The organism is Bradyrhizobium betae (genome assembly GCF_008932115.1).
GTDB lineage: Bacteria > Pseudomonadota > Alphaproteobacteria > Rhizobiales > Xanthobacteraceae > Bradyrhizobium > Bradyrhizobium betae.
Window position 1 is genome coordinate 6,884,023 of the sequence record NZ_CP044543.1, and the last position, 57,671, is coordinate 6,941,693.

Below are 57,671 nucleotides of genomic sequence, written 5' to 3' on the forward strand. Positions count from 1 at the left end.
TCCTCGGCATCGAAGGCGACCTCACCTTTCCCAATACGATCTCCGGGACAACTTCGGTCGTCGGCGCTCAAGGGCCGGCGGCCCTGAAGGAAACTGTCCTGACATCGGGAACGCTGAGGGCCCGCCTGGGATACGCGTCGAGGTCCTGGTTGTTCTACGCCACGGGCGGCTTCGCATGGAGCTACGACCAGGCGACGCTCGACCCGCTCGACGGCACCCCGGGAGACAAGATCGGGTTCACTCGGCTCGGCTCCGCTTGGGGCGCCGGCGCCGAAGTCGCCCTGTCGGCAAACTGGTCGGCGCGGTTCGAATATCTCTACACGGACTTCGGGACGAAAGAGAAAGCGTTCGGCGGCACGCAGCATCTGTCCTCGGATCTCGCGGTGCAGACCGCCCGCCTCGGCCTCAACTACCGCTTCGGTCAAAATGGGCAGAAGGTTCTCGAGGACGGCTTGACGCCCTTCGAAACCGACCAGTTCAGCATCCATGGGCAGACGACCTATCTGCAGCAGTACGCGCCACCGTTCCGCTCTCCCTACACCGGCACGAACAGCCTCATTCCGAACCAGACCCGACAGACCTGGGACGTGACGCTCTACGCCGGCTTCAGGCCTTGGGCCGGCGGAGAATTCTGGGTCAACCCGGAGATCGATCAGGGGTTCGGCCTGAGCTCGACCTTGGGTGTGGCCGGATTTCCGAGCGGCGAGGCCTACAAGGTCGGATCCGCTGCGCCCTACGCCCGCATTCCCCGCGCCTTCTTCCGTCAGACGTTCGACCTCGGCGGTGATACCAAGAAGGTCGATGCCGACATCAACCAGTTCGCCGGCACGCAGAGCGCCGACCGCTTGGTCCTGACGGTGGGAAAATTCGCTGTCACCGACGTCTTCGACACCAACAAATATGCCCACGACCCGCGCAAGGATTTCATGAACTGGTCGATCGTGGACACCGGCACGTTCGACTACGCCGCCGATGCTTGGGGCTTCACCTACGGCGCCGCCGTCGAGTGGTACAAGGGCGACTGGACATTCCGCGGCGGCTTGTTCGATCTGTCGACCGTTCCCAACAGCACCGAGCTGGATCCGACGTTCTCCCAATTCCAGTGGGTCGGCGAGATCGAACATCGCCATGAGATCTGGGGCAAGCCGGGCAAGGTCGCGGTTACGGGATTCCTGACACGCGGGCGCATGGGGCGCTTCGACGAGGCCGTGGCGCTCGCGCAGGCGACGGGCACAGCCGCGGACACCGCCCTGGTCCGGCGCTACCAAAGCCGGGCCGGCATCAGCGTCAACCTGGAGCAAGAGGTCACGAAGGAGCTCGGCGTCTTCGCTAGGGCCGGCGTCGCCGACGGATCCAAGGAGTCCTATGAATTCACCGACATCGATACGACGGTTGCCGCCGGCCTGTCGCTGGCGGGATCTTCCTGGAACAGACCTAACGACACGTTCGGATTCGCCGGCGTGTTGAACGGCATCTCGCAAGCGCGCCGCACTTACCTCGATGCGGGCGGTCTCGGCATTCTCGTCGGAGACGGACGCCTGCCGAACGCCGGCCCCGAGAAGATCATCGAAACCTACTACAGCTTCCCACTGTGGTCGTGGCGCGCAACGCTGGACTACCAGCTCGTCGTCAACCCGGCCTACAACCGCGACCGCGGTCCGGCGTCGATTTTCGGCGTGCGCGTCCGCTCGCAATTCTGACGGCCCATCACGGACAACGCGAACCGTCTATTGCCAACGCTGGATCGTGTCGGCGTAAACGGGGCTTGCAAGCGCGGTTTCAGCCAACACAGTCCTGGCGCTGGAAATGACATCGGAAGCGCCCTAACGACTGTTCTCTCCGACGAGGCGTGTTTTGGATTCCGAGCGCAGATCCCGACGCCAACGAAGGCCTTTCGACAGTATAAACCAAAAGGCCGCCCCAGGAGGCGGCCTTCGTATTCGCGTCGCTGCATTCGAGCGACCATCAGCCGGATTGTTGGAGGAGGACATCCCCAGCCGTACGTTCCGCGGAGCTTCCTCAATAGCGGTGGTGGCCTCGCTTGATCACCACCGTCCTGTTGCCGTGCATTCTCATCCCCCGATGCATATCGCCACCATAACGCATGCCGGCCCCATGGGGACCGCGCATCTCGGCCCGCGCGCCGTATCCACCATGATGTCCCCCCTTCTTGACGATCACCGTCTCCGCCGAGGCAGGCAATGCGAACGAAACGGCCAAGCCGAATACCAAAAGACCAAGCTTCTTCATGTTCCAAGTCCCTCTGTCATCAGTCGTTACCCAAGTCACACGTCATCGTGACGTTCCCTCCTACGGAGGCGCCCGGTTGCGACCAAATTACGCACGACTAAACGATGGACTGGTGACCCTGGACGGCGAGCAACCTTGCTTCGGTTCGCGCGTTTCGCGTTTTCAACTAAGGGGGACGCGCGATGCTGGACGCCACGCAGATCAAGGCACGCATGGACGTCATTCCATCGACAAAGAAGCCGTCGGAAAAGTCGATCACCCGGAAGGGCCCGACAAAGATCAACTTGACGAAGCACAGTTCGCCTGACGGCGACCACCATGATTCCGGTGTCCTGGGTCGATCATGTCGACCAGCACGTGCACCTCTCCAAGACCGGCGACGAAGTCGGTAGCCACCGGCAGCACGAAGGAGGCGAATGAGGGCACCCTTCCTCGCAAGCGGACCGAGGCCGAGACTGGGCCCCCCAGTCTCGTATCGCGCCACATTGCTGCGTTCAGCAAACGCGGGTTTTTCGTGTCTCAATGTGCGGTTGGAGCGAGAGATTGAGAAAATCGGAGCGCATATAAGATGATGTCTTGTCAGCGCTTGCCCAGCGCGGTCTTGAGAAGACCCAGACTCCGGCTGTACAGGGCCGTTGCGGCCGCGTAGTCCATTTGGTTAGCGGCCGACTTCTGCATCTCTTCCTCAAGGCTCACAGCGTTTCCCGCGGGACGTGTCTGGTAGCCACCCGGCTTTGTTTCAGAAGAACTCCCACCACCCGAAGGAAGTTGGTGGGACGAGTTGGTACGCATCAGAGCCAGCGCAAACGTCTGACCCGTGGCCTGACCCTTGGCGCCAATTTTCGGTTCGACCAGATCAGTCGGCTTGAAGTTGGGAGTGTCGGAGTTTGACACATTCTGCGCCAGCACCCGCTGGCGCTGCTGGTGCCAATCCATTTTTGTACGAAGCGCAGCGAGAGTGGAAATATCATTGATCGCCACCGACGTTCCTTCCCGCTTGAATGCTTCCACTTTTCTGACTAGGCAGATTTTGCCCACCTTGGTTAACGCTTGGTAAACATGCGGAATGCAGCGACAAGTTGACGCGATCAGCGCTCGTTGCTCATGTAGATTTCTGTCAAATCGAACTTTTGATCATCGCTTCGACATCCGGACACAGCGGAGCATCACCGATGCATCGACGAAATCCGACGCGCGCGCGCGAAAGCGCGATTCACTCCTGTATTATTTGCATGAGACTCTCAGGCAATTGTTACCCCGCTCCGCGAGCGAGCTTGCAGTTATTGCAGAAAACTACTGACTTTGCTGCGTTTCGGAGGTTCTGATCGTTGGCATAGTTCTTGCGAACTTCGCAACACGCCTCGCGCCCGTTGCTTCGATCAAGAACGAGCTTCACCATGAGCCTAAATTCTGCCCTTGCCAGTGCGATGAGCGGTCTGCGTGCCAATCAGGCCGCGCTCTCGATCGTCTCATCGAACGTCGCGAACTCGCAGACGCCAGGCTACGTCGCCCAGACGCCGAACCAGATCGAGGTCACCACCGGCGACTTCGGCTCGACCGCGATGACGACCGGCGTCAGCCGGGAACTCGACACCTATGTGCTGAACCAGCTCCGCACCGAGACCGGCGGAAGCGGCTACGCCGACCAGATGGCGAGCATCCTAAAGCAGCTTCAGAATGTGTATGGCACGCCCGGCAACAGCGGCACGCTCGAAACCGCGCTGAACAACTTCACCACGTCGCTGCAGGCGCTGTCGACCAGCGCCGGCTCGTCGTCGGCGCAGAACGTCGTGCTCGGCGCGGCGCAGGCGCTGGCGCGGCAGCTCAACGTCACCACCAAGGGTATCCAGTCGCTGCGCTCCAATGTCGAGCAGGATCTCGGCAATTCGGCGCAGGCGGCGAACGTGGCGATGAAGCAGATCGCCGACATCAACACCAAGCTGCAGGGCCTGTCGGCTAACGATCCGTCCGCCGCGACACTTATGGATCAGCGCGATCAGGCCATCAACACGCTGTCGAAATATGTCGACCTCCGCGTCACCACCGACGGCTCGAACCAGGCCAACATCTACACAACGACGGGTATCCAACTGGTCGGTGCGGGTCTCGCCTCGCAATTCACGTTTGCATCTGCCGGTGCCCTCTCGGCGACCTCGCTCTACAACATCGATCCGACCAAGTCCGGCGTCGGCGCACTCAACGTCAAACTGCCGAACGGCTCGATGATCGACGTGGTCGCCAACAACGTGGTATCCTCAGGTCAGATGGCGGCCGATCTCAAGCTGCGCGACGAGACGTTGGTGCAGGCGCAGACCCAGATCGACCAGCTCGCCGCGACGATGTCGAGCGCGCTGTCCGACAAGACGACGGCCGGCAGCACCGTCCCCGGCCCGCCCACCGGGTTCGACCTCGACCTCTCCGGCGCGCAACCGGGCAACACGGTCAACATCACCTACACGGACACGGTCACCAACACCCAGCGCCAGGTCACCCTCGTCAACGTGACCGATCCTGCGGCGCTGCCGCTGCCGAACGCCACCAATGCCAACCCGTTCCAGATCGGCGTGAACTTCTCCAGCGGCATAAGTGTGATCGCGGCGGCGCTCAACACCGCACTGCCAAACACGCGTCTGACATTCGCCGCGGCCCCCTCGCCGGCGCCGGCGATGACGCTCCGGGTCACCGACGAAAACACCGGCCTTGCCAAAGTCAACTCGGCCTCGATCACCAAAACGATCACATCGCTGAGCTCGGGCAATCCGCAACTGCCGCTGTTCACCGACGGCGGGCAGGCTCTCTATACAGGTGCGATGATGGCCTCGGGCTCGCAGATGACCGGCCTTGCCGGCCGCATCGCCGTCAACACGCAACTGGTCACCGATCCGAGCAAGTTGTCGGTCTACAACACCTCGCCGGTGACGCCCGCAGGCGACACCACTCGCTCGGACTATCTCTACTCGCAGCTCACGACGGCGGTGTACTCCTACTCGTCGCAGACCGGTCTGGGCTCGTCGAGCCAGCCATTTACCGGCAGCATCTCGAGCTACCTCCAGCAGTTCCTGAGCGTCCAGGGCAACGCCGCGACGCAGGCGACCCAGCTTCAGCAGGGCCAGAACGTCGTCGTCTCGACGCTCCAGGCCAAGTTCAATTCGACCTCCAGCGTCAACCTGGACTCGGAGATGTCGAACCTGATCCAGCTTCAGAATGCCTATGCGGCAAATGCCCGAATCATGTCGGTCATTCAGGAAATGATGGACGTGCTCATTAGAGCTCAATGAGCGACTTGAGAAAGCCGTCACTGCCTTGCATAGCGCTGTCGATATTCGACATGGTCGCTCGTCCGCGGGCGATGGGAGGCATCTTCAACCTGTCGTTCGGCTCTCCATACCGGCGGAGCCCCGGCGGCGTGAATTCGTCGTCGCAACAATCAGCCGTCACGCCGGTAATCATATTTCCTATGGGCCATCCTTCAGCCGCGCGAGAGCAACCTTCCCGGTACGGGGGCGTTGCATCCTTCCACTCACTGGAGGATACCCCATGCGGGACACATCGCAGATCAAAGAGCACATGGACGTGATTTCGTCGGACAAGAAGACCGTAGGCAAGGTCGACCATCTGGAGGGTAGCGATAAGATAAAGCTCACCAAACAGAGCTCGCCCGACGGCGATCATCATCACTTCATCCCAGTCGCCTGGGTCGATCATGTCGACCAGCACGTGCACCTCTCCAAGACCGGCGAAGAAGTCACCGGCCACTGGCAGCACGAAGGTCGCAAGTAATCACGGCTTCTCGACTGGGAACCTCGCGCCTATTCGGCAGCCGACGCGACAACAGCCGCGTCGGCTCCTCTCCTCAAGGACCCGGGAGTTTGCGCCGAACTCAGCCGACGAACAGTTTTCGTAGAGCGATCACGGCGACCGCTGCGCCCAGAGGACCGACTAGCGTGACCCAGTAGCTGTCGGGAAACGCGCGATGCAGCAGGATGCCGGCCGAACTGGCCGACAACGCTATGAGCACCAATAGTCCAACAACGAAGAAGACGCGCTGAACCTTGGACATGCTGCGGGAATTCGCGTCCTCCTTTTCACTATCGTGGCGAACCACCGACCGTCCTCTCGTGTCGAAATTAAAGGAACCCCGCGGACGACGACATGCGCGTCCTCTACCTCGCCTCTTTGTCGTCGCGTAGCTCGGCTTGAGCAGCGGCGAAGATGATGTCCACGGGACGGCACCGATCCACAACCTTCCGAAGCATCCGGCGGCCGTCCGCCTTCTGTTGGCCGTGACTCAGGAACTCACCGACGAAGAAATCCGCCTCGCAGAGCCGCCTTTCGCCTTCGGCGCCCACACCGCCGCCGGCGTCTTGGCGCACCCGGTCCATGTCCAGTTTGCCCAAGTAAAAGTCCAGGACCTGAGCCGGCCACTGGGTGCGATCCACCCTCGCCGCGTTGCGCTCAAGTTCCTCGCGGTCCGGATTGCCCTGGTGGATGCGGGCGATGTGCATCCAGATCGCGGGAAAGGCGTTCGTCGGCCTCAGTCTCGCAGCGACACGCAAGTCTTCGATCGCCCCCGCGATCTCGTCCGAATAGAGCCGCGCTCGTCCCCGTCCGAGATAGGTCGCGGCGTTGCCGGGATCGATCGTTTGGGCGCGGTCGAAATCGGCCAACGCGTCCTTGTAGCGTCCCATCGTCATGTAGGCGCTCGCCCTGTTCGACCAGAAGATCGGATCGGTGCCCTTGAGACGGATCGCCTCGTCGAAATCTCCGATCGCCTTGTCGGTGTCGCCCAGCAGGAGATACATGCCGCCCCGGTTGCTGTAGGCGTCCGCGAAGTCACGCTGCAGGTCGACCGCCCGGTCGTAGTCCGATATCGCGGCCCGATAATCCTGCTTCGCGATGAAGGCATGGGCGCGGTTGTAGAAGGCTTGCGCCGCCGTTGGATCCAGCCGAATGGCTTCCCCATAGCTTTCGATGGCCCGGTCCACCTCTCCCTTGCGTTCGTAGACCGATCCGAGATTGTTGTGAATGAGCGCGCTGGTCGGGTTCAGCCGGAGAGCTTGTAGTAGATCGTCGCGTGCCTTGTCGAATTCCCGTCGATCGGTCCACGCCAGCGCGCGGTAGACGTAGGAGTTCGGAAAGTCGGGCAACAGCGCTATCGCGGCGTCGAAATCGCCCAAGGCGAGACCGCGCAGTCCGAGCGCGTCATACGATACCCCTCGCCCGTACAGGATGAAGCCGCGTTGCTCGGGAGTGAATTGCCCTTGCTTGATGGCTTCGCTGAACAATTGGATGGCCAGCGGAAACTGCTTCCTGTCCTTTGCCGCGAACCCTTCCCGCGCGAACTCACGGGCGCTCTGGGCGAACGACGGTGAACCCAGCAAGCACAGCAGGCTGCAGGCCACGAAAAGTAACCTCAGCCCCTTCCCGAATATTTGGCTGTCGAACCCTTCCGCCCATCCCCTGCCCTTCGGAGCCTCCTTTGTCACGACCGCCCTCAATTCGCGACGCGTCTGGCAGGAAATCTGCCGTCTACGCGCACACCGCATTCCTCGCAGGAAAACACCCAGCCGCCGACCTCCGTTCGCCAGTCGCCATCGTGCGGACAGTTCGGGCATGCTACCCTCCCTCTTTCGTTTCCCACGTCGATCTCGATATCGAGCGCCGACTTCAGACGGTGAAGGCGCTCGAGCTTGTCGTCCTCTCCCTCATCCACGCTAGACCACGTCGTCGGGCGCCAGCGCGCACGCGTTGTTCTCGTCGGTCTCGATCTGCAGGGTCGCGTGTCCGATCTTGTGCTCTGTCCTGAGCAGCCGGGCCGATTCCATCAGGAAATCGTCGCCGGGATGTCCGGTAGGCATGACCAAATGACACGTGATCGCCGTTTCCGTCGTGGAGATCGGCCAGATATGCAGGTCGTGGATCTTGGCTACGCCCGGCCGCTGCAGCAGAAATGACCGGACGGCTTCCATGTCGGTTCCGGACGGTGCCGCGCTCAATGACATCGCGACCGAGCCGCGCAGAAGGCTCCATGTGCTCCACAGGATGACGGCGCAGATGACCAGGCTCATTCCAGGATCCAGCCAAAGCCAACCGGTCCAGAGGATGAGCGCTGCTGACGCCACGACGCCGGCCGAAACGGCGGCGTCGCCTGCCATGTGCAGAAACGCCCCCTGAATGTTGATGTCGCCCTTGCGGCCGCTCGCGAACAGCATGGCCGTGGCGCCGTTGACGACGATGCCGATGGCGGCGACCACCATCACGGTCAGGCCGGCGACAGGCTCCGGTTCGTACAGCCGCAATATGGATTCCCATCCGATGGCGCCGGTCGCGACGAGAAGAAACACGGCGTTCGCCAGCGCAGCCAGGATCGACGCCCCCTTCAGACCGTAGGTGAAACGACCACTGGGCGCCCGCTTCGAGGCGACTGACGCGGCCCAGGCCACGACCAGGCCGAGTACGTCACTCAGATTGTGCCCGGCGTCCGCCATCAGTGCCGTCGAGTTTCCGAGGTAGCCATAGACGGCTTCGGCCGCGACCAGGGCGGTGTTCAGCCCGATGCCGATGGCGAAGGCCTTGCCGAAGCTCGCCGGAGCGTGGACGTGACCGAGCCCGCCATGATCATGGTCATGTCCGTGCCGGTCGGCGCCATGATCGTGACGGTCATGATGCCGATGATCATGGTCGGTGCTGCCGACGGGACCAGCGTTACGGTGACCCGTTTCAGACATGGAGTACGGTTTCCTCGCCTCTCATGGCCTCGTCCTCGATCTGGATCGTCGTGTGCTCGATTCCGTATTCCGCCTTCATCAGGTTCCGGGCCTCCCGCAGCGCCTCCCGCCCGGCCGACATGTCGGCCACGACGAGGTGGCAGCTCATGGCGTCGAAGCCGGACGTGACGGTCCAGACGTGCAGATCGTGGACGGCCACGGTTCCCGGGATGGCAAGAAGCTTCTTCTCGATCGCAGCGGTATCGACGTTGGGCGGGGTCCCCTCCATCAGGATGTGCGTGACCTGACTAAGGAGCGACCACGTCCGGGGCACGATGAACAGTCCGATGCCGGCGCCGATGATCGGGTCCGCGAGAACCCAGCCCTTCCACATCATGAGCAGCGCGGCGACGATCACGCCGATAGATCCGAGCATGTCGCTCAGCACCTCGAAGTACGCGCCCTTGACGTTCAGGCTTTCGGACGACCCGCTCGAAAGCAGCCACATGCTGACCAGATTTACGGCCAGGCCGATGGCGGCGACGATGAGCATCGGTCCGCTGAGGACCTCCGGCGGCGACTGGAAGCGCTGGTAGGCTTCGTACAGGATGTAGACCGTCAGCAGCAGCAGCACGACCGCATTAGCCAGCGCCGACAGGACCTCCATGCGCAGATAGCCGAAGGTCCGCTGCGGGGTCGCTTCGCGGGCGGCGAAGCGGATCGCGAGCAGCGCCAGCGCGAGTCCGCCGACGTCGGTCAGCATATGGGCGGCGTCCGCGAGCAGCGCCAAGCTGCCGGTCACAAGTCCTCCGATGACCTCCGCGATCATGTAGGTCGCGGTCATCGCGAGGGCCCAGGCGAGCCTCTTCGCGTGTTTAGCGCCGGCCGTTCCGACGGATCCTCCTCCGTGCATGTGTCAATCTCCCGTCGTGGTCGTATTTTGGGCGCCGCCGTCCGGATATTCGAGCGCTCGGCGGAGGTTTCGCTCGAGCTCGTCGAGCAGGAAAAAGCTTACGTCGTCCACCGAGCCGTGCCCCTTGGCGAACGGCTGCTCGAGGAGCCGGACGAGGTAGAGGACGTAGACGAACATAAAGGTGATGAAGCCGAACAGCAGCGCTGACGCCGGGTCGCCTTCCGTCTTCAGCAGCAGGAGCAGCAGTACGATCGAGAACACCAGCGTCTGCACCAGCACGTGCACGGACGGCACGAACTCGACGCGCTGAATGGTGTAGATCCGGAGCAATGCCCTCCGGATCACGTCCTGGTTCGTCCGGAGGCGGACGACGAAGTTCGCGGCCATACCCATGCCCTCGAGCCGGCCCAGGATCGGCGTCAGTTTGGCCAGCTCATCGAGGGCGGGAGGAACGTTCTTGTGGCCGTTTTTGTGCCCGAGGCCCTCGCGGAGCCTGTCGATCAAGGCAAGCAACAACAGCCGCGCCTTCCGCAGGTCGAAGGCATCGTTGGTCTGCGCGAAGCAAGCCAGGTCACCCTCAATCGCCTCGATGGAATTCCTGAGATCGGCCGGGATCTTCTCCGCCTCCTTGTAGTCCTGGAGGATGCTCGACAACAGAAAGCCGACGATGAACACGGCGCCGCCTATGCCGCTGGTCAACAGGCCGTTGAGATCCAGGAACTCGAATCCGAAGTAGTGGACCGCGACTTTCGCCGCGCTCAGAAGCAGCACGACGACGCCCACAGTGAAGAACAGCCGGAACTTCTTCCAGAGGGAGATATCGGCGCCACCGAAATGAAGATGCGAGATTATCGATGACGTCACCGCTCTTGGCCCTTTCCGAATGAATGGACAGGCGCGAATGTGCGCCCGTTCCAACGCAATATCGCCCGCCGGCCTCCCTCGAGCTCCAATCCGACGGTCCCGCCGGCGTTGATCAGCTTCATGTCGTCGACATAGGCGTTGAAGACACGGCGCGAACGGCCACCCCGCTCTAGGTAGACTTCATGAAGGCATCGCTCCGCCCGGCAGATCGCTTCTCGCCGTTCGCAGGCGAAGTTTTCGAAATGCAACGACCTGAAGTGCAGGCCGCCGACGTCGATGGTCGTAGAGAAGTAGTGCGTCGCTGCAGCTTTCCCGCCGCATGGACGCTCCAGACGGGCCAGACCGTGACGGATGTCGACCGGAAGCAGATCGATGTGCTCCGCGGCATACGGTCGTTCGCTCGCGATACTGCCGCGACCCTCGGCGGCGCCTATGGCCGCGATCAGACTCAAGATGCTTCCCAGCGCCAAAAAGAGTCCATACTTCCTCATTTGCGCCTCCGCTGCTGAGCCGAACTCACTCTTCGAACTCCACGCCCAACCGCTTCTCCTTGACCCACGCGACACGACAGGTGCGCCGCGTTCCGTCCGCCGGCACCACAAGCGTGAATTCGCGAGGGATGCCGAGCGGACTTTCAACCTCCAACATCGCGCCGCGATCGCTGAGATTCCGGATGGAGCAATCGATCGCGGAGCTTCCGAACTCGATCGATCCCTTCTTGAGAACCCTCCGGCGCTGGTCTCCACGTCGTTCCATTCCGGCTGCTCCGGCAGTCATGCGATCAGTCGACCGCTTTCTCGGCCTTCTCGCCGAGCTTGACGATGTCGCCTTGCGTGAAGAGGATTCCCTTGAGCTCCTCGCGCCACTCCTTCTTCCGTCGCAGCAGGAATTCGAGGTTCATCCCGAAATGCTTGAATTCCTCCTTCTGGGCGTTCGCCATGATGGCTTTAGCCTTCTTATCCTTCTCGACCGACATCCGTTGTTCGTACCAATTGATCGCTTCGGCTTCCTCGATCAGCGAAGCCATCATCCGCGCGAAGGTGCGGACCTCCTGCGAAAGCTCCTGCGGCGGTTCGTGGTATTGGTCGAAACCCATCTCATCGCTCCCTTTGCGCTAGTCGTGGCTGTCGAATCCCTTCGGGCTCGACGGCCCTTCGGCCGGTTGTGGCGCGAAACTCCCTGGTCCATGTCTTGAAATAGGCGAAGGCGATCATGATGCCGATGCCGGCGACACTGACGACGATCTGGAAGGCGAGCGAATCGGAGACGAGGTCGATGGCGAAGTAGGCGACGAAGGCGAGGAATACGCCCACGCAGAAGACTTCGAGCGATCGCTCTCCGCACAGCCGCAGCGGCCGAAGCCAAGGAGCCGACAAGAACGGCGCCTCTTTCGGAATCAGTCGCGAGACGACGATCGCGAGCGCCAGGAAATGGACGACGCGGTACGGCGCCAGATGCGTCTTGTTGTTCGGAATGAACAGCGACCGGACGGGCTCGACGATCATTTCCGCGTGGCCGGTCCGCGCTGCGAGTGTGACGATCGCGGCGAACAGGAGAAAGAGACAGGCGGCGGCAAGTGTCGTCCTCGCATAGATGAGCCCCCTCGCCGTAGTCGCGCCCCCGACCGCAACCCACGCGCCGATGACGAACAGGAACTGCCATGCGAACGGATTGAAGTACCAGTGGCCGGCAGGATACGCCCGTAGATTCCATCCCCATGCCTGTGCTGCGACGTAGATACCCGCCGAGATCGCCAACGCGACGTTGGGCCACCTCATGAGGACCCACAGCAGCGGCGGAAACGCGAACATCAACGCGATGTAGAGCGGCAGGACGTCGAGGTTTAGCGGCTTATATTCGAGCAAGAGCCCGTGCTTGAGGAACTCGACCGGGTCTCGAATGAGAAGTCGGATGTTGAATTCGTCGAGCAGGTGGGCGTGGCCGTACCGTTGTGCGACGTATCCGATGGTGACGACGTAGAAGACGAACAGCAGGATGTAGGCGACGTAGAGCTGCCATGCTCTGCCGAGAATGCCCAAGGCGGCGGCAAGGAGGCCCTTCGCCCTTGCTGTTCGCGCATAAACGAACGCCACGGTATATCCGGACACGAACACGAACAGTTCGGCAGCATCGCTGAAACCGTAGTTTCGGGCCGTGATCCAAGCGACCGCATTGTTCGGAACGTGGTCGACGAAGATCGCCCAGTTGGCCAGTCCCCGAAACAGGTCGAGGCGCAGGTCGCGGTCGCTGGTTTGGACCCCGTTGGCGGTCATGTAGACGCCCCCTCGCCCGCCCCACGGCTGCCCGGTATCGAAAGCAGCCGCAGCGCGTTCATGGTGACCAATACGGTCGCGCCGGTGTCGGCAAGGATTGCGGGCCAAAGTCCGGTGATCCCCGCGACCGTGGTGACCAGAAAGACCACCTTCAGTCCCAGTGCGATCGAGATGTTCTGCCGTATGACTCCCATCGTCCGCTTGGACAGTTCGATCATGGCTGGCACGTCGGCGACGCGTCCGTGAAGGACTGCGGCGTCCGCGGTCTCGAGCGCCACGTCGGTGCCGCCACCCATCGCCACGCCGACATCCGCGGCGGCGAGAGCCGGCGCATCGTTGATGCCGTCGCCGACCTTCAGGACGACTTCGCCCTGGTTCTTGTAGGCCTCGACGGTGCGCTGTTTGTCCTCCGGCATCATTTGCGCGCGATGGTCGATGCCAAGATCGCGCGCAAGGGCGGCGGCGGTACGGGGATTGTCGCCCGTTAGCATCACCGAACGGACCCCGGCGTCGGCCAGGCGACGCAGAGCCGCGACCGCATCGCTGCGCAACTCGTCCCGCATGGCGATGCAGCCGGCGGCCTCTTGATCGATGACGAGGACGGATACGGTTTTTCCTCGTTCGTTGAACGCCTCGACGAGATCTCTCTGCTCCTCAGAGAGCGCGACGATCCGTTCGGCCGCAGCGGGTGAGCCAAGGAAAACCGTTCGTCCCCCAGCACTGCCCGAACGCCTTCTCCCGCCAGGTTTACGAAGTTCTCAACCGGCTGCGGCCGAGCATCCTTGGCGGAGGCCGCCTTCAAAATGGCAAGCGCGAGAGGATGGCTGGAGCCGCGCTCGAGCGACGCGGCAATGGACAAGACCTCGACCTCTTCGTGACTAAATCCGACGACGTCCGTGACCTTTGGCTTGCCCGCGGTGAGCGTTCCCGTCTTGTCGAAGCAGGCGACGGTGACGTCGCGCAAGCGCTCGAGGACGGCTCCGCCCTTCAGGAGCAGACCGCGGCGCGCTCCGGATGCGAGGCTCGCGGCGATCGCCGCCGGCGTCGAGATCACCAGCGCACACGGACAACCGATCAGGAGGATGGCCAATCCCTTGTAGATCCATTCGCGCCAGGTTGCGCCTGCCCATACGAGTGGCGGCAGGACCGCTACGATCGTGGCGACCACCACCACGCCAGGCGTGTAGTAGCGCGAGAAACGGTCGATAAAGCGCTCCGTGGGCGCCTTCGATTCTTGGGCCTCCTCGACCAACTTGACGACACGGGCGATGGTGTTGTCCTGGGCGGCGGCGGTGACCTTGATCCGGAGTAGAGCCTCTCCGTTCACGGTGCCGGCAAATACTGCCTCCCCCGTCTTCTTGCGGACCGGCGTGCTCTCGCCGGTGACGGGTGCCTCGTCGACGGCGCTGTCTCCGGAGACGATGACGCCGTCGGCAGGAATGCGATCGCCGGGGCGAACTTGGATCAGAGCGTCGACGGACAGCGTCTCGGCTTCCACCTCGCTGACTTGGCCATCGGATTGTTCGAGACGGGCGATCTTCGGGACGAGCTTGGTCAAATCCCGGATGCTCGCCCTCGCGCGCCCCGCAGCGAAACCTTCAAGAAGTTCACCGATCAGAAACAGGAAAACGACAGTCGCTGCTTCTTCCGTCGCGCCGATGAAGACCGCGCCAACGGCCGCGATGGTCATCAGCATCTCGATCGAGAACGGCGTTCCGGCGAAGGCCGCCGAAAATGCTCGCTTGGCGATGGGGACCAGCCCGACCAGCATCGCAAGCAGGAAGGCCCAACTCTCGATGCTGGGGATGCCCTTTCCCAAGGCGAAGGCGACCACCAGCGCCGTTCCGCTTGCGATCGTCGCGTCAACTTTGCTCGACCGCCACCATGGTTCCCGGCCGTCGGCGGCTTGTTGAAGACCGTGGCCATGACCATCATGGTCATCGCCATGATCATAATGGTGCGCCGGCTCCCCTTTCCCCTTGGGGCGATCGTCCTCGACGACGTATCCCAAGGCCGCGATCTGGCGGCTGACCGCCTCCCGCTGGATAGCCCCCTCATGTTCGACCGAAACGCTTCCGCCAGTCACCGAGACTTCGACGCCCCGCACCCCGGGCATCCGCGAAACGGCATTCTCGATCTTCGTGGCGCAGGCCGCGCAGTCCATCCCGCCGACCCGAAGTCTCATCTTCTGAGCAGCCTCGGTCATGCGTGGCTTCCCTGCGCAGCGTCATCCAAGGTGTTTTCCGGTCGAGGTGCCGGCGCGGAGTCCTTCCGGAACAGCACGTAAAGGGCCGGCAGCACCAGCAGCGTCAGGATAGTCGAGGAGATGATGCCGCCGATGACGACGGTGGCCAGCGGCCGCTGCACCTCCGCGCCGGCGCCCGTCGCGATCGCCATGGGAACGAAGCCCAGCGAGGCGACCAGCGCCGTCATCAGCACGGGGCGCAAGCGGGTCACCGCGCCTTCATGAACGGCCTCGAGTACGGACCTTCCTTCGTGTCTCAACTTTTCGATGAAAGCGATGATGACCAAGCCATTGAGCACCGCGACGCCGGAGAGTGCGATGAAGCCTACGCCCGCACTGATCGACAGCGGGATACCTCGCAGCAGCAGCGCCAGCACGCCGCCGGTCAGCGCCAGCGGCACACCGCTGAACACCAGAAGCGCATCGGCAATCGATCCGAAGCTCATGAAGAGCAGCAGCAGTACCAGCAGCAGCGCCACCGGAACTACGATGGTCAGCCGCTTGGTCGCCGAGACCAGTTGCTCGAACTGCCCTCCCCAGCCGATCCAGTAGCCCGCCGGGAGCTTGACCTTCTGCGCGACCGCGCCCTGCGCTTCGGACACGAAAGAACCGAGATCCCTCTCGCGTACGTTGGCCGTCACCACGATGCGCCGCTTGCCGTTCTCGCGGCTGATCTGGTTCGGACCTGGCGCGGAATCGACCGTCGCTACCGACGATAGCGGCACGTAACGGGGCTGTACTCCGAGCGCTGCCGACAAAGCGGTCTTGGTGATCGGAGCCGATCCAGGCTCCTCGGCAGGCAACGGAATCGGGATCGCACGGATCGCTTCGATGTTGCCGCGCAACCGCTCCGGAAGGCGTACGACGATGTCGAAGCGACGATCTCCCTCGAACAGCTTGCCGACGCTCTTTCCGCCGACGGCGATCTCCACGATGTTCTGGACATCGCCGACACTGAGGCCGTAGCGGGACAGGGCCCGCCGGTCGAGCTTGACGGTGAGGATCGGCAGGCCCGCGACCTGCTCGGTCTTCACGTCGGTAGCCCCTCGGATGCCCTGAATTACGGACTGCACCTGACTGGCCGCTCCTTGCAGCACGTCGAGGTCGTCGCCGAAGATCTTGATGCCGACGTCGCTGCGGACGCCTGAAATCAGCTCGTTCACGCGCAACTGGATCGGCTGCGATACCTCATAGTTGCTGCCGGGAATGTCGTTGGCGGCCTTCTCGATCTCTTCGACCAATTCCGCCTTCGGCTTCTCCGGGTCCGGCCACTCGCTGCGCGGCTTGAGCATGACGTACCCGTCCGACATCGACGGCGCCATCGGATCGGTAGCGACCTCAGCCGTGCCTGTCCGGGTGAAGAACTCCTTCACCTCGGGGAGTTGCTGGATCCTCTTTTCCAGCGCCATCTGCAGATCTAGCGACTGCGTCAGGCTCGTTCCGGGAATCCGGATCGCGGCCAAAGCGACGTCGCCCTCATCGAGGCTCGGGATGAACTCGCCACCCATGCGGCTCGCGGCGAACAAGCTCGCGCCGACGATCACAACCGCCAAGACCGCCACGACGCCCCGGAAGGCGATCGCACGGTCTAGAAGCGGCAGATAGACGCGCTTGGCGCCGCGCATGAAGAAGTTCTCCTTCTCAGACACCTTGCCGGTGACCACGATCGCGACGGCTGCGGGCACGAAGGTGACGGAGAACAGCGCCGCTGCGGCAAGCGCCATCAGCACGGTCAGCGCCATCGGCGTGAACATCTTGCCTTCGACCCCTGTCAGGGTCAGCACCGGCAGGTAGACGACCGCGATGATCAGCGTTCCGAATAGGCTCGGTTTGATGACCTCTGCCGAGCCGTTGCGGATCGTCTCCAGCCGCTCTTCCAGGCTCAGCAGCCGGCCCTTCTCATGCTGCGCCTCCGCGAGCAATCGGAGACAGTTCTCGACGATGATGACTGCACCGTCGACGATGATGCCGAAGTCGATGGCCCCGAGGCTCATCAGGTTGGCGCTGACCTTCGTTTCGACCATGCCGGTGACCGTCATCGCCATCGACAACGGGATGACGCAGGCCGTGACCAGGGCTGCCCGGAAGTTGCCGAGGATGAGGAACAGCACGACGATGACGAGGATCGCGCCCTCGACAAGATTCTTCTCGACCGTCTTGACCGTCGCGTCGACGAGGTGGGTCCGGTCATAGACCGCGCGGGCGACGACGCCGTCCGGAAGCGATTTGGCGATGTCGTTCAGCTTGGCTTGAACCCGCTGGGCCACCGCACGGCTGTTCTCGCCGATCAGCAGCATGGCGGTACCGAGAACCGTCTCCTTTCCGTTGAGGGTCGCTGCGCCCGTGCGGAGGTCCTTGCCTTCGGCGACCTGGGCCACGTCCCTCACCCGGACCGGGACGCCGCCTCGCGAGCCAATGACGATATCCTCGATCTCGGCGATGTTGGCGACCTGGCCCGGGGTCCGGACCAGATACTGTTCGCCGTTCCTCTCGATGTAGCCGGCGCCGACGTTGGCGTTGTTGGCGGCGAGCGCCGTCATCACGTCGCGGAAACCGAGCTTGTAGGCCATGAGCTTGCCCGGATCGGGCAGCACGTGGAATTGGCGCTCGAACCCACCGATCGTGTTGACTTCGATGACGCCCGGCACGTTGCGGAGCTGCGGTTTGATGATCCAGTCCTGGATCGTCCGCAGATCGCTCGGCGTGAACTCCTTGCCGCCCGGCGCCTTCGCACCCGGCTTGGCTTCGACCGAGTAGTGGAAGATTTCCCCGAGGCCCGTCGCGACGGGGCCCATGGCAACTTCGACGCCGGCGGGGAGCTGATCCTTGACCTGCTGGATCCGCTCGTTGACGAGCTGGCGGGCGAAGTAGATGTCGGTGCCGTCCTGGAAGACCGCCGTCACCTGGCTGAGGCCATATCGCGACAAGGAGCGGGTGTATTCGAGCTTGGGCAGCCCGCCCATTGCCGTTTCCACCGGAAACGTGATGCGCTGTTCGGTCTCCAGCGGCGAATAGCCTGGTGCCTGTGTGTTGATCTGCACCTGCACGTTGGTGATGTCCGGCACCGCGTCGATCGGCAGACGGGTGAAATTCCAGCCGCCGAAGGCCAACAGTCCCAACACGAACAGGATCACCAGCCAACGCTGGCGGATGGAGAATTCGATGAGGCGCTCAATCATGCTCGGCCTCTCCTTTGCCCATCTCCGCCTTCACGACGAATGAGTTTTGGGCCACGTACTTCTCGCCCGCCTTTACTCCCGCCCGAACCTCCACGAACTTCTGATCGGCGTCCCCGAGTTCCACAGGCCGCGCTTCGAGCTTGTCGTCGCCTTCGCGAACGAATACGACGGTCTTGTTTTCGAAGGTCTGGATCGCGCCGGCATTGACGGCGACCGGCACCTTCCGCTCGGCCAGCACCAGACGAGCGGTCACGAACAGTCCCGGCCGCAGCCTCCCCTCCGGGTTCGGCAGGATCACTCGGGCAATCGCCGTCTGGGTCTCGCTTGCGCCGACAGGCGCCAAGTAGGAGATCTTGCCCTTGATGTCGCCGACGCCGTCATCCGGATCGATCAGGACCTCGTCCCCGATCCGGACGCGCCTAAGATCCTGGCGGTAGATCGACAGGTCGACCCAGATCGTCGACAGGTCCGCCACGACAAATGATGGCTTCTGCTCGGAGACGTATTCGCCGAGCGATATCTGACGGTCGATCACCGTGCCGGCGATCGGCGCCTTGAGATCATAGACCGTCAAGCTCTGGTTGCTCTCGATGGATGCCAGCAGATCGTCCTTGCCGATCACGTCGCCGATCCGGCGCTTGATCGCACGCGCGATGCCGGGAAAGCGCGGCGTGACCTGGACCACCGTCTCCTGATTGGCGCGCAGGACGCCATTGAACGACAAGGTTTCGGTCAGGGTCGCCGGGCCCGCTTCGGCGAAGGTGGCGCCTGCTGCCGCCAACTTGACATCGCTGATCACGATGCGGTCGGCGCCATGTTCGTCCTTCTCGGCGTGCTCGTTGCCGGCCTTCTCCTCCTTGGCATCCTGCTTGGCGACCTGCTGCGTCGCAGCGGGTGCGTCCTTGGGTGTCAGCATGCGATAGCCGAAGGCGCCGGCGGCAGCCGCGACCAAGGCGAGGACGATTGCACTCGAAGTCTTCATCGTGCGCTCTCCCGCGCCAGAGCGAAGGGATTGCCGACGAGTCCTTCGATCGTGGCAACGGCGACGTGGTAGTTCTGCAGCGCCTCCTGCTCCCGCAGACGAGCCTGGGTGACGTTGGCCAGCGCGTCCAACACTTCGAGCAGCGAGAAGCGCCCGGCGCCGTAGCCCTGTTCGATCTCGTTGGAGGCGGCCTGGGCCTTCGGGATGCCGGAGTCGCGAAGTATCGCGAGTTCCCGCAGCGAGCCCTGTACGTTGTCGTAGGCCCGTCCAGCGACGACGATCAGCGTGTTGCGGTTCGCCTCGCGTTCCGCCCGCGTCTTGGCGAGGTTCTGCTGTGCCGAGAGGATGTTGCCCTGGTTCTGATCGAAGATTGGGATCGGAACCGTGAGGCTGAGCCGCACCGCGTCGTCGTTGGTCTCGTTGTAATGTCGCCATCCGGCTGAAAGGCGAACGTCAGGATAAGGCCTGAGCCGCGCCAGCAGCAGTTCGGCGTTGCGTTGCGCATAAACCGCATTCCAGCGCACCAGTTGCGGGTTGGCGTCGATGGCGGCGATCACCGTCTGAAACGGCGGCGCGCGGGTGGTGGCGTCGAGGCGTCCGGAGACGTTGCCGAACTTCGGGGAAGTGTCGCCCATGAGCACCGCCAGTTCGCGGCGCGCGCTGGCCAGGTTCGCCTTGGTGCGCTCGCGATCGGCCTTCACCAGCGCCGCTGCGACTTCGGCGCGACCGGTCTCGGCAGGCGACGAAGCACCGGCATCGACCCGGCGCTGAAGCAACGGCGTCAGCCGCTCAAGGGCGGCGACCTGCTCGTCGAGGATCTGGATCCGCCGCTGCAGCCCGAGCACGTTCAGAAACGCGATGGCCGTTTCCGACAGAATCTGCAGACGTACCGCCTGGCGCTCGATCGTCGCCCCGTTGACGCCGGCCTGGCCGGCCGCGATGCGGGCCTCGCGCTTGCCGAACAGCTCGAAAAGCTGGCTGATCTGCAGCGTCGTCTCGGCCGACTTCGTCCCGCGATAGATGCCCGAACCGAATGAGTTATCCTGTTCGTAGCTCAGTTCCGGATTGAGGAGCGCCCCCGCCTGAATGCGCTGGCCCGTCGCGATCCCGATATCGCGTTCGGCGGCGGTCAAGCGGGGGCTGGTCGCGAGCGCGCGCTGCAGCGCCGCCCCGAGATTGAGGGTCTGCGAATGCGACGCCGCCGTCAGCCAAGGACTGACCAGCAACGCCGTCGCGCACGCGAAACGCGTGACGCACTTTGAAAACATGATGAAAACCTGACGAAAGACGGAATCAGAGCGCGATGCGCCCAGCGGTCATTTTCAGGTCAGGAACTTCGGTGGGGGCGGATCGAGACCGCGCACGGTGTCGGTCAGAGGGGCCGTCGCCCGGATGAGGACCGCCAGCTTGGGTTCCATCACAGTCATGACTTGCTGCGGAGGCGCTGCAACGGAAACCGCGAAGCAGCCATGGCAGTGATGGTCGACGATGGCACCGGTCTCAGGGCCGCTATCGGACTTGGTATCGACCATCCAAGCCACCGGGGAACCGGTTGGATTTGTCACGTCAAGGTCGAGACACCGATGCAGCGCACCCGACATCAGATAGGTCACGATCAGAAATACGGACACGATCCCGCGCAAAGCAGGAACATGCCTCAATCCAGATCTGATCCGACCAATCGTCAATGACCACACTCTACGTTCGCGAGTTGGTAGGTAGCATGGGCGCAAGGCTCACGTCGACCCGCAATATTATAACAATCCCAAACATTTGTTGCGTGTCAATCGCAACTTCTAGGAATCGAGCATGCGGGTAACCCTGTCCCAGTTCTGGGACGTAGCTGCAGGCTTTTCTTCGGAGGCAGCGTACCCGTCTTATGCGACGTTCTTTCACGGCTTCCTAAACGATAGCATTGCAACCCGTCCGATCCGCACCGAATGCGAGGACTGCAGTTTGGCCCCGGCAAAGCCCGCCTTTTTGAAGAGTTTGCCCCAAGTTCCATCGACGTGGGATTGAACCGCAATCCTGCTTGAAATCTGCGCTGCAAGGTTGAGGACGATGCGCTCTTCGCGGCCGGTCGGTCGGTCATAGTCCGCAACATAAAATACACCTCCACGGCGCAGGATTCGGAAAGTTTCCTTCGCCAAGGCGATCTTTTCATCGGGAGTTCTCAAATGAAAGGCGAGTACGCACATCGCGCGGTCGAAGCTGCCAGTGTGAACCGGAAGGGCCACAACGGAAGGTGCGTCGATGAACGTAATATTCTCGATGTGCTGTTCGTCGATCGCTCGCTTTGACTTTCGGACGATCGATGGATCGGGATCCGCTACAACGATACTGAGCTCGGTGAACCGCTCCGCAAGCGAGATCGCCGTCGCTGCGCTTCCCCGTCCGAACGCCAAGAGGCGCTCTCCGCGCTTTGGAGACATCAACTCGAACAAGGGCTCCTGCCACGACGTGTCGCGCAGCATTGCAGCGGCGAAGCGATAGTAAAGCGGTTTGAGCGCCGCCACGACCAAAATCGATAGAAACTTCATGCGGTGTCGCGACCGCGAGGCCAATGGCGGAGAGCGTCCGAAGCCGTCAGAAGCTTCGCGCGCTTGAGGACGCTCTTCAGCTCCTCGAGTTCTGCGAGAAGTCGGTGCGCCTTGCCGCTCGCGTTATTGGCAACATACGCGTTCGCTGCGTTCATGGAACTAGATAGGTTTTCTATCTGCCACCGAGCGTTGCTCGAAAGTGCGAGGAGGACGACACGGCGATCGGTCGCGCACGGCTTGCGGCGGATCAGTCCTTTGGACTCGAGCAATTGCGACTGCGCCGTGACGAACGATGCGTCCACGGCCAGTTTCTCCGACACCACGCTGACCCGCACCCCCTCTTCGTCCGCAAGATGCGATATCGCCATCAGAATGTTCCATTGAGCCACCGTGACACCCAGACCGGCCGCCCAACACTTCTGCACTTCGCTCAAACAGCCGTGAATTTGCTTCACCTCCCAGGATAATCGCTGCAAGAGGTCGTCCGGCGTCGAAGCCTGCGAGTCTTCAACTTGCTTGGTTTCCATAACGTAATCCTTCAATTCCAATGTGACCGCCGACGGCGCCTGCAAAACGGAATGGCCCCGAAAGAGCGGTCTCTGAAAAATGCGTTGTCGATCCAGATCGCCTGCACGCTTGCTGCCCCAGCAACTTGACTGAGCTCGCAAAGGCTTTGAGAGCGACGCCGTCGCCTTCCCAAAGACAGGGACGACAGCATCGCGCTGCGTAATGGCGGCGCGAGGGAGTTTGACGGGAAACGGAGACAGGACGCGCGATGCGTCCCGCGTCGTTCGCTTTAGGTCAGAGATTTCGGCGGGGGCGGATCAAGACCGCGAACATTGCCGTACAAGGGAGCCGCCGATTTCGGCAACTCGGCGGGCTTCAAGCCCAGGGCGAGTTCAGCCTGTTGCGCAGGCGCCGGGACCGATACTGAGAAGCAACCGTGACAGTGGTGATCGGCTACCAAACCCCGTTCGGGCGATTGGGAGGTTTTGCCGTCCGCGGCCGCGATCGCCAAGGATGATCCGGAGCGAATGGCGGCGTCGACATCAACGAGTCCATGAAGAACGCCAGACAGGACGTACACCAGGGTCAGGAGAACGGACACGATCCTGCGCAACGCAGTAACGCGCTGAGTTCCCGATATGACCTGACTACCGGACAATGATCACGCTCTCAGTGAAGACGACGAGGCTACCTATCATGATGGCTACCTTCCGTCGATCCGCAAATATTGCGAGCGCGTGCGTCGCTTGTCGCAGGGTTCCACTTGGGGCCGCCGCCGAGCGCTTCGTGGCCTACAAATCCTCACCAGCCAGTTTTCTGAGTTCGTTCTTGTCGTCTTCGCGCAGGATCGTGTTGGCAACCTGATCGTAGGCTCGGGTCGCAGCGACGAGACTGCTCATCTCATGTACCGCGTTTACGTTCGCCCCCTCCAAGGCTCCCGTAGCGAGCCGAATCTGCGCCGGAGGCACCTCGTTCGCAGGAGACTCCGATGAAAACAGCGTGCTTCCCTCGGCGCGCAACTTGGCATTATCTACAAACTTCACCAGGCGAAGACGTCCTATCGGTCCCCTCGCCGTCGAGATGGTCCCATCGGCTCCGATGCTCAGCGGGCCATCGCGTGGCGGAACCTGCAGGGGGCCGGTCGCAGTCAACACGATATCGCCGGACAACGTGACTACGCGGCCTTCCTTGTCGAGCGTGAACGCTCCGTTCCGCGTGTAGCGATCTCCTGCAGCCGTCTGGATCACAAAGAAGCCGTCCCCGACGATAGCGACGTCGGTCCCATTCCCGGTGGGCTTGAGGGGACCGCCGGAAAAGTCGGTGTAGCCGGTGACGGCCACAAGCGATCGCATCGGAGCCGAGGGCATGTCGTCGGCTTCCTTCGCCTTCGTGAGATATTCGCGGAACTGAAGCCCCTCGCGTTTGAATCCGGTCGTCGTCTGGTTGGCAACGTTTCGAGCAACCTTGTCCAATTGCTGTTGCAGCGTGATCAATCGCGATAGCCCGATGACGGTCTTGTCGGACATTGGAAGACTGCCTTTCAAACTGCCGAATGAGGCCGGTGGTCGCCCTTGCGCTGCGCTTGCTTGGTTTGAGGATGGCAGGGGGACGGGATCCACAAGGCATGTGAACCGCCGCGCGCTCGGTTCTCGGCTTGGAGCCGACAAAATTGCGCGCGGCTTTGTCTCGCCGTCGACAATGTCGTCGGATGGAGCCTTCAGCCCTTGTACTTGGCTTGGCCCGACTTGCCCGTGTCCGTCTTGATCATGAGTGTGATCGCGGTGGATGCCGTAATCGGCTTCTTCGTTTCACCCTTCAGGACGTTCTCTCCCGACGGAGAAAGGACAATCGTCTCTCGATCGTCGCCGTTTACGATTAGAGCAGAGGCCGTATAGCCCTTCGTCGACACGGGCTTGTTGTCCTCGTTAAGGACGTTGAACGTCACGGCATTTCCCGACGGCAGGAACTCGATATGCACGCCGGCCGCATCCGCAAGAACGCCGCCATTGGGTCCCTTCGAACCGTGTGAGTGTTGAGCGTGAGCCGGGACGACCGAGAGCAATACGGCCAGTATGAACGCGGCGGGTTTCATGCAGTTTCTCCTTGTGCGGTTGCGGAAGTCGACTTCGTCGTGACCGCTTCACGACGGAAGAGCGTGTAGAGCGCCGGCAAGACCAGCAGCGTCAAAATGGTCGATGATACGATCCCGCCGATGACCACGGTGGCGAGTGGCCGCTGCACCTCGGCGCCGGCGCCGGTCGCGATCGCCATGGGCACGAATCCCAGGCTCGCCACCAGGGCGGTCATCAGAACCGGCCTCAACCGGGTCAGCGCCCCCTCGCGAACGGCTTCGACGACAGGGCGGCCCTCCGATCGCAGCTTCTGGATGAACGCGATGATGACCAAGCCATTCAGGACGGCGACGCCCGATAGCGCGATGAACCCGATACCGGCGCTGATCGAAAGGGGGATGTCGCGCAGAAGCAGGGCGGCAATGCCGCCCGTGAGCGCGAGCGGCACCCCGCTGAAGACCAATGCGGCATCGGCGAACGTTCCCAGGCTCATGAAGAGCAACACGAAGATCAGGAGCAGCGCGATCGGAACGACGATGGTCAGCCGCTTGGTTGCGGAAACCAACTGCTCGAACTGTCCTCCATAGGTGATCCAGTAACCCGCCGGCACCTTGACGCCGTCGGTGATCCGCCGCTGGGCGTCGGCGACGAACGAGCCGAGGTCTCGGCCGCGCACGTTCGCGGTGACCACGATGCGCCGCTTGCCGTTTTCCCGGCTTATCTGATTGGGACCCGGAGCCGCGTCGATCTCGGCGACCGAGGAAAGCGGGACATAACGGACCTGCCCCAACGGTGAATTTCCCCAAGCCGCCTTGATGGCCCCAGCCTGACCTTCGCGCACGGGAAGAGGGATCGGAAGATTGCGGATCGCTTCCATATCCGAACGAAGGTGTTCAGGCAGCCGAACGATGATTTCGAAACGACGATCGCCTTCGAACACCAGGCCGGCGCTCTTGCCCCCGACCGCGATCTCAACGACACCCTGCACATCGGAGATGCTCAGGCCTTGTCGTGCCAAGGCCTGCCGGTTCAATTTGACCGTAAGCACGGGCAATCCGGAGACCTGCTCGGTCTTCACGTCTGCAGCCCCCTGCACGCCCTGGAGCACGTTTTGCACCTGCCCGGCGACCTGCAACAGCGTGTTCAGGTCGTCGCCGAAGATCTTGACCCCGACATCGCTGCGGACGCCCGATATCAGCTCGTTGAAGCGCATCTGAATTGGCTGGGTGAACTCATAGTTGTTGCCCGGCACTTCCGCGACGACCTTCTCGATCTTGGAGACGAGTTGCGCCTTGGTCATCGAAGGATCGGGCCACTGCGCATGGGGTTTGAGCATGATGTAGGTGTCGGCGACGTTCGGCGGCATTGGATCGGTCGCCACCTCTGCCGTGCCGATCTTGGAAAAGACCTCGCGGACCTCGGGCACCTTCCGGATGGCCTCCTCCAGCTTGATCTGCATATCCACGGCCTGTGTCAGGCTCGTCCCCGGAATGCGCATCGCGTGGGTGGCGACATCCCCTTCATCGAGCGAGGGTATGAACTCGCCGCCCATGCGAGACGCGGCAATTCCGCTGACGATCACCAACGCGCCGGCCGCCAGTGCGACCATGTGTCGATTGCGTATCGAGGCATCGAGAAGCGGCACATAGGCGAAGCGAGCCCCGCGCATGAACCAGTTCTCCTTCTCGGTCACTTTGCCGGTCACCAGAATGGCAACAGCGGCCGGAACAAAGGTCATCGACAGGATCGCGGCGCCGCCCAACGCCATGAGAACTGTCAGGGCCATGGGCGTGAACATCTTCCCTTCGACGCCCGTCAACGTGAGAACCGGGAGGTAGACGACCGCGATGATGAGGGTGCCGAATAGGCTGGGCTGGACGACCTCCCCTGCTCCCGCCAAAATCGTATCGAAACGCTCCTCGCGGCTCAGTATGCGCCCTCTGCGGTGCTGCTCCTCCGCAAGCAGCCGCAGGCAGTTCTCGACGATGATGACCGCACCGTCGATGATGATGCCGAAGTCGATGGCGCCGAGCGACATGAGGTTCGCGCTGACCTTATTCTCGACCATTCCCGTCACGGTAATGAGCATCGACAAGGGAATGACGAGCGCGGTGGCGACGGCCGCTTTGAAGTTGCCGAGGATCAGCAGCAGGATCACGATGACGAGGATCGCGCCCTCAAGCAGATTCTTCTCTACGGTCGCGATCGTGGCCTCGACGAGGCGTGTACGGTCGTAAAGCGCCCTCGCCACCACACCTTCGGGCAGGGATTTCGCGATCTCGTCCAGCTTCGCCGATACACGCTGGGCCACCGTGCGGCTGTTTTCGCCGATGAGCAGCATCGCCGTGCCGACAACGGTCTCGCGCCCATTCAGAGTTGCCGAACCGGTACGGAGCTCTCGCCCTTCGATCACTTCTGCGATGTCGCCGATCCGAACCGGGATCCCTTCGCGCGCCCCGATCACGATATTTCGAATGTCGCTCGCGTCGCCCACCTGCCCCGGCGTGCGAACTAGGTATTGCTCACCATTTCGTTCGATGTAGCCCGCGCCGACGTTGGCATTGTTCGACGCAAGCGCGGTCATCACATCGCGAAAATTCAGCCGATACGCCATCAGCTTGGTAGGATCGGGCAGGACGTGGAACTGCCGCTCGAACCCACCGATGGTATTGACCTCGACTACGCCGGGCACCGTCCGCAACTGCGGCTTGATGATCCAATCCTGGATCGTGCGGAGGTCTATCGGGCTGATCTCGCTCCCGTCCGGGTTTTTGGCTGCCTTCTTCGCCTCGACGGCGAACATGAATATCTCGCCGAGGCCTGTCGAAATCGGTCCCATCGCCATTTCGATGCCGTTCGGCAGGAGGTCTTTCACCTGCTGCAAACGCTCGTTGACCAACTGGCGCGCGAAATAGATGTTCGTGCCGTCGGCGAAGACGACGGTGACCTGGCTTAGCCCGTATCTGGACAGCGACCGTGTGTACTGGAGGTTCGGTAACCCGCCCATGCCAGTTTCGACTGGAAACGTGATGCGCTGTTCGACCTCTAGGGGCGAATAGCCCGCCGCGCTCACGTTGATCTGCACCTGGACGTTGGTGATATCCGGTACCGCGTCGATCGGAAGGCGCGTGAAGTTCCACGCACCTACCGCCCCGACTGCGAGCACAGCAAAGAGGACAAGCCATCGCTGGCGTATCGAGAATGCGATTATCGCGGTGATGACCCCGTGCTTCCGGTCGCCGACCGGGCCCTGCTCAGTGCTCATGGGCGGCCGTTCCCTTGGCTATTTCAGCCTTCACGATGAAGCTGTTTCGTCCCACGTACAGGTCGCCCTCCTCCAGGCCGAACTGCACCTCGACGTGCTCGCGATCGCGAGCACCCAGCTCGACCTCTCGCACCTCGAATTTCAGGCCATTGCGGACGAAGACGACGTTGCGGTTTTCGAAACTTTGGACGGCGGTCGATTTGACGACGATCGGCGCGGACTTGTCCGAGAGCATCAGGCGCGCCGTGACGAACATGCCTGGCCTCAGTCTTGTCCCCTCGTTCGGCACGCTGGTGCGCGCAAGAGCGCTCTGCGTATCCGCGCTGCCGACGGGCGAAATGTAGGTCAGCCTGGCGTCGATCGGCTTCCCGCCATCGCCGACATCGATGACGACCTTGTCGCCTTCGCGCACCCGCTTCAGGTCCCGCCGGTAAACGGATAGGTCGACCCATACGGTGGAAATATCGGCGATCGTGAAGGCTGCCTTCTGCTCTGACGCGTATTCGCCGAGAGAAATTTGGCGGTCGATGACCGTGCCGGCCAACGGCGCCCGGATCTCATAAGTCGTGAGACTCTGGTTGCTCTCGATCTTGGCCAGGAGGTCGTTCTTTTCGACGCGATGACCGACGCTCGCCTTGATCTCGCGGACGACTCCTGGAAATCGAGGAGTCACCTGAACGAGAGCCTCCTGATTTGGCTGCAAAATGCCGTTGAGGAGCAGACTGTCATGAAGGACGCCGGGCGCCGCGACGAGGAGCTCGATATCGGAAGACCTGAGCTTGTCGTCGCTCATTTCGACGCCGTCGGCGTGACCTCCCTCTTCGTGGCCATGCCCCGCCTCCGATTGCTTGCCGGAGCTCTGCTGAGGCAAGTTCAATAGGAAGAAGCCGATTGCAGCCAGCGCGATAGTTGCCAGGACCGAGTTCGCGAAAAGCCGCTTCATGGCGCGATTCTCGCTGCGCGGGAGGCGCGATCGCGCAGCGCCAGGCAAACGAGGGTTTCCAAGCCGCATCGACCGGCCGACGACGAACGCCGCTCCCACGTCTCGAAACCCATGGGCAAAGCGACGAATACATGCGCTCGCGCTTCTCGCGCGGCAGCGATCTCAGAAGACATGGAAATAGACCTGCAAACGAAGGCAAGAAGGCGCACGGATGCGCCGAGCGGGTTCGTTCAGATCAGGCCTTTGGAGGGGGAGTATCCAATGCGGAGGAGGTGCCGGTCAGCCGCTTCGTCGGCATAGCGACCGGCTTCGTCACGGCCGCAGCGAGCGACCAGGCTGCCGTGGCCCGAACGGGCGAGACGGAGAAGCACCCGTGACAATGCCGTTCGGTCAGAACGCTGTCGCCACCGGTCGTGCTTCCCAGGCCTGCAGTCGAAAAGACGGTCTCGGTCGAGCCGGAGGTTGCCACATGGTCGATGTGGGCACTATGGAGGACGGCGGCGCTCAAATGGCCGAACGCAAGCAACAGAACCAGCAGATCGCGCAGCCGGCGAAGGAGAGCATTGCTGGTGGCGGCGATCGGCATAACGCGAGGCAAATCCGCAGAGGCAGAAGTGGCGCTGTCGCTATGGGCGACTCGGCATACTCGGCACTCCTACACGTCGCTCGGTCGGTTGTCCTCAGCAAAAGCGCGGGGTGCGACAATGTTGCCGCGCTGTCATAAGAGGTTGTTTCCGTCGCTTTGCCTTCCCAGTTCCGTTGCAGGGCCAAGCTCCTGCACTACCCGACGCCCCGGGTCTTCTCGGAAGGTTGCGAGAGGGCGGTGTCGGCTGCCTCGGACTTCGCGTCGGCTATCCGCTCCACCGATCCGGCGATGCCCCGCAGCGGCGTGCCGAAATCGGGAATATCGATCAAGGCTAAAAGCAGGCCGGCGATCCAGAACGCGTGTATCCCCGTGAACAGCGAGATCAGGCCGAGCACCGCGACGAACTCGAACTGCAGCTTCTGCGACTTGTGCGCCATCCGCTCGGGCAGGCTGTGTAACTTCCAGTACAGCACGCCGACCGAAAAGATGACCGCCACCAGGAAGAACCCCATTACCACCAGCAGGACGTCGGAGCCGTCGGCCCCCGGCAGGAAGAACGGAAGCTTATGGGGAGCCATAGGATGAATTTCGTCCGCCAAACCTACTCTCCCAATAACGGATTGGACTTCGTCTTCCGAATATGGGGGCTTACATCGCGGGCCTTGATCTAGATCAAAGGATGACGGCGAGTTCTCTTCTCGAAGCGCAATGCCCCCGATGAACGCGCAAAGGTCCGGATGAACCGCGGGACGCCGCTAGGAGGTCCCTTTCCTCCGACGAGAGAGGCGCCTTCACCTCGCCGCGCGGGCCTTTACTTTGCGACCTTTGAGGTAAGCCCGGAGCGCCTTCTCGGCGAGAATGTAGGCGGGCTGACCGTCCTCGATCGCCGCCATTTTGAGAGATTTGATGAGATCCTCGGGGAGATAAAGCAAGATCTGCCGCCTGCCCCCTTCCCCTTCTCGGGCCACCGATACGTCAACCTTGGGCCGCTTCATCCATCGATCTCCGCAAACAGCCAGGCGTGGATAGCTGACTATCAAAATACGCATACCATCGAGACGCGCTCCCGAGTAGCCGAAACAGACGATTTTAGCGCCCTTGTTCACAGCTTCGTAACACATTACCAGCTCGCGCGCTGGACAATTCCAGCCTCGGCGTTGCACTTTTCTGTACCGCTAGATAGCTCGCTATCTATTGACTCGACGATGGCGCACGGCTATTTGGCGATTATCGATGTGAAAATGCGGCGATCAACATGAGCAACGACGAAGAGAACGACAGGACGGCGACGCAGATCGCGCAATTCATCGTCCAAGGAGTTCCTCAGCCATGTGCGTCGACATTCCCGGCTATCCGTCCGACCTCCGCCCCTTCCTGACTGCCAAGAGCCCGACCCCGATTCCAGTCGGCGACGCGGTCCGGCAAGATCTCTTGATTCAGTTGGCCCTAGATCCCGAGATCGCGGCCATCGAGCACATCGCTTCGGTCGCTCTTTGCGGCGTCGTCTACCCTGTCGACCTTCTGCTCGCGACGCGCGGTGAAGCACGATTGATCCTCGACGTCGGACCTCCGCTTCGCGATCTCGACGATGAAGGAACGCTCCTGCTCGCGGCCGACGAGCTTCGGGCGATGATCGTGCCTCTCTCGCTGGACGACGTGTACGCGCGACCGCGGTCGTCGAACGCCAGGCTGGTCTGGGCGTCTCGCAATCGACCAGTTCCGGCGGATGGCCGAGAGCGGATCTTCGCGGCCATCGAGGACGACGGCGACTGCACTGTTGCCAGTCTGGGCTTTGGTCTCCGCGACTGGGTCTTCGCGCTCGCCTGCGAGGGCGCCGTCGCGATCGATATCGACCGCGACCCGATCGTCGACGCCCGCGTGCGTCTTGGCCGGTTTGCTCGGGTCCCGCCACTCCGCTCCCTCGCACCGCGCTGAGGTTCCGATGTGCGAATGGCGTCAACGGCTCACCGATAGGTTTCCCGAATTGTTCGACAGCGCCAGGGTCGGCGGGCATGTCCCCGGCCTGTCGCTGGTGGATGATGGTTGGCGGCACATCGTGTGCCGAGCCATCGCCCGGATCGCGACGGCGGTCGGCACCTCGCCACTGAAGATCACAGCGATCTCCAGGCGATCTGGAGTGCTGAGGCTGGATTACGACCGTTCCTCGTCGATCGCGCGTCTGCCGGATATCGAGGCCGCGATCCAGTACGCCATCGCGCTGGCGGAGGCCGGTTCGGCGTGCACGTGCGAGCGGTGCGGCCGCGAGGGATGTCTTCACCAAGTCGGCTCGGAACTTGTCACCGCGTGTGTGGCGCATGCGAACGGGGTGAAGGTGCGCGAGGTGCGTGGCTTCGAAAACCTGCATGTCGTGCGGTCGTTCGACGGCAAACGTCCGGGGCCGATCATTCTTGGTCGTTATGACCGGATTACCGACGTCTTCGTCGCGGTCGATCCGCGCTCGCTCCCGGCAAAGGAGTGAGCGCGTGCGCATCTGGACCATGAGCGATCTCCATATCGAAACCGCGAGGGGCTGGGACCTGCCCTCTCCTTCGAAGCGGCCCACCTATGACGTGTTCGTTTGCGCCGGCGATCTCATGCCGGGCTTCGCGCGGGGCGTGAAGTGGTTGGCCGAGCGCATCGACGACCATCCGGTCGTGGTGGTAGCCGGCAATCACGAATTCTTTGGGCGAGACATCGACCGCGAGATCGAGAAGGCCCGCGAGGCCGCCTTCGGCACCAACGTCGTCGTACTTGATGACGAAGCCAAGTTGATCGGCGGCAAAGGCGGCGTCCTCATCGCCGGCGCCGTCGGGTGGACCGACTTCGACCTGTACGGCACGCCGGAGAAGTCCATGCTCGCGGCCGCCGCCAGCATGAACGACTACCGTCGGATCCGGACGGATCGCTATGCCCGGCGTCTCCGTCCTCGAGACACGCTCGCCCGCCATCGCAAGACCCGCGAGTTCATCTCGTCCACGTTCGGCGGGCCGAAGACATCGAAGCGGCTCCTCGTTACCCATCATCCCTTCCACGCTTTCGGCGGTCGGAGCCGTCCGGCGTCGACCACGGACGAGCAGGATCTCTTGGGCCCGGCCTACGCTTCGCGCTGCCCCGAGATGTTCGCTGTCGGTCTGGACGCGGCCATCAGCGGGCACACGCACGTCAGTTTCGAGCTGGCGGTCGAGGGCGTGAAGCTCATCGCGAACTGCAAGGGATACGGTCCCTGGGACGCTGTCTCGCGCTGGGAAAACGATGACTTCGATCCCTGCTTCACGTTCGACATCTAGGAGGACGCGATGGACGACGAGATCACCCCCGCGCCGCACGACAACGGCTTCTACTCAATCCAACCTTCGACCGGACATGAGCCATGCGCTTCGACCACAGGATCCGCCCCCGATCTGCCGATTTCGTTTCGCCAAAGGCTTCACGACCGATTCCGCACGCTGGCGGGATCGTCAGGGACGCCTTGCTACAGGCAACGTTGGACCCCGAGATTCTTGAAATCGGCTTCCTCGGGACGGCGGGGACCGAAGCGCGGCCGGTAGATCTTCAAGTCGTCACCTTCCGGACAAATGCCGGCTGGCGGTATCTGGACATCGAGGTCTGCCGGCCGCTGCGGTCGCTCGGGGAAGCCGATGCCTTCGATCGGGAACTTCGGGCACGCGGCCTGGCGCCCTACACATTGACCGGAGCGGATATTCTCAAGGAGCCCCGCTTCTCCACGGCTCGCGCGATCTGGACGTACCGACGCTTTTCGGTCCCGCCGGACATGCGTCACCGGCTGCTCGCGGCCTTGGCGGAGGACGGGCCGATGTCGCTCCATCATCTCTGCACTTTGGTACCCGGACCTCTCGATCCGTTTGCGTCGGTGCTATCGCTCGCATGCCGCAACGAGGTCGAGATCGACATTTCGACGCCGCTGAGCCGGTCGACGACCGTGAGGTCTCGCTCATGACCGGAGGGTTCTCCAAACTGCGGCACGGTATGTTGCCCGCTCCGGAAGACGATCCGGAGATCACCGACCTAGAGGCAGCGATCGAAGGTCCACCGGATGAAGTTCCCGTTCGCCGCTCCGATCGACCTGACGCGCGGCTGAATGCGAAAAAGGTTCGCGGCGCGATCGTAGCCGAGGCTTTTCGGCGGGCCGCCCCTCCGTCGTTGAGGCGAGCCATTGCGGCGGGACGCCCGGTTGTGAGCGTGGTTCAGGCCCCCTCCTCGGCATGGATGGAGGCGGTCGACGAATATCTGAGCGAGGCTCGCGTCATGACTATCGCACGCGCCGGCTCGAACAAGTCGATCGACGTCAATCAGGTCGGAAACGAAGAGGTAGCGAAGTGCCTGGTTGCCGGACGCAGCTTCGTCGGGATATCGACGGATCCGCAGCGTTTCTTGCCCACCACTCTCCTGCTGTCGGCCGACGTTACCGTGAAACTGGTTCCGCCCGACGCCAAGTCGGTGCGCGTCCTTCTCAGAACGTTGCTGCCACCGATGGGACGCATACCGAGCAGCCGCATCGCCGACACATCGGGTCTCGACCTGAACGATCTGGTTTCCATCTTCAGGAGCGGCTCGACGGCTTCCGACGCGTTGGAACGGCTTGCGACCCTCGCGATGCGCCGGCGGCAGAGCTCGCCCCATGTCGAAGGTGCGCCGATCCTCTCTAACGCGATCGAGTTCGGCGGTGCCGCCCAAATTTTCGGCCTGAACTTCGTGAAGGATGTCCAAGATTGGAGGCAAGGATCCATTCAGTGGGCGGAAGCGGACCACGGCGCGATTCTGCATTCAGAGCCGGGCCACGGTAAAAATTTTTTCGTAAATTCTCTCGCCTTGGCGGCAGGCACCGGCCTCGTCGTCGCGAAGATCTCGGATTTTTTCGCCGAACGCGAAGGACACTTGGGGGATGTCGTCAAGTCGCTCAGGGCCGTGTTCAGCAGGGCTCGAGCGGAAGCGGCCCGCTTTGGGCCGTCGGGGCAGCGCGGGTGTCTTTTGGCATTCGACGAACTGGATGAACTGCCTTCTAGAAACCGGATGTCGCGGCACAACGCCGACTTTTTTTCGGTCGTCGTAGGCGAGATGTTGACGAGTTTGGATTCCGTCATGTCCGACAATGAGAGCAACGTCGGACTGTGCGTGTTGGGAATGACCAACCGGCTCGACGCCATCGATCCCGCGCTCCTGCGCCCCGGGCGCTTCGAACGCACGATCGAGATTCCTCGCCCCGACGCGGCAGGCCTGGCCAACGTCCTGCGATATCATCTTCGCGGTACGCCTCTCGAAGGAGCGGATCTGTCATCCGCGGCGCTTCTGCTCGAAGGTATTTCCCCGGCCGAAGCGATGGAGGTCGCAAGATTGGCGCGGCGCGCCGCAAGGCGTGCCGGCCGGCCTTTGAACGTCGACGACCTCGTCAGGGAAGGTAGCGGGCCGGCACTGCCCCAGACGGTCTTGCGTCGCATCGCCGTACATGAGGCGGGCCACATGGTCGCCTGCTTCGCGACCGGGGGCAAACCTCTCAGCGCCAGGATTCTCAACCGGGGACATATCGGTGGCGACGCCCGCCTGAATTTCGAGGAGAACCAAGTGTGGACGCTCGATCGTCTGGAGAACCATATCGTCTTTCTGCTCGGGGGTCTCTGTGCAGAGAAGGTGATCCTTGGTTCGGTTTCCACGGGGGCCGGTGGCACTCAGAGGAGCGACCTGGCGATCTGCACGTCGCTGCTCGCGGCCGCCTTTACGTCCACGCCCCTGCTCGGCAGGCTCGTCTACCGCTGCGCCGATGGCGAAGCGCTGGCCATGGTCAGTAGAGATGCGGCGCTCGCCAAGCAGGTCGACGACCGACTGAAAATGCTCGAGCGGCGAGCGACCGGGATAGTCATGCGGCACGCGGCCGCCGTCGTCCGGATCGCGGACGCTTTGGTAGCCAGACGTTACGTAAGCGGCGACGAAGCGAAGGATCTCTTCCTGGGCCGAGCGTCGGTCCGCCAACCAGTCGCAGCCGTCGCGAACAATACGCCGAGGAATACCCCATGATCCGCATCCATATCGAACTTCTGCCGGGAGGCTCGACGCATCTTCGGCGCTCCATCGCGAGCGTCCGGATATCCAATCTGAGCGATCTGGCGGACCGATCCGACTACGGCATCGACGTGCTGGAGGCCGCCGACCCGCTCACGGGCACCCCGCCGCGGCTCGCCAGCACCAAGGTGTTCGACCACTACCGACGGCAGTCGATCTGGGCGTTGCTGGCCAAGGTAGTGGACGCCATCGAAAGCGCCGATTTCGTGGAGCTCTGAATGAAAATCCGGTCGCCCACGACGTCGCCATTTGCTCCGGAGAGCTCGGCCTGGTTGAACGGCTTGAGAGATGCGGATGCATCGGCGTCGACGATCGACTGCTATTCGCGGGACATTCGGGATCTTGCAGCTGCGCTCGGCTCCGACGGGGTAGCCGCGATCGCGCGGATCGACCAGTCGGTCGTCGATGGCATCGCGGCCACCTGGGCTGCGACCGGGACGGCGCAGTCCACCATCTTTAGACGCTTCTCCGCATTGCGAAGTTTTGCCCGCTTTCTCAGCCTGGAGCGTTCCTATGACTGCTCGAAGCTGCTGAGCTGCCGCTTTCCGCCCTGCGGCAGGGTCCGCCGCGTGGCCGTAAGCGACGACGTCATCGAGATCATGCTCGCAGCGCCAACGGGGGATTGCGACGAGTCATGGACATACGCGCGCGATCACGCTGCGCTTCGCTTGGCTGCATCATCCGGACTCACGACCGCCGAGATGGTCGGCTTGAATCGAGGCGACTACAATCCGCGGCTGTCCACGGTCAGGGTAACGGGCTCCCATCTTAACGGGCGGCCTGGCATCGTTTCGCCGGAGGCCAAGGAGTGGCTGGAGCGGTACCTGCGAGCACAGCCCTTCGAGCTTACGCCGAGCGCACCTTTGTTCGTTACGTCGCGGGGGACCCGCTTCAGCGCGAGATCGCTTCAACTGGCTTGCCGCCGGCTGCGACAGGCGACTGGAGTCGGTCCGGACGCCGTGCCTACGTCACTGCGCAACGCTCTCGCCGCGAACCTGGTCCGCTCCGGTGCGGCGCCCGAAGTGGTGGCAAAGACCTTGGGCATCGGCGTCGCCGCGGCGTGGCGCTACTTCGACGCGCCGGAGATGCTGTGATGTGCGCAGCGGCACGAATGCAGGAAAAACGCAAGAGCGCAAAATCTGGCGACAAACGTAGAGCGGTCCTGAGAATTTCTAGGAAATGCTCCGAAACGGCTCGAAGAAATCCACGGGATTCATTTCGCTAGGATTCCGGAAGGCCGATGGTATTCAATGAGATACGCCGCAGCGGCGACATCACGGGGATAGCGGAATGATCTAGTCAACGGACTATGCGCGACCGGAGCGGACTCCAGTCGCGCAGGTATCGAAGGATCTTCGGACCACGCCCGCAAAGCCGTTCCGAGAGATCCAAGTCCGCAAATCCGGACGAAAGTCCGGCATCGCTCGGCAGTAACGACCAAGAAGAACTCTTGGACGACAGGAGAATCGCACGTCCGATTCCAAGTCGCAAGCCCTTCTTGAATCCTTTCCGCCGAACAAAAGTCTCGCTGGGTATCGCTGCGCGAGTCCTTCGGACACGGCAAGAAAGGTCTGCGACAAGGTGCGTTCCGTCCATAACCATCTCTCCCCGATCGTCGAGCGCATCTTCGGTGCCATCGATCACGCGTTCGGAATCCCGACGCGGGTCTATCGCGACAACTCGCGCGAATTCTACAGCCTCAGCACTCTGGACTCTTTTGTCCAAGAGCAGGTCGATCTCGTTTGCGCAGACCTGCGCAAACGCCCCGACGAGGACACCGATGCCTAAGAAGATCGAGCGCGTCTGGACCGCCCTCTGCGACGGCGTCGAGGTCTTCCGCCTCGAAGCCAATGAGGCGACGCGCCGCGTGATCACTGGCCGCCGCAATCACGTCGTCGGCGGTCACTATTCGATGAAGATGAACGCCCACATCGTCCACGAAGGCGGCATCGAAGAGCGCTTCGTCCGGGTCTGCGACTACGTGCTCGGCGTCAAGCGGATCTGGGCCCAGCCGGAGACGATCCGGATGAACGTCTTTCCTGAGTTCGCGAACGAGATCTACACGCCCGACTTTCTCGTCGAGCACGACGCCGGCTTCGTCCGCTACGAAATCAAAGAGTGGCGCGAACTTCGTCCGCCGCGGCCGGCCGTCGGCGACGAAAAGGCGCAGAGGCGCTGGGATGACGCGGTCCTGCTCCGCGCGCGCCTCCGTCGCATCCGCGAGGCCTACCGGCGGGCTGGCCTTCCTTTCCGCGTCATCACGGAGCGCGGCATCGGCTTGCGTTGGGGGGATCGCGACGTCGTCGACGAGATCGCGGCCAACGACCGCTGGGACATCGAACCGGAGGAGCTCGACCGGCTCGTCACGGCGCTGAACGATGCCGGCGGCTCCCTGCCCCTGTCGCGCTGCCAAGCCCTCTTCGAGGAGGCGCCGCATCCGCGCGGCGTCGTGCTGTCGCGCATCCCGGAGCGCATCGTCTACATCGACCTATTCGCCCCGATCCGCCCCGAGACGATCGTCTACAAGGGAGCGATCTCATGCTGAAAATTCTCGATGCGAGGGAGGCCGCCGCCTTGTCCACGCCCGTGGACGAGGAACCGCGTCCCACCATCGACTACCTTCTCTTCGATAACTTGACGCCCAACCAGACTGTTCTCATCGACAGCAAACCTCACCAGTTCTTCAAGAAGATGGAGGGCGAAGGCCCCCACCTCCTCATCAACCACCATACCGGCGAGACCGCGCGCTTAACAACGACCCGGCTGATCGAGCTATTCCAGGAGGGGCGCTACTACAACCCTCTGAGGAAGCCGCCTCTGGTCGACGAGAAGAAGAGTATCGACGAAACACGCGCGTTGATCGGCAAGGTTTACCACACCCTCAACGCCAAGCCGCGCGGACGCGCGGCCGGCATCTGGCGTTACGTCGGCGCGTTCATCAACGAGATGCTCATCGCGCCGCCCGGGAAGCCGTTCTACCAGAACCATGCAAACGCTGAAGCGATCATAGAACGGGTCGACGGTACGATCGACCTCGAGAACCGGAAGCGGCCGCAAGGGAAGCAGATCAAGAAGCCCAAGAAGACGACGCGAACGGTTCTTCGCTGGGTGGCCGCCGAACTGGTGCACGGCATGCAGGAAGCCACCTTCGTGCACAAGAATGCGATCAAGTCCCGCGAGCAGAAGCTGCCCAAGGAGGTGTTTTCCATCATCTCCGCGACCATCCGTTACCTGGTCGAAATCTCGGCCGAGTTCGGCCCGACGAAGATTCAAATGTTCGCGAACCAGAGGATCGATGGCCGCAACGCGGAGATCCGGATCCGCAACGAAGAGATCAAAACGCTCATCGAGAACGGCGAACTTTCGGAAAGGCAGTTGCTCGATGAACTTCCGACCGTCGGTTTGACGACGGTACAGGTTCAGTACCGTCGTTTCGACGCGTGGATCAGGCTCGCAAAGGAGCAAGGTGTACAGGCTGCAGATCTTCAGTTCGGCGGCCAGGGAAGTTTCGAGCGTCCCAAACGCATCCTGGACGTTGTCGAGTACGATCACCACCAATTCGATTTCGCGGGCATCTTGGGCGAGACCCCGTTCGGTCGTGTCTGGTCGAAGGCCGGAATCGACAGGTTCTGGATTTGCCTCGGTTTGGATACCTACAGCGGGTACCCTGTCGGATTTTTTCCGTCGTTCGAACCAGGCGGGCTTTACCCAGCACTGGCCGCGATCGATCACGGGATCAAGGTCAAGACTTACGTCGATAAGCGATTTCCGCAGATTCGCGGATCTCTCCTGAGCTACGGCAAGCCAAGAAAGATCCGGTACGACAACGGGAAGGAGTTCGTTTCGGAACAGATGGCGCTGGCCTTGGCCCGCGTCAGGATCGGGTTCGAGATGGCGGTGCCCCATCAGCCGGACACCAAACCCTATGTGGAGCGGTTTTTCGGAACGCTCGAGTCGGATTTCGTGTCGTGGCTTAAGGGATCGACCGGATCCAGTCCGCAAAAGCGAGGCGCGCGCAAACCACTGCTCGACGCGTGCATCACGATCGACGACTTCATCATGCTGTTCCACCTCTGGCTGATCGAGGTCTACGCCCGGCGCAAGCAGGAAGGAATGGACTGGGACACTCCGGAAGAGCGGTGGCTCCGAGGTGCGTCGAGCGATTCTAGCCGCCCGCAGCCGCTCACCGCGGACGAAGCCAAGAAGTGGGACTTGATCCCGAGTTTGGAGTTGAAGCTTACCGCGGGCAAGGACGGCATCCTCTGGAACAACCTCGTCTATCAGTCACCGCAAATCCAGGCGATGCGAGCCCGATCGGGCAGCATGGGAAAGAGAAAGCGCACGAACACGCCAGTCACCGTGCGCATTCCGCTGGCGAACGTAGGCCGCTGCGTGGTGATCGATCACACTAGCCGCTTCCCCGGTAACGAACACCTCCCGGAGGAGTTCGTGGTGATGTCGACCGACGAGGAGGCGCACGGCCTCACAAAATTCCAGTGGGAGGCGCTGAGCAAACTGCGCCTCGCAAAGAAGCATGCCCCCACAGAGCATCCCTCCCACAGGGTCGGATTCAACCACCTCCTCGAGGAAGCACTGAAAGCTATGGGCGCGGTCCCGACCGGCGAGCGGCCTCCGGCGAAAGCCGTGCTCTCGAACGGGTACTATCCCCGTATAGCCGGTGTCCTCGGTCGAGGCGCCGAGGAGCATGCGCTCGCCGTCACCGATGAGTTGATCGAGAGGACCGGAATCTTCAGGCCGGCCTCCGCGACCGAAGAGGTTGTCCCGCCGCCTCCCGTTCATGCTGCTCGCGCAGAAGAGACATCCGCAAAGGATACGTCCGCACCGCGCAAGAAGCTCCGGTTCGGGGTGGACGCGCCGATCATCAGGTCGCAGTAAGCGCAAATGTCCGATCTGGAAAATATCCTCAATTCTCCGCTTGTTTTGAGCAAGCTCGACGACATTAGAGGCATCTTCGTGAGGCATACGAAGGCCGAAGAAGCGCGGGAGATGGTCTTGTTGTCGCTCGCGTTCGCCAAGCGCTTGCGCGAAAACTCGAGCACGTATCTCATCGGCTGGTCGCGTTGCGGAAAGAGTGAGATCGTCAAGCGAATGCTCACAGAACGCACCGGCAAGCCCGTATCGAAGGAAAAAATTCAGCTGCTTCAGGGCAACGGAAAGCGCTACCTGTACGTCGACCTCATGGGCGGATCGACGCCGCGGATATTGGCCCGGAAGATCAACTTTAAGATCTTCAACGATCGGCTCAGCCTGCGACTCGGCGAGGAGGAAGGCACCGACGCGCTCATCGCTAATCTCAATGACAACGAAGTGGACGCGGTCTTCCTAGATGAGGCGCAGAATCTCGCGGAGGACGGTGTGAAGAAGCTGGCGAGGTTCATTCTGGCGTTCGAGAACTCCTGCAACGCGCCCTTGTTCGTCGTGGGGCCCCCGGTCCTGACGAAGATGATGGTCAAGGCGGACGCGATGGGGCAGCGGTCCGGCGGCATGAAGATCCTTTCGCCCTTCGGCTTCGCGAACGACGCCCAACGGGAGGAACATGCGGCGTTTGTGGCCGCCTTCTCGGATGAGCTTCCCTTCGAATCGAACTGGTTTAAGGAGAACGAAGACGACCACCACATGCTGCGTGCGACGTTCTTCGCACAGCGCGGACGTCCCGGCCGACATTCGCTGCTGGTGGAGGCGGCGGTACCTCACGCCTTCATGCGGACCGGCGGGGTCGAGCCGAAGGAACTGACGAAAGAAGACATCGCCGCGGGTTTCGATCGCGTCTTTCTCAGCCAGGAGATCATGCAGGGCCGTAACCCATTTCGAGGCGAAGACTACAGCAGGCTTCCTTCGTTCCCGCTCAGCGTGGAACTGGAAGCGACCACCGAGTAGGTCCGACACGATGATTCCGAACACGCCGTGGCTCAAGACCGTATCGCAGTTCGACGACGAAGCCATCGCTTCCGTCGCGGTCCGGTTGGCTCCGATGGGGCGCATCGACGCCGACAAGCTGCTCCGGCTTCATCTCGACATGCCCTGGGAGTCAGTCTCGGCGATCGCCGGCAAACCCGAGGCAGTCGCCGAACTGGCAGCCTTGGGTTCGTTCGATCTCCAAAGGCTCTCGATCGGCGCTTATAAAATATTCAAAGATCGCATCGAATTCCTTGGTCGCGAACTGCCCGTGGGTTGGTTCTTGCCAGAGCGTCGTAGGGTCGCGCCCGCTCGTTTGGCCGCGGACGGCAACGATGCTCGCATCAGGAACCGCTGGCTTGTCTCGGCCTTTCCTTGCGACGTCGAGAGCGGCGAGGTGCTGCTCGACAGATGCCCGTCGTGCATCAACCTGTTGGGCTGGAGAAATATGACCAACGTTTGGTCCTGCCAGATCTGTGACTTCGACATGCGGACTGCGAGGCCAAAGGCCTGTCCGCATGAAATCGTCGCCGCTGCCAAGGAGCTGGCCGACTACATCTTTGACTATGATCTTAGATTGCCGGGTCCTCTCGGCGACCTGTCGTCGGTGGACATTCTCAAGCTCAGCGGATGGATGGCCTACTTTAGAGCTATTCCTCAGGAGCTCTTCCTCGGCATCACCGTGAAAAACGCCGCCGCAGGATTTTCGCAACTCAAGCGATGGCCTTGCTCGTTCGATGAGATTGTCCTCGACCTCCTCGGGGCCTCGACCGCAGCCGACCTGGCTGTCGGGGATACGATCTCGCGCTATAAGGCCGCCGCGGGGATCATGGCCTCCATCGACCGCCTGCCCTCGCTCAATGCCCGCGATATCCTGAAGTCACGCCTGATGGAACTTCTGCACCTCGGTCACGGCTTCGCCGAAGCCTTCCTCAACGTAACGGAACCGGTGCTGCCGCTCGGGCTCGCTATTTCAGGGCTCGACCGTCGACGATCGAGTAAAGCCGCTCGAGCCAAGACCGACCGAGGTCTAATCCCGTCGGATTGAACACGTAAACTTTGCCCTCGCGCGTCTCTTTCTCCGCAACCAGCCCGATGGTGTGCAGGATTTCCATCACCTCGACGATGCGAGCGGTGGAGGTGTCCAAGACCAGCAGCAGATCCCCACGCGAGCAAGGACCATGGGCCAAGGTTTCAAGGATCTTGCGGGTATTGACATTGGCGAGGGCCTGGAACACCCGCGTCAGAAAAAGCTGGTTGTTAGGATCGTCAAAGTCGACCATGCCAAACCTCTGTCGGTTAGCACGCCACGACTTCCGAGCGCGCTGCGGCCTAGCGAGACCGCGCTCTTAACCCGACCCTAAAGCGCCCGAAAGTCAACGGAACGGCCATCCGGGAGCCGGGAAAACCCACCTCTTTTGGACGTGTCAACAGTGCCAAAATGGAGTTTCAGAAATGACGGCAGTGCCAAATTTGAGTCTTGAGTGCCAAAATCTGCTAACTGCATGAAAAAAAAGACTGAACAAACCTAGGCACATAGCGTGTGGATAAATCGGCTCTAGTGCCAAAATCTAGCGCGGATTACATCCTTGCTCATCCGGATCGGATCGAACAGCTCTGCGTTCGTTGGGCGACCACTGCCCCGGTCGTTTGAGATCGTGCCGGGCGACGGCTTGGGTTCTGAGTCTCCCAGTGCTCCGCGGCATCGTAGCTCATCGTTCGACGGCTGTGCGAAAGCGTCGCGGGGCCCGGGTCGACTGACCTGATCGCTAACCCACAGAAAGCGATCGGAGCCAGGCAAGTCTCGAGATTGCTCTTCCCGCCAGCCGTTGCAGGACTTCGACCTGCGCCGCGTCGTCCGAGCGGTCCGCGCCGTCGAGGTAGCTGTCGACCAGGACTTCGGCGATCTCCAGCGCATCCTTGCCTTCGACCGAGACCGGGAAGCTCCCAATATGGGCGGCTTCGTCGGCCATCCCGACCGTCTCAAGGCGCATGTCCCGTGTCCGGACGGCGGCCGGCCCATCCAGGCGCCGCTCGAGATCAGCGAGCTGGTCGGCAAGACGAAGCTCGAGCCTTTGCGCATCGATCTGCAATGTGGCTTCCGGCGATCCCTTCGTGCCCTCGCGCTCTTGCTCGTGATGATAGGCGCGCCGCCTCTCCCTTCGCAGCGTGGCGACGTGGCCGAGCTCCTCCTGGGCCATTGCCTCGGATGCCTTCTTGACTTCGAGGTCATCGGAATAGGCTGCAAGATAGGACCAGAAGGCGAAGGCGCGCTCCTCGTTGCGGACCGCCATTGCGAGCGCGCGGTAGGGCGTGATCAACCGCGAGGTCTTCACCTCGGTCGCGGCTTCCTCATCGAGGGTCCCCGGTGCCTCCCAGCGCACCAGTGCTGGATCGGGGTTCCTGCCACGGCGCGATTGCGACCACCGTGTGACGCTGTCGACGTGTTCGCGCTCGGCGGAAGCGAGTCGCGCGAATACGCCCGCGAGCTCGTCCTTGCCCTGGCGGCGCATGTCCTCCGAGAGACTATCATACCGATTTGCAGCCTCCTGCTCCATTGTGTGCGCAAGCGCAAAGAGCTCGTCGAGAGACTTCAATACACCCGCAGGCTCCGAGCACAGCAACGACGTGCGCAGCAATGGCATGACGATGATTCCCATATTCGGACTTCTGATCGAGCGTCGGACCGACACGAAATATATTTCCGAGGCTTGACAGATGCGACTTACCCGCGCTGATTGTTGCACGTCAGCGATGACAAATCATCGACGAAAATGGATTGGCACGCGCGGTACAATTGGCCGCGTAGACCGCGTTTGAGGCGACATGTTGAAGCGGGCGAACGACGTCAGGAACTTGGCAACGCTTGCGGCAGTCGCGCTGGCCAGCCTGATATTGTTGTGTCTGGCGTACATCTCGCCCGCACACGCTGCCGGTGACTTGCAGACATATCTGCCGAAGATCTCGCCCGCGGAATTTTTCCCGGGGGCGGATCGTTTCGGCCCGCCGCAGGGCGATCCGCCCATCGTGCCAGTCTACCGCGGCGACCAGCTGCAGGGATTTGTCTTCCTCAACTCCGATCTGGCGAACGCGGTCGGCTACTCCGGCAAGCCGATCCACATGTTGGCGGGCATCGACCCGAACGGCGTCATCACCGGTGTGAAGCTCGTCGACCACAAGGAGCCGATCGTGCTGGTCGGCATTCCGGAAGCCCGCATCGTTGCCGCCATGAACGCGCTGATCGGCAAGGACATGAAGCCGGTGGCGCGTGGCGCAGAGAGTCCACCGCAGATCGACATCGTGAGCGGCGCCACCGTCACAGTGCTGGTGATGAGCGACAGCGTCGTCCGCGCGGCATCCAAGCTCATCCGGAGCGGTCGCATCGGTGGCGGAGGCGGCACGCCCGCTGCCGCGGCCCTGCCCCCGGTCATCAAGACTCTCGATCTCGAACAGAACGAAATTCGCGACTGGGAGAGCCTCGTCGGCGACGGCTCACTGCGCCGGTTTCATCTCGGCATCGGCGACGTCAATGAAGCCTTTGCAAAGTCTGGCAACGCTGCGGCGAGTCAGTATCCCGAACCGGGCGACGCGAGCGACGACTTCATCGACCTCTATGCGGCGCTGGTGACGGCGCCGACGATCGGGCGCAGCCTGCTGGGCGAGGACGGCTATCGACGGCTGAAGGACGCCCTGAAGCCCGGGCAGCAAGCGATCGTCGTCGCCGGCAATGGCCCCTACTCTTTCAAGGGGTCGGCCTACGTCCGCGGCGGCATCTTCGATCGCATCGAGATCTTGCAGGAAGGCAACAGCACCCGCTTTCGCGACCGCAACCATACGCGTCTCGGTGCGCTGGCAGCGGCCGGCGCGCCGGAGTTCAGGGAGATCGGCCTTTTCGTCACGCCTCCCGAATTCACGCTGGATCCGACGCAGCCATGGCAGCTTCAGTTGCTGGTGCAGCGTAGCCTCGGCGGACGCGACAAGGCATTCCTGACCTTTGACCTCAACTACACCCTGCCCGACCGCTACATACGCCGCGAGCAGCGTGCGGTGACGGTGCCGGAGAATGCCGCGGTCCCGGCATCGTCGGCGCCCGTTGCCAACGTCCCGCCGCAGGAGGTGGATGAGCCGCTCTGGATGCGGATCTGGCGTTCGAGCACGGTCTCGATCGGCATTACCGGCTTCATGCTGGCCGCCCTCACCGGCATCTTCTTCTTCCAGAATCTGCTCGTGCGCCGCCCGGTGCTCTACACATGGGTTCGGCGTGGCTACCTCGCCTTCGTCCTGGTCTGGCTCGGCTGGTACGCGAACGCGCAACTCTCCGTGGTCAACGTCGTCACTTTCACCAATGCGCTGGTGACCGGATTCCACTGGGAGTACTTTCTTGCCGCGCCGCTGATCTTCATTCTATGGGCTGCGACGGCGGGGGGCCTTCTGTTCTGGGGACGCGGACCGTTCTGCGGCTGGCTATGTCCTTTCGGCGCGCTGCAGGAGCTCACCAACACGGTAGCAAAGTGGCTGAAGGTGCCGCAAATCACCGTGCCCTGGGGGCTGCATGAGCGGCTCTGGCCAATCAAGTACGTCATCTTCCTCGGGCTGTTCGGCCTGTCGCTCTACTCCGTCGACATGGCCGAGCGGTTCGCGGAGATCGAGCCGTTCAAGACCGCGATCATCCTGAAGTTCGCGCGGCAATGGCCGTTCGTCCTCTATGCGGTGGCGTTGCTCGTCATCGGTCTCTTCATCGAGCGCTTCTTCTGCCGCTACCTCTGTCCGCTCGGCGCGGCGCTTGCGATTCCGGGCCGCATCAGGACGTTCGAATGGCTCCGCCGCTGGGAAGAATGCGGATCGCCCTGCCAACGCTGCGCCAAGGAATGCCCGGTGCAGTCGATCCATCCCGAGGGTCATATCAACGTCAATGAGTGCATCTACTGCATGCACTGCCAGGAGCTCTATTACGACGATCACCGCTGCCCACACATGATCCAGGTGCGGCTGAAGCGGGAGAAGCGCGAGGCCTTGTCGTCGCCCTCGATGCGCACTGGCGGCAAAGGGCCCACGACGGTCATCACCGCGGGCGGCAAGCCTGTCGCCGCATCGCCCGTCGTCTCTCCACCCACAACCTGAAACCGAAAGCCGAGGAGGCAATCATGAGTGACAACGAAGCAGCAAAGGGCGTCAGTCGACGAACCGTGCTGGGAACCACGGCGGCCGCGGCGGGCATGGGCCTGGCCGGCGGAGCGGCACTGACGGACGGCGGCGGTTTCGTGTCGACGGCCGATGCCCAGACGAAGACGGCGGCACCGAAGGCGCCGCCGGCGCGACCGGCGGTACAGAAGGTCGAGGTGGCGCCCGGCGAACTCGACGAATACTACGTGTTCTTCTCGAGCGGCCAGTCCGGCGAGATGCGGATCGTCGGCCTCCCCTCGATGCGCGAGCTGATGCGCGTTCCGGTGTTCAACCGCTGCAGCGCGACCGGTTGGGGGCAGACCAATGAAAGCCTCAAGGTCCTGACCGAGGGACTGCAGCCCGCCACCCGCGAATTCCTCAAGAGCCGCGGCGGCACTTTCGTGAACGGCGATCTCCACCATCCGCATATCTCCTTTACCGACGGCACCTATGACGGCCGCTACGCCTTCATGAACGACAAGGCCAACACGCGCGTCGCGCGGGTGCGACTTGACGTCATGAAGTGCGACAAGATCATCGAACTGCCGAACCAGCATACGGTCCACGGTCTGAGGGTTCAGAAATATCCGCGCACCGGCTATGTGTTCGCCAATGGCGAGGATGGAGTGCCGCTGCCCAACGACGGCAAGATCCTGGACGATCCCAAACAATATCGTTCGATGATCAGTGCGATCGACGGCGACACCATGAAGGTCGCCTGGCAGGTGATCGTCAGCGGCAACCTCGACAACGTCGATGCCGACTACCAGGGCAAATACGCCTTCGCGACCTGCTACAACGGCGAGGAAGGCGTCACGCTGGCGGAGATGACCGCCAACGAGCAGGACTGGGTCGTCATCTTCAACCTCAAGCGGATCGAGGAGGCCGTCAAGAAGGGCGACTTCAAGGAGATGAACGGCGTGCCCGTGATCGATGGCCGCAAGGGCTCGGCCTACACGCGCTACGTTCCGGTCTCGAACAATCCGCACGGCATGAATACGGCTCCGGACGGCATCCACATTGTGGCGGCCGGCAAGCTCTCGCCCACCGTGACCGTGATGGACGTGCGCCTGTTCGACCAGCTGTTCGACGACAAGATCAAGCCGCGCGACGTCGTCGTCGCGGAGCCCGAGTTGGGCCTCGGCCCGCTGCATACCGCTTACGACGGCAAGGGTAACGCCTACACGACCCTGTTCCTCGACAGTCAGGTCTGCAAGTGGAACATCGAACTCGCCAAGCGGGCCTTCAAGGGTGAGAAGGTCAACCCCATCATCCAGAAGCTCGACGTGCATTATCAGCCTGGTCACAACCACACCTCGATGGGGCAGACCAAGGAGGCCGACGGGAAATGGCTGATCTCGCTGAACAAGTTCTCGAAGGACCGCTTCCTGAACGTCGGTCCGCTGAAGCCCGAGAATGACCAGCTCATCGACATTTCAGGCGACCAGATGAAGCTGGTGCATGACGGCCCGAGCTTCGCCGAGCCGCATGACGCCACCATCGTCCACCGGTCCAAGATCAACCCGATCTCGATCTGGGACCGCGCGGATCCGATGTTTGCGGATGCGGTCAAGCAGGCCAAGGCGGACGGCATCAATCTCGAGGCGGATTCGAAGGTCATTCGCGACGGCAACAAGGTGCGGGTCTACATGACCTCAACCGCGCCGGCGTTCGGTCTCGAGCAGTTCCAGGTCAAGCAGGGCGACGAGGTCACCGTCTTCATCACCAATATCGATGCGGTCGAGGATCTGACGCACGGCTTCTGCATCGTGAACTACGGCATCCAGATGGAAGTCGCGCCGATGGCAACCGCGTCCGTTTCGTTCACGGCCAGCAAGGCGGGAGTTTACTGGTATTATTGTTCCTGGTTCTGCCACGCCATGCACATGGAGATGAAGGGCCGCATGCTCGTCGAGCCGAAGTCGGTCTGACAGGAGCGACCTTGTGGGCTTCTTGTCACGCATGTTTCCGGCGGCGCTCGTCGCCGCCGGATTGTCAGGATTCGCCGGCGCGGAGACCTTGACGGCTGCGCCAGGCCGATCGCTGCAGGCGCTGCTGGACGGCGCGCGCGCGGGCGACGTCGTCGAGCTCACCCCGGGGGAATATCACGGCTCGATCCTGATCGATCGTTCCCTGGAGCTGGTCGGCAGACAGGGAGCAGTGCTCGACGGCGACGGTGCCGGCAACGTCATCACGGTCAGTGCTCCCGACGTCACCGTGCGCGGGGTCACCATCCGGGGATCGGGTCGCGATCTGCAGGCGATGAATTCCGGTGTCTTCCTGCAAAAGACGGCCGAACGCGCCAAGATCGAGGACAACCGGCTGGCCGGAAACCTGTTCGGCATCTACGTGCATGGCGCCCGGGGCTCCCGGGTCGTCCGCAACGAGATCGAGGGACTGCGCGGCGGGCGTCTCAGCGAAGCGGGCAACGGCGTCTCGCTTTGGAATGCGCCAGACGTCACCATCGGGGACAACACATTCCGCTACGGCCGCGACGGCATCTTCTCGATCTCCAGCAGCAAGGACCGCTTCGTCAACAACCGTTTCGAGCGCGTCCGCTTCGCAATCCACTACATGTACACCAACGACAGCGAAGTCAGCGGCAACTTTTCGATTGGCAACCACGTCGGATACGCCATCATGTATTCGAACCGGCTGGTGATCCGCGGCAACGTATCCGACCATGACCGCGACCACGGATTTCTGTTCAACTACGCAAACTACGCCGAGATCGACGGCAACCGGGTCACGGGCGGACCGCTGAGCGCGATAACGGACGGGAACGAAGACGGTCCGGACGACGAGCCGGGCATGCTTCCGGAGCCGAAGCGGGGCCACGCTCTTCGGAGCGGCCCGGAAAAATGCGTGTTCATCTACAACACCAATCACAACAAGTTCCGCGGAAATTGGTTCGAAGGCTGCGCCATCGGGGTGCACTTCACCGCCGGCTCCGAAGGCAACGAAATCACCGGCAATGCCTTCATCAACAACGCCAACCAGGTGAAATATGTCGGCACCCGGCACCTGGACTGGTCGACCGGCGGACGCGGAAACTACTGGAGCGACAATCCGGCATTCGACCTCAACGGGGATGGAATCGCGGACACGGCCTACCGGCCGAACGATCTCATCGACCGAGTGCTGTGGACCGCGCCGGCTGCGAAGGTCCTCATCAACAGCCCCGCCGTCCAGGTGATCCGCTGGGCGCAGGCGCAATTCCCGGCCCTGCTGCCGGGCGGCGTCGTCGACAGCCACCCTCTGATATCCCCGCCCCCGCGCCGCAAGGCCGAGGAGGCGAGATGACGAAGACGGTACGCATCTGCGACGTCACCAAGGACTACGGCAGCGTCAAAGCCGTCCGCGGCGCTTCGTTCGAGCTCGACCAGGGCGAGCTGGTGGCCCTGATCGGCCACAATGGTGCCGGCAAGACCACGCTCATGAAGCTGATGCTCGGGCTGATCCGGCCGACCAGCGGCTCGATCGAGGTCCTCGGCGACAATCCCGCCGCCGGCGAATTCGCGGGCCGTCAGCAACTCGGCTACCTGCCCGAGAATGTCTCCTTCGACGCCGCGCTGACCGCCCGCGAGACGCAGGCCTTCTACGCCAGGCTGAAGCGCGAGCCGGTGGCCAAGGCGCTCGATCTGCTCGACACCGTCGGACTGGGACCGGCCAGCCGCCGCCGCGTCGGCACCTATTCAAAGGGCATGCGCCAGCGCCTGGGGCTTGCGCAGGCTTTGATCGGGCATCCGCGCGTGCTGCTGCTGGACGAGCCGACCACCGGGCTTGATCCGGAGCTGCGCCAGACCTTCTACGACGTCATCCAGCGGCTGGCCGCCGGCGGCACGACCGTGTTGCTGTCGTCACACGCGCTCACCGAGCTCGAAGAGCGCGCCGGCAGGGTCATCATCATGAACCGCGGCATCAAGGTCGCGGACGGATCGATCGAAGAGCTGCGTCGTCTGGCCCGGCTGCCCACCAGGATCCGTCTCAAGGTTTCCGGCCTGACTCCGGGCGAGATGCCGGGGTGGGCTCCGAAGGATGCGACCTGCCGCCGCTTGAATGGCCATATCGTCGAGATCGACGCCGCGCCGGAGCGGAAGATCGAGCTTCTGCACCGCGCCACGGCCTCGGGCAATTCCGTCGAGGACGTCGACGTGGTCCCGCCGACCCTCGACGAGCTTTACGCTCACTTCCTTCGGCAATCGGAGCAGGCATCATGAATGTCCTGATCATTGCGGCCAAGGAAATCCACCAGGCCATCCGCAATCGCTGGGTGCTTGCGGCAACGCTCCTGCTCGCCGGACTTGCTTTGTCACTGAGCTTTCTCGGCAGCGCGCCAACGGGGAACGTCGGCGTTCGCACGCTCGACGTGGTCATCGTGAGCCTGTCGAGCCTAACGATTTTTCTCGTTCCGCTGATCGCGCTCCTGATGTCCCATGATGCCATCGTCGGCGAGATGGAGCGCGGGACGATGCTGTTGCTGCTCAGCTATCCGGTCGCGCGCTGGCAGGTGTTGCTCGGCAAGTTCCTGGGCCATCTGGCCGTTCTCGCCTTCGCAACCTGCCTCGGCTATGGACTTGCCGTGGGAGCGTTGGCGGCGACAGGCAGCCGCATCGATACCGATAGTCTTCTGGCCTTCGTGGCCATGATCGGCTCCTCCGTGCTGCTGGGGGCGGCCTTCGTGGCGATCGGATATCTGGTCAGCGCGCTCGTGCGCGACCGCGGAACGGCAGCCGGCATCTGCATCGGACTGTGGCTGCTGCTGGTGCTGATCTACGACATGGCACTCCTGGGCGTGCTTGCGCTCGACCAGGGGCGCAACATCTCGGCGACCGCGCTCAACGCCCTGCTCCTGTCGAATCCGACCGACAGCTACCGTCTGATCAATCTGACCGGGTTCGCCAATGTCAGCACGTTCGCCGGCATGGCCGGCCTCGCGCAAAGCACCTCCCTTACGGTGCCCGTCCTTCTGACCGCCCTGCTCTGCTGGACCCTGGTTCCGCTCGGACTCGCCGCACTCGCTTTCTCCCGGAGAGAGCTATGAGACGGTGGACCATAGCCTGTGTCCTGTTGCTGCCGCTCGCACTTGCGGGCTGCAACGAGAAGCAGGCCGCGAAGATCCCGTCGCCGCATCGGATGACCGCGGAGGACATCGGCCACTACTGCGGCATGAACGTGCTCGAGCACCCCGGACCGAAGGGCCAGATCTTCGCCGCAAGCCTGATGGAGCCGGTCTGGTTCTCGTCCGTGCGGGACACGCTCGCTTTTACAATATTGCCGGACGAACCCAAGGACATCCTGGCGATCTACGTCTCCGACATGGCCAAGGCACCGAGTTGGGACAAGCCGGGCTCCGACAACTGGGTCGAGGCGCGCAAGGCGCTGTTCGTGATTGAAAGCCGGGTCAAGAGCGGCATGGGCGGGGACGAGGCCGTTCCGTTCTCGGACCGGGGGGCAGCCGAGAAGTTTGCAGGCGAAAACGGCGGCAGGATCGTCGGCTTCGGCGATGTGCCCCGGGACTATGTCCTGACGTCGGCCAACAGCGGCGCCGCGTCTGAAGCGACCGGCGGGACATCGAACGAGCGATCAGGGAGGTCACCATGACGCCAATGCCGACGCGCCGACGATTCATCCGGATCAGCGCCGCAGCCGCAGGCATCGGCCTGCTGGCCACCGGCCGCCCCGCTCGCGCCGACGTCGCGCCGGCCGTCTGGCGGGGCACGATGCTGGGGGCGGTCGCGACGATGGAAATTCACGGGGCAGACCACAGCCAAGCGGAGCGGCTGGTCGCGCTGGCTTGTGCCGAGGCGCGCCGGCTCGAGCGGCTGTTCAGTCTTTACCTGAATGACTCCGCCGTGGTCGAACTGAACCGCACCGGCATCCTGGTTGATCCCGCACCCGACATGGTCGACCTGCTATCGATCTCGCAACACTACGCGAGGCTGACCGGCGGCCGGTTCGATGTCACGGTGCAGCCGTTGTGGGATCTCTATGCCGGCCACTTCGCGCAAGATGATGCGGATCCGGCCGGCCCGGCGGCGGAGCAGGTTCATGCTGCGCTCGCGCGCGTCGGCAGCAGCCGCCTGACGGTCAGCCGCGATCGTATCGTGATGCCCCGTGGCATGGCCGTCACTCTGAACGGGATCGCGCAAGGCTATGTCACGGACAAGGTGGTGGACTTGCTGCGGGCGCACGGCATCTCCCACAGCCTGGTCGACATGGGTGAAACACGGGCCATCGGGGCGCGTCCTGACGGGCGACCATGGCAAGTTGGCATCGCCGATCCAGATGTCGCGGGCCAGACGAAGGCCGCGCTGCCGATCGTCGATCGCGCGGTGTCCACCTCGGGCAGCTACGGCTTCCAGTTCGACGCCAGGGCGCGCTTCAACCATCTGTTCGATCCCCAAACGGGGGATGTGCTCTCCGCTATCGCAGCGTGACGACCGTGTCCCGCAGCGCCACTGCGGCTGATGCCTTGTCGACGGCGTTCAGCCTGATGCCGGAAGAGGAGATTCGTCCGTTGCTGCCGCGTGCCGACATCGACCGTGTCCATCTGATCGATGATGCCGGCCGGTCCACCGAATTTTCGGCGTAGCGCGGCGGCCGCGTTCGGCTTGCCGAGGGCCGGCTATCGCTGGACGCCTTGACCTGCCTCAAGCGCGGAGGGCCAGCACGTGATTTGCTGCCTCCATGTCTAAATACATCAAATCTTTCCTTGAGCTCGGCTTGGCCGACGTCAATCTGGTGGGCGGCAAGACTGCTTCGCTGGGCGAATTGTATTCCGCCCTCGCGTCACAGGGGATTGCGGTCCCCAACGGCTTTGCGATCACGGCCGACGCCTATCGCGACGCGCTGTCGCGGGGCACGGTCGCGGACGAGTTGCACCAGCTGCTCGACGGGATCGACAAGAGCAACATCAGGCAACTCGCCAGCAAGGCCGCCAAGGCCCGCAAGATCATCTACGAGGCGATCGACACCCCCCTCCTCCGCGAGCAGGTCGTGGAGGCGTATCGGCTGCTCGAACGCGAGGCCGGAACCGGGGTCGCCGTCGCGGTGCGCAGCTCGGCGACCGCCGAGGATCTGCCGACGGCAAGCTTTGCAGGCCAGCACGAGAGCTTTCTCAATGTGCGCGGGCCCAAGGATCTGTTCGAAGCATGCAGGCGCTGCTTTGCGTCCATCTTCACCGATCGCGCGATCTCCTACCGGATCGACAACGGCTTCGATCATTTCAAGGTCGCGCTCTCCGTCGCCGTGATGAAGATGGTCCGTTCCGATCTGGCGGCCAGTGGCGTCGTCTTTACGCTCGATACCGAATCCGGCTTTCGCGACGTGGTGTTCATCACAGGCTGCTACGGCCTCGGCGAGACCATCGTGCAAGGCCAGGTCGATCCGGACGAATTCTACGTCCACAAGCCGACGCTGAGCCAGGGTTATCGCCGTGTGCTGCGGCGCCGGCTCGGCGCCAAGCAGATCCGCATGATCTACGGCAAGCGTGGCGGCGAGCATGCGACGCTCACCCGCAACGTCCCCGAAGCCGAACGCCAGAAATTCTGCATCTCCGATCCGGAGGTGCTGAGCCTCGCCGAGAGCGCGGTCCTGATCGAAGCCCACTATTCCAAACACGCCGGCGCCGCGATGCCCATGGACATCGAATGGGCCAAGGACGGCGTCGACGGAAAGCTCTACATCATCCAGGCCCGGCCCGAGACGGTCGCCTCGCGGCGTTCGGCGAGTTTCTACGAGACCTACAATCTGAAGGGACGCGGCCCGGTCATCGTCAGCGGCCGTGCGGTGGGGGAGAAAATCGCGTCGGGACGTGCCCGCCGTGTCGCGACCGCGCGCGACCTCGCCGCCTTCAAGCCGGGCGAGATCCTGGTTGCACCGGCCACCAGCCCCGATTGGGAGCCGGTCATGAAGATCGCAGCCGGCATCATCACCGACAAGGGCGGCCGCACCTGCCACGCGGCGATCGTGGCGCGGGAGCTGGGAATCCCCGCCGTGGTGGGCGCCACAGGCGCGACCGAAAAAATCAAGAACGGGACTGAAGTCACGATCTGCTGCGCCGAAGGCGATGTCGGAAGCGTCTATCAGGGATCGATCGCCTTCGACGTGACGAGGACGCCGGCGAGCGAGCTCAGGCAGCCGCGCACGGCCATCATGGTCAATGTCGGAACGCCGGAGATGGCATTCCGGACGGCGATGCAGCCGCAGGCCGGTGTGGGTCTCGCCCGCATGGAGTTCATCATCAGCGAGCATATCGGGGTTCACCCGATGGCTTTGCTCAAGCCGGACAAAGTCAAGTCGGCCAAGGCGCGAGCCGCGATCGCGCGCCTGACGCGGAGCTTCAAGAGCCCGAGCGATTTCTTCGTTCAGACGCTCGCGGAAGGCGTCGGCACCATCGCCGCGGCCTTCTATCCAAAGCCCGTGATCGTGCGCCTTTCCGATTTCAAGACCAACGAATATGCCAGCCTGGTCGGCGGCGAAGGCTTCGAGCCCAAGGAAGAGAATCCCATGCTGGGATTCCGCGGCGCCTCTCGCTATAGCCACCCCGCCTACGCGGAAGGGTTTGCGCTGGAGTGCGCGGCGCTCCGCCGGGTGCGCAAGGAGATGGGGCTTTCCAATCTGCGCATCATGGTGCCGTTCTGCCGAACCGTCGAGGAAGGCCGGCGCGTGATCGCGACGATGGCCGCCAATGGACTGAAGCGCGGCGAAGACGGTCTTGAGATCTACGTCATGTGCGAGATTCCGAACAACGTCATCCAGATCGATGCGTTCTCGGAACTGTTCGACGGCTTCTCGATCGGGTCCAACGACCTCACCCAGCTCACGCTGGGCGTGGACCGGGATTCCGATATCGTGGCCTTCGACTTTGACGAGCGCGATCCGGGGATGCTGGAGATGTTCCGGCTGGCCGTTGTCGGTGCCAAGCGCAACGGCCGCCATGTCGGCATCTGCGGCGAGGCGCCGGCGAATTATCCGGAGATCGCGCGCTATCTGACCGGGCTCGGGATCGACTCGATCAGCGTCAACCCGTCGAGCGTGTTTCGCACCATGGCCGTGGTGCTCGACGCCGAGACCAACGCCGCCAAGTCAGGAACCTGACGTTTCGGCTCGAAGCAGCGATCAGATGACGGCCGGGACGGCAGCGGCGTGAATGCGCTCGGCCGCGGCATTGACCTTGGTCATCGTCGTGGTCAACTCGGCGTAGACCTCGTCTTTAATGGTCACCGTGCCGAAATTCGAGTCTTCGCCGTCGAAGCGTCCCTCAACCGGCTGGTCGGCATGCTCGAACCAGTGATAGCCGACTACGTTCGGCTTGCTGAGGGCGGCCGTCACGTATCGCTCGAAGGCGCGGGCGCGCTCGATCTGGGTGGCCACCCGCGGCCCTCCCCCGCTGCTGTTGGGCAAGCCGGCGTCGTCGCCGCGGAAGGAGAATTCGGAGATCAGGCACGGCTTACCGGCTGCGGAATACGCATCGATGACCGGGCCGGGATCGAAATCGTAGCAATTGAAGGAGATCACATCGAGGTGGCGGCCGGCCGCGGCAATCACGCCTCTCAGCGGCTGATATCCGAATCGGGAGCCGATCACGAGATGGTTGGGGGCGGCCGCCCTGATCGCCGCGGAGCACAGCTCGAAATATTTGTCGGCGACGACGGCCACGAACGCATCGCAATCAGCAGAGAACGCCTCGCGCGCGGGATCGGCGAGGTTGGCCCGGGTCTCGAGCGCGTCGTTCACGGCGCTGGGCCGCATTCTGATAAACGGCGCCACGACATGTTCGATCCTGGCAAGCTCTTCCCATGATCGCGCCGGCGTGTGCCACACCGCGTTGAACTGGGCGAACTCCCGGTAGTGCGCCTCGAGCATCGCGATGGCTGCAACCCGGCCCGGACGACGAGGCGGCAGGTTCAGGAACAGTGTCAGCAGCTCGTCAGTCCCGCGCCAGTCGGGCGACCAGTACAGCTCGTTGTCGATGAAGGTGCCGAGCAAGCCGGGGTCGTTGCGCCGGTCGGCGCAACGTGTGTTGGCGGCGGCGCGGATATGCGACGAAAATTCGGCATCGAAGACGTCCGGAAAAGTCTGATCGCGCCGGTGCAGGCGAAAGGACGCGCCGAGCTCGGAGGTCGGCGCATTCGCCAACAAGTGCGATCCCGCACCGGCAACGAGTTCGTCCGACCAACAGGCGACCGTGTTGAAGTTCCAGCTTGCCAGCCGGTCGGCAGCCGCCGCGCGCCAGGTGTGCAGGCTGCCGTACTTGGCCAGGCAGTTCTCGGCGTAGGGCGCGCGGTCGGTCTGGCCAATGCGGTCCTGATCGAAGCGGACGGTATTGACACCCTTGGAGAGAAAGCGCCCGCCGTCGGGATCAACGAGCCAGAACACGCCATCACGCTCGGCAACGCGGAAGAAGCCGCTCCCGCTGAGGCCGTCATCGACGACCCCTCCCCATTTCGTTCTTCGCAAGTGCAGACCCCGGCAGCAGACTAAGGATGATCGATCCATTGCACGGTCCTGCCGTGGCTGCTTGACATATCTCAATACCACCCGGAACCTGCATGCCTACCAATGCCGGAGGGAATCCAGGGGCGGCTGCGTCACAGCGAGTCTGGTCCGATGGCAGGTTGATCGAGGGCCTTTGCGCATTGATGGAGAATGAAGGCCTTGGCTGAGACACCGCCCATCCAGATCGTGACGTTGACCATCAATCCGGCTGTCGATATCTCGACCTCGGTCAAAAAGATGCTGCCCTTCACCAAGATGCGTTGCGTGGAAGCTCAGCGCGATCCCGGCGGCGGCGGAATCAACGTCGCCAGGGTTCTGAACCGGCTCGGCGCCGAGGCGACCGCAATCTATCCAGCCGGGGGCGCCACCGGGCAAACCCTTGCGGCACTGGTTGAGCGCGAAGCCGTGCGCAGCATCGTGATCCCGACGTCGAACGACACAAGGGAAGACATCACTGTCTTCGACGAAACGACCCGGGAGCAATTCCGGCTGGTCTTTCCAGGCGCCTTCCTCAGTGAATTCGAATGGCAGCAATGCCTCGATGCCATTGCGCGCATCAGTCCGCAGGCTGCCTTCGTCATCGCGAGCGGCAGCCTGCCCCCGGCGTCCCGGCTGATTTCTATGGCAGGGTCGCCCAGGCAGCGAAAGGGGCCGCCAAGGTCATCGTGGACACGTCCGGCGTCTCGCT

At 62.7% G+C, this 57,671-nt stretch carries 49 protein-coding genes and 4 pseudogenes (2 of these 53 only partly in view); 25 read left to right on the forward strand and 28 right to left on the reverse strand.

Annotated elements, in window-relative coordinates:
• Positions 1–1,700: the 3' portion of a carbohydrate porin gene (locus F8237_RS33055; protein WP_244626037.1), read on the forward strand. It extends 547 nt beyond the left edge of the window; only the last 1,700 of its 2,247 coding nucleotides appear in the window; the start codon falls outside the window, past its left edge; it ends in the stop codon at positions 1,698–1,700.
• A 319-nt stretch (positions 1,701–2,019) separates the two neighbouring features.
• Here the strand turns inward: F8237_RS33055 and F8237_RS33060 are convergent, their stop codons facing one another.
• Positions 2,020–2,250: a hypothetical protein gene (locus tag F8237_RS33060; RefSeq protein ID WP_028136434.1), complete on the reverse strand. Its 231-nt coding sequence runs from the start codon at positions 2,248–2,250 to the stop codon at positions 2,020–2,022.
• 182 nt (positions 2,251–2,432) lie between these two features.
• Here F8237_RS33060 and F8237_RS37495 point away from each other — a divergent pair.
• Positions 2,433–2,670, forward strand: a pseudogene (locus F8237_RS37495) (DUF2171 domain-containing protein).
• 159 nt (positions 2,671–2,829) lie between these two features.
• On the opposite strand, the gene flgB reads toward F8237_RS37495, so the two are convergent.
• Complete coding sequence (gene flgB, locus F8237_RS33070; protein ID WP_151650756.1) at positions 2,830–3,231, reverse strand: flagellar basal body rod protein FlgB; 402 nt, start codon at positions 3,229–3,231, stop codon at positions 2,830–2,832.
• 416 nt (positions 3,232–3,647) lie between these two features.
• Between flgB and flgK the strand changes: the two genes are divergently transcribed.
• Both flgK and F8237_RS33080 read left to right on the forward strand, forming a co-directional pair.
• On the forward strand, positions 3,648–5,528 hold the full coding sequence (gene flgK / locus F8237_RS33075) for a flagellar hook-associated protein FlgK (protein WP_028136435.1): 1,881 nt from the start codon (positions 3,648–3,650) through the stop codon (positions 5,526–5,528).
• A 259-nt stretch (positions 5,529–5,787) separates the two neighbouring features.
• Entirely contained in the window at positions 5,788–6,030 is a 243-nt protein-coding gene (locus F8237_RS33080) for a DUF2171 domain-containing protein (protein WP_028136437.1), read from the forward strand.
• 100 nt (positions 6,031–6,130) lie between these two features.
• Here F8237_RS33080 and F8237_RS33085 read toward each other — a convergent pair whose 3' ends face one another.
• From F8237_RS33085 to F8237_RS33195, 23 genes and pseudogenes are all read right to left on the reverse strand, one after another.
• On the reverse strand, positions 6,131–6,310 hold the full coding sequence (locus tag F8237_RS33085; protein ID WP_028136438.1) for a hypothetical protein: 180 nt from the start codon (positions 6,308–6,310) through the stop codon (positions 6,131–6,133).
• Positions 6,311–6,413: 103 nt separating this feature from the next.
• Positions 6,414–7,652, reverse strand: a complete 1,239-nt coding sequence (locus F8237_RS33090; RefSeq protein WP_162006317.1) for a tetratricopeptide repeat protein — start codon at positions 7,650–7,652, stop codon at positions 6,414–6,416.
• A gap of 312 nt (positions 7,653–7,964) precedes the next feature.
• On the reverse strand, positions 7,965–8,978 hold the full coding sequence (locus tag F8237_RS33095; protein ID WP_028136440.1) for a cation diffusion facilitator family transporter: 1,014 nt from the start codon (positions 8,976–8,978) through the stop codon (positions 7,965–7,967).
• Complete coding sequence (locus F8237_RS33100; RefSeq protein WP_028136441.1) at positions 8,971–9,870, reverse strand: cation diffusion facilitator family transporter; 900 nt, start codon at positions 9,868–9,870, stop codon at positions 8,971–8,973. Before F8237_RS33100 ends, F8237_RS33095 begins: the two co-directional genes overlap by 8 nt.
• Positions 9,871–9,873: 3 nt before the next feature.
• Complete coding sequence (locus tag F8237_RS33105) at positions 9,874–10,734, reverse strand: hypothetical protein (protein ID WP_028136442.1); 861 nt, start codon at positions 10,732–10,734, stop codon at positions 9,874–9,876.
• Positions 10,731–11,225 (reverse strand): hypothetical protein, encoded by a 495-nt coding sequence (locus F8237_RS33110; RefSeq protein ID WP_028136443.1) that lies wholly within the window; start codon positions 11,223–11,225, stop codon positions 10,731–10,733. Before F8237_RS33110 ends, F8237_RS33105 begins: the two co-directional genes overlap by 4 nt.
• A gap of 25 nt (positions 11,226–11,250) precedes the next feature.
• Entirely contained in the window at positions 11,251–11,490 is a 240-nt protein-coding gene (locus tag F8237_RS33115) for a PilZ domain-containing protein (protein WP_028136444.1), read from the reverse strand.
• 25 nt (positions 11,491–11,515) lie between these two features.
• Positions 11,516–11,830 carry a ferritin family protein gene (locus tag F8237_RS33120; RefSeq protein WP_028136445.1) on the reverse strand — a complete coding sequence of 105 codons (315 nt, stop codon included), beginning with the start codon at positions 11,828–11,830 and terminating at the stop codon, positions 11,516–11,518.
• A gap of 1 nt (position 11,831) precedes the next feature.
• Positions 11,832–13,007 carry an OpgC domain-containing protein gene (locus tag F8237_RS33125; RefSeq protein WP_049820120.1) on the reverse strand — a complete coding sequence of 392 codons (1,176 nt, stop codon included), beginning with the start codon at positions 13,005–13,007 and terminating at the stop codon, positions 11,832–11,834.
• Positions 13,004–15,213, reverse strand: a pseudogene (locus F8237_RS33130) (heavy metal translocating P-type ATPase). Before F8237_RS33130 ends, F8237_RS33125 begins: the two are co-directional and overlap by 4 nt.
• Positions 15,210–18,431: an efflux RND transporter permease subunit gene (locus F8237_RS33135; protein ID WP_049820121.1), complete on the reverse strand. Its 3,222-nt coding sequence runs from the start codon at positions 18,429–18,431 to the stop codon at positions 15,210–15,212. The pseudogene F8237_RS33130 and the gene F8237_RS33135 overlap by 4 nt, the downstream one beginning before the upstream one ends.
• Positions 18,424–19,413, reverse strand: a complete 990-nt coding sequence (gene ihpB, locus F8237_RS33140) for a divalent metal ion exporter adaptor subunit IhpB (RefSeq protein ID WP_028136447.1) — start codon at positions 19,411–19,413, stop codon at positions 18,424–18,426. The genes F8237_RS33135 and ihpB (F8237_RS33140) overlap by 8 nt, the downstream gene beginning before the upstream one ends.
• Positions 19,410–20,681, reverse strand: coding sequence for a divalent metal ion exporter subunit IhpA (ihpA, locus tag F8237_RS33145; protein WP_028136448.1), 1,272 nt, complete (start codon positions 20,679–20,681; stop codon positions 19,410–19,412). The genes ihpB (F8237_RS33140) and ihpA overlap by 4 nt, the downstream gene beginning before the upstream one ends.
• 54 nt (positions 20,682–20,735) lie before the next feature.
• Entirely contained in the window at positions 20,736–21,044 is a 309-nt protein-coding gene (locus F8237_RS33150; protein ID WP_151650244.1) for a hypothetical protein, read from the reverse strand.
• A 261-nt stretch (positions 21,045–21,305) separates the two neighbouring features.
• Positions 21,306–21,953: a class I SAM-dependent methyltransferase gene (locus tag F8237_RS33155; protein WP_028136450.1), complete on the reverse strand. Its 648-nt coding sequence runs from the start codon at positions 21,951–21,953 to the stop codon at positions 21,306–21,308.
• Positions 21,950–22,480 (reverse strand): MarR family winged helix-turn-helix transcriptional regulator, encoded by a 531-nt coding sequence (locus F8237_RS33160; RefSeq protein ID WP_151650245.1) that lies wholly within the window; start codon positions 22,478–22,480, stop codon positions 21,950–21,952. The genes F8237_RS33155 and F8237_RS33160 overlap by 4 nt, the downstream gene beginning before the upstream one ends.
• A gap of 771 nt (positions 22,481–23,251) precedes the next feature.
• Positions 23,252–23,986, reverse strand: a complete 735-nt coding sequence (gene flgF, locus F8237_RS33165) for a flagellar basal-body rod protein FlgF (RefSeq protein WP_028136451.1) — start codon at positions 23,984–23,986, stop codon at positions 23,252–23,254.
• A 191-nt stretch (positions 23,987–24,177) separates the two neighbouring features.
• Complete coding sequence (locus tag F8237_RS33170) at positions 24,178–24,552, reverse strand: hypothetical protein (protein WP_028136452.1); 375 nt, start codon at positions 24,550–24,552, stop codon at positions 24,178–24,180.
• Complete coding sequence (locus F8237_RS33175) at positions 24,549–27,797, reverse strand: efflux RND transporter permease subunit (RefSeq protein WP_049820124.1); 3,249 nt, start codon at positions 27,795–27,797, stop codon at positions 24,549–24,551. The genes F8237_RS33170 and F8237_RS33175 overlap by 4 nt, the downstream gene beginning before the upstream one ends.
• Positions 27,787–28,740: a divalent metal ion exporter adaptor subunit IhpB gene (gene ihpB / locus F8237_RS33180; RefSeq protein WP_028136454.1), complete on the reverse strand. Its 954-nt coding sequence runs from the start codon at positions 28,738–28,740 to the stop codon at positions 27,787–27,789. The genes F8237_RS33175 and ihpB (F8237_RS33180) overlap by 11 nt, the downstream gene beginning before the upstream one ends.
• A gap of 235 nt (positions 28,741–28,975) precedes the next feature.
• The gene (locus F8237_RS33185) at positions 28,976–29,326 is read right to left on the reverse strand and encodes a hypothetical protein (RefSeq protein WP_028136455.1); all 351 of its coding nucleotides are present in this window, start codon (positions 29,324–29,326) and stop codon (positions 28,976–28,978) included.
• A 194-nt stretch (positions 29,327–29,520) separates the two neighbouring features.
• Positions 29,521–29,904 carry a hypothetical protein gene (locus F8237_RS33190; RefSeq protein WP_028136456.1) on the reverse strand — a complete coding sequence of 128 codons (384 nt, stop codon included), beginning with the start codon at positions 29,902–29,904 and terminating at the stop codon, positions 29,521–29,523.
• Between the two features lie 213 nt (positions 29,905–30,117).
• A complete protein-coding gene (locus F8237_RS33195) occupies positions 30,118–30,321 on the reverse strand; it encodes a hypothetical protein (RefSeq protein WP_049820125.1) in 204 nt (67 codons plus the stop codon).
• A gap of 334 nt (positions 30,322–30,655) precedes the next feature.
• Here F8237_RS33195 and F8237_RS33200 point away from each other — a divergent pair, with 334 nt between their 5' ends.
• From F8237_RS33200 to F8237_RS33255, 12 genes are all read left to right on the forward strand, one after another.
• Entirely contained in the window at positions 30,656–31,261 is a 606-nt protein-coding gene (locus tag F8237_RS33200) for a hypothetical protein (RefSeq protein ID WP_028136457.1), read from the forward strand.
• Positions 31,262–31,310: 49 nt separating this feature from the next.
• A complete protein-coding gene (locus F8237_RS33205) occupies positions 31,311–31,805 on the forward strand; it encodes a hypothetical protein (protein WP_151650246.1) in 495 nt (164 codons plus the stop codon).
• A gap of 4 nt (positions 31,806–31,809) precedes the next feature.
• Positions 31,810–32,613 (forward strand): metallophosphoesterase, encoded by an 804-nt coding sequence (locus F8237_RS33210; RefSeq protein WP_151650247.1) that lies wholly within the window; start codon positions 31,810–31,812, stop codon positions 32,611–32,613.
• An 83-nt stretch (positions 32,614–32,696) separates the two neighbouring features.
• Positions 32,697–33,284: a hypothetical protein gene (locus F8237_RS33215; protein ID WP_028136460.1), complete on the forward strand. Its 588-nt coding sequence runs from the start codon at positions 32,697–32,699 to the stop codon at positions 33,282–33,284.
• Positions 33,281–35,356, forward strand: a complete 2,076-nt coding sequence (locus tag F8237_RS33220) for an AAA family ATPase (protein ID WP_162006318.1) — start codon at positions 33,281–33,283, stop codon at positions 35,354–35,356. Before F8237_RS33215 ends, F8237_RS33220 begins: the two co-directional genes overlap by 4 nt.
• The gene (locus F8237_RS33225) at positions 35,353–35,619 is read left to right on the forward strand and encodes a hypothetical protein (RefSeq protein ID WP_028136462.1); all 267 of its coding nucleotides are present in this window, start codon (positions 35,353–35,355) and stop codon (positions 35,617–35,619) included. The genes F8237_RS33220 and F8237_RS33225 overlap by 4 nt, the downstream gene beginning before the upstream one ends.
• Positions 35,620–36,495, forward strand: a complete 876-nt coding sequence (locus tag F8237_RS33230) for a tyrosine-type recombinase/integrase (protein WP_028136463.1) — start codon at positions 35,620–35,622, stop codon at positions 36,493–36,495. It begins immediately after the preceding gene.
• A gap of 487 nt (positions 36,496–36,982) precedes the next feature.
• Entirely contained in the window at positions 36,983–37,189 is a 207-nt protein-coding gene (locus F8237_RS33235; RefSeq protein WP_028136464.1) for a hypothetical protein, read from the forward strand.
• Entirely contained in the window at positions 37,182–37,946 is a 765-nt protein-coding gene (locus F8237_RS33240; protein WP_028136465.1) for a hypothetical protein, read from the forward strand. The genes F8237_RS33235 and F8237_RS33240 overlap by 8 nt, the downstream gene beginning before the upstream one ends.
• Positions 37,940–40,297, forward strand: a complete 2,358-nt coding sequence (locus F8237_RS33245) for an integrase catalytic domain-containing protein (protein WP_028136466.1) — start codon at positions 37,940–37,942, stop codon at positions 40,295–40,297. Before F8237_RS33240 ends, F8237_RS33245 begins: the two co-directional genes overlap by 7 nt.
• Before the next feature lie 6 nt (positions 40,298–40,303).
• Positions 40,304–41,299, forward strand: coding sequence for an ATP-binding protein (locus F8237_RS33250; RefSeq protein WP_028136467.1), 996 nt, complete (start codon positions 40,304–40,306; stop codon positions 41,297–41,299).
• A 10-nt stretch (positions 41,300–41,309) separates the two neighbouring features.
• On the forward strand, positions 41,310–42,365 hold the full coding sequence (locus tag F8237_RS33255; RefSeq protein WP_028136468.1) for a TniQ family protein: 1,056 nt from the start codon (positions 41,310–41,312) through the stop codon (positions 42,363–42,365).
• Here the strand turns inward: F8237_RS33255 and F8237_RS33260 are convergent.
• Together F8237_RS33260 and F8237_RS33265 are read right to left on the reverse strand one after the other, a co-directional pair.
• Positions 42,286–42,600, reverse strand: coding sequence for a hypothetical protein (locus tag F8237_RS33260; RefSeq protein ID WP_151650248.1), 315 nt, complete (start codon positions 42,598–42,600; stop codon positions 42,286–42,288). The genes F8237_RS33255 and F8237_RS33260 overlap by 80 nt on opposite strands.
• Before the next feature lie 486 nt (positions 42,601–43,086).
• Positions 43,087–44,064: a ferritin-like domain-containing protein gene (locus F8237_RS33265; RefSeq protein WP_310472828.1), complete on the reverse strand. Its 978-nt coding sequence runs from the start codon at positions 44,062–44,064 to the stop codon at positions 43,087–43,089.
• 79 nt (positions 44,065–44,143) lie between these two features.
• Between F8237_RS33265 and F8237_RS33270 the strand changes: the two genes are divergently transcribed.
• The 8 genes and pseudogenes from F8237_RS33270 (at position 44,144) to ppsA (ending at position 55,582) form a co-directional block, all read left to right on the forward strand.
• Entirely contained in the window at positions 44,144–46,438 is a 2,295-nt protein-coding gene (locus tag F8237_RS33270; protein ID WP_151650249.1) for a NosR/NirI family protein, read from the forward strand.
• 23 nt (positions 46,439–46,461) lie between these two features.
• The gene (nosZ, locus tag F8237_RS33275; RefSeq protein WP_151650250.1) at positions 46,462–48,411 is read left to right on the forward strand and encodes a TAT-dependent nitrous-oxide reductase; all 1,950 of its coding nucleotides are present in this window, start codon (positions 46,462–46,464) and stop codon (positions 48,409–48,411) included.
• A gap of 31 nt (positions 48,412–48,442) precedes the next feature.
• A complete protein-coding gene (locus tag F8237_RS33280; RefSeq protein WP_162006439.1) occupies positions 48,443–49,783 on the forward strand; it encodes a nitrous oxide reductase family maturation protein NosD in 1,341 nt (446 codons plus the stop codon).
• Positions 49,780–50,700, forward strand: coding sequence for an ABC transporter ATP-binding protein (locus F8237_RS33285; RefSeq protein WP_151650252.1), 921 nt, complete (start codon positions 49,780–49,782; stop codon positions 50,698–50,700). The genes F8237_RS33280 and F8237_RS33285 overlap by 4 nt, the downstream gene beginning before the upstream one ends.
• On the forward strand, positions 50,697–51,524 hold the full coding sequence (locus F8237_RS33290) for an ABC transporter permease (RefSeq protein ID WP_201280166.1): 828 nt from the start codon (positions 50,697–50,699) through the stop codon (positions 51,522–51,524). The genes F8237_RS33285 and F8237_RS33290 overlap by 4 nt, the downstream gene beginning before the upstream one ends.
• Positions 51,521–52,084 carry a nitrous oxide reductase accessory protein NosL gene (locus F8237_RS33295; protein ID WP_151650253.1) on the forward strand — a complete coding sequence of 188 codons (564 nt, stop codon included), beginning with the start codon at positions 51,521–51,523 and terminating at the stop codon, positions 52,082–52,084. The genes F8237_RS33290 and F8237_RS33295 overlap by 4 nt, the downstream gene beginning before the upstream one ends.
• Positions 52,081–53,075, forward strand: a pseudogene (locus F8237_RS33300) (FAD:protein FMN transferase). Before F8237_RS33295 ends, F8237_RS33300 begins: the two are co-directional and overlap by 4 nt.
• A 95-nt stretch (positions 53,076–53,170) precedes the next feature.
• Positions 53,171–55,582: a phosphoenolpyruvate synthase gene (gene ppsA / locus F8237_RS33305; protein WP_151650254.1), complete on the forward strand. Its 2,412-nt coding sequence runs from the start codon at positions 53,171–53,173 to the stop codon at positions 55,580–55,582.
• A gap of 21 nt (positions 55,583–55,603) precedes the next feature.
• Here the strand turns inward: ppsA and F8237_RS33310 are convergent, their stop codons facing one another.
• Positions 55,604–56,944, reverse strand: a complete 1,341-nt coding sequence (locus F8237_RS33310; RefSeq protein WP_162006319.1) for an agarase — start codon at positions 56,942–56,944, stop codon at positions 55,604–55,606.
• Between the two features lie 294 nt (positions 56,945–57,238).
• Between F8237_RS33310 and F8237_RS33315 the strand changes: the two are divergent.
• Positions 57,239–57,671, forward strand: a pseudogene (locus F8237_RS33315) (1-phosphofructokinase family hexose kinase); it runs 436 nt beyond the window's last position.

Excerpts from the sequence above, each read along its gene's own strand:
- F8237_RS33185 (WP_028136455.1), bottom strand. The coding sequence starts at position 29,326 with ATGCCGATCGCCGCCACCAGCAATGCTCTCCTTCGCCGGCTGCGCGAT.
- F8237_RS33215 (WP_028136460.1), top strand. The coding sequence starts at position 32,697 with ATGCGCTTCGACCACAGGATCCGCCCCCGATCTGCCGATTTCGTTTCG.
- F8237_RS33285 (WP_151650252.1), top strand. The coding sequence starts at position 49,780 with ATGACGAAGACGGTACGCATCTGCGACGTCACCAAGGACTACGGCAGC.
- F8237_RS33220 (WP_162006318.1), top strand. The coding sequence starts at position 33,281 with ATGACCGGAGGGTTCTCCAAACTGCGGCACGGTATGTTGCCCGCTCCG.
- F8237_RS33135 (WP_049820121.1), bottom strand. The coding sequence starts at position 18,431 with ATGATTGAGCGCCTCATCGAATTCTCCATCCGCCAGCGTTGGCTGGTG.
- F8237_RS33060 (WP_028136434.1), bottom strand. The coding sequence starts at position 2,250 with ATGAAGAAGCTTGGTCTTTTGGTATTCGGCTTGGCCGTTTCGTTCGCA.
- F8237_RS33245 (WP_028136466.1), top strand. The coding sequence starts at position 37,940 with ATGCTGAAAATTCTCGATGCGAGGGAGGCCGCCGCCTTGTCCACGCCC.
- F8237_RS33125 (WP_049820120.1), bottom strand. The coding sequence starts at position 13,007 with ATGACCGCCAACGGGGTCCAAACCAGCGACCGCGACCTGCGCCTCGAC.
- F8237_RS33095 (WP_028136440.1), bottom strand. The coding sequence starts at position 8,978 with ATGTCTGAAACGGGTCACCGTAACGCTGGTCCCGTCGGCAGCACCGAC.
- F8237_RS33240 (WP_028136465.1), top strand. The coding sequence starts at position 37,182 with ATGCCTAAGAAGATCGAGCGCGTCTGGACCGCCCTCTGCGACGGCGTC.
- ihpB (WP_028136454.1), bottom strand. The coding sequence starts at position 28,740 with ATGAAGCGGCTTTTCGCGAACTCGGTCCTGGCAACTATCGCGCTGGCT.
- ppsA (WP_151650254.1), top strand. The coding sequence starts at position 53,171 with ATGTCTAAATACATCAAATCTTTCCTTGAGCTCGGCTTGGCCGACGTC.
- F8237_RS33100 (WP_028136441.1), bottom strand. The coding sequence starts at position 9,870 with ATGCACGGAGGAGGATCCGTCGGAACGGCCGGCGCTAAACACGCGAAG.
- flgF (WP_028136451.1), bottom strand. The coding sequence starts at position 23,986 with ATGTCCGACAAGACCGTCATCGGGCTATCGCGATTGATCACGCTGCAA.
- F8237_RS33190 (WP_028136456.1), bottom strand. The coding sequence starts at position 29,904 with ATGGCTCCCCATAAGCTTCCGTTCTTCCTGCCGGGGGCCGACGGCTCC.
- F8237_RS33080 (WP_028136437.1), top strand. The coding sequence starts at position 5,788 with ATGCGGGACACATCGCAGATCAAAGAGCACATGGACGTGATTTCGTCG.
- flgK (WP_028136435.1), top strand. The coding sequence starts at position 3,648 with ATGAGCCTAAATTCTGCCCTTGCCAGTGCGATGAGCGGTCTGCGTGCC.
- F8237_RS33230 (WP_028136463.1), top strand. The coding sequence starts at position 35,620 with ATGAAAATCCGGTCGCCCACGACGTCGCCATTTGCTCCGGAGAGCTCG.
- nosZ (WP_151650250.1), top strand. The coding sequence starts at position 46,462 with ATGAGTGACAACGAAGCAGCAAAGGGCGTCAGTCGACGAACCGTGCTG.
- F8237_RS33155 (WP_028136450.1), bottom strand. The coding sequence starts at position 21,953 with ATGAAGTTTCTATCGATTTTGGTCGTGGCGGCGCTCAAACCGCTTTAC.
- ihpA (WP_028136448.1), bottom strand. The coding sequence starts at position 20,681 with ATGTTTTCAAAGTGCGTCACGCGTTTCGCGTGCGCGACGGCGTTGCTG.
- F8237_RS33260 (WP_151650248.1), bottom strand. The coding sequence starts at position 42,600 with ATGGTCGACTTTGACGATCCTAACAACCAGCTTTTTCTGACGCGGGTG.
- F8237_RS33115 (WP_028136444.1), bottom strand. The coding sequence starts at position 11,490 with ATGGAACGACGTGGAGACCAGCGCCGGAGGGTTCTCAAGAAGGGATCG.
- F8237_RS33270 (WP_151650249.1), top strand. The coding sequence starts at position 44,144 with ATGTTGAAGCGGGCGAACGACGTCAGGAACTTGGCAACGCTTGCGGCA.
- F8237_RS33170 (WP_028136452.1), bottom strand. The coding sequence starts at position 24,552 with ATGAAACCCGCCGCGTTCATACTGGCCGTATTGCTCTCGGTCGTCCCG.
- F8237_RS33120 (WP_028136445.1), bottom strand. The coding sequence starts at position 11,830 with ATGGGTTTCGACCAATACCACGAACCGCCGCAGGAGCTTTCGCAGGAG.
- F8237_RS33160 (WP_151650245.1), bottom strand. The coding sequence starts at position 22,480 with ATGGAAACCAAGCAAGTTGAAGACTCGCAGGCTTCGACGCCGGACGAC.
- ihpB (WP_028136447.1), bottom strand. The coding sequence starts at position 19,413 with ATGAAGACTTCGAGTGCAATCGTCCTCGCCTTGGTCGCGGCTGCCGCC.
- F8237_RS33255 (WP_028136468.1), top strand. The coding sequence starts at position 41,310 with ATGATTCCGAACACGCCGTGGCTCAAGACCGTATCGCAGTTCGACGAC.
- F8237_RS33175 (WP_049820124.1), bottom strand. The coding sequence starts at position 27,797 with ATGAGCACTGAGCAGGGCCCGGTCGGCGACCGGAAGCACGGGGTCATC.
- F8237_RS33295 (WP_151650253.1), top strand. The coding sequence starts at position 51,521 with ATGAGACGGTGGACCATAGCCTGTGTCCTGTTGCTGCCGCTCGCACTT.
- F8237_RS33085 (WP_028136438.1), bottom strand. The coding sequence starts at position 6,310 with ATGTCCAAGGTTCAGCGCGTCTTCTTCGTTGTTGGACTATTGGTGCTC.
- F8237_RS33200 (WP_028136457.1), top strand. The coding sequence starts at position 30,656 with ATGTGCGTCGACATTCCCGGCTATCCGTCCGACCTCCGCCCCTTCCTG.
- F8237_RS33195 (WP_049820125.1), bottom strand. The coding sequence starts at position 30,321 with ATGAAGCGGCCCAAGGTTGACGTATCGGTGGCCCGAGAAGGGGAAGGG.
- F8237_RS33280 (WP_162006439.1), top strand. The coding sequence starts at position 48,443 with ATGTTTCCGGCGGCGCTCGTCGCCGCCGGATTGTCAGGATTCGCCGGC.
- F8237_RS33290 (WP_201280166.1), top strand. The coding sequence starts at position 50,697 with ATGAATGTCCTGATCATTGCGGCCAAGGAAATCCACCAGGCCATCCGC.
- F8237_RS33250 (WP_028136467.1), top strand. The coding sequence starts at position 40,304 with ATGTCCGATCTGGAAAATATCCTCAATTCTCCGCTTGTTTTGAGCAAG.
- F8237_RS33110 (WP_028136443.1), bottom strand. The coding sequence starts at position 11,225 with ATGAGGAAGTATGGACTCTTTTTGGCGCTGGGAAGCATCTTGAGTCTG.
- F8237_RS33225 (WP_028136462.1), top strand. The coding sequence starts at position 35,353 with ATGATCCGCATCCATATCGAACTTCTGCCGGGAGGCTCGACGCATCTT.